General features: G+C 42.1%; 57 protein-coding genes, 1 tRNA gene, 1 riboswitch and 1 other annotated feature (2 of these 60 cut by a window edge). Of the genes, 55 read left to right on the plus strand and 3 right to left on the minus strand.

The features are described from left to right. Positions 1–366, minus strand: the start of a protein-coding gene (rnhC, locus tag J7I96_RS14470; RefSeq protein WP_214924383.1) for a ribonuclease HIII. Its footprint begins 594 nt before the window's first position; only the first 366 of its 960 coding nucleotides appear in the window; its start codon is at positions 364–366; its stop codon lies beyond the left edge, outside the window. Between the two features lie 172 nt (positions 367–538). Between rnhC and zapA the strand changes: the two genes are divergently transcribed. The 15 genes from zapA to J7I96_RS14540 all read left to right on the plus strand — a co-directional run bounded on the left by zapA (position 539) and on the right by J7I96_RS14540 (position 16593). Further along, positions 539–799 (plus strand): cell division protein ZapA, encoded by a 261-nt coding sequence (zapA, locus tag J7I96_RS14475; protein ID WP_048678967.1) that lies wholly within the window; start codon positions 539–541, stop codon positions 797–799. A gap of 4 nt (positions 800–803) precedes the next feature. Next, complete coding sequence (locus tag J7I96_RS14480) at positions 804–1349, plus strand: CvpA family protein (RefSeq protein ID WP_214924380.1); 546 nt, start codon at positions 804–806, stop codon at positions 1347–1349. Positions 1350–1561: 212 nt separating this feature from the next. Then, positions 1562–3280: a DNA polymerase/3'-5' exonuclease PolX gene (gene polX / locus J7I96_RS14485; protein WP_214924378.1), complete on the plus strand. Its 1719-nt coding sequence runs from the start codon at positions 1562–1564 to the stop codon at positions 3278–3280. 35 nt (positions 3281–3315) lie between these two features. Continuing rightward, a complete protein-coding gene (locus J7I96_RS14490) occupies positions 3316–5670 on the plus strand; it encodes an endonuclease MutS2 (protein WP_214771125.1) in 2355 nt (784 codons plus the stop codon). Between the two features lie 65 nt (positions 5671–5735). Next, a complete protein-coding gene (locus J7I96_RS14495; RefSeq protein WP_034309012.1) occupies positions 5736–6143 on the plus strand; it encodes a DUF350 domain-containing protein in 408 nt (135 codons plus the stop codon). Positions 6144–6300: 157 nt separating this feature from the next. After that, positions 6301–6513, plus strand: coding sequence for a GNAT family N-acetyltransferase (locus tag J7I96_RS14500; protein WP_311315234.1), 213 nt, complete (start codon positions 6301–6303; stop codon positions 6511–6513). 788 nt (positions 6514–7301) lie between these two features. Beyond that, positions 7302–9002 (plus strand): long-chain-fatty-acid--CoA ligase, encoded by a 1701-nt coding sequence (locus J7I96_RS14505; protein ID WP_214925910.1) that lies wholly within the window; start codon positions 7302–7304, stop codon positions 9000–9002. A gap of 83 nt (positions 9003–9085) precedes the next feature. Continuing rightward, positions 9086–9208 (plus strand): hypothetical protein, encoded by a 123-nt coding sequence (locus J7I96_RS28425; protein WP_262983582.1) that lies wholly within the window; start codon positions 9086–9088, stop codon positions 9206–9208. Beyond that, on the plus strand, positions 9205–9786 hold the full coding sequence (locus J7I96_RS14510) for a fatty acid metabolism transcriptional regulator FadR (protein WP_214771132.1): 582 nt from the start codon (positions 9205–9207) through the stop codon (positions 9784–9786). Before J7I96_RS28425 ends, J7I96_RS14510 begins: the two co-directional genes overlap by 4 nt. Before the next feature lie 132 nt (positions 9787–9918). After that, positions 9919–10692 (plus strand): enoyl-CoA hydratase, encoded by a 774-nt coding sequence (locus tag J7I96_RS14515; protein WP_214771135.1) that lies wholly within the window; start codon positions 9919–9921, stop codon positions 10690–10692. Positions 10693–10814: 122 nt separating this feature from the next. Further along, the gene (locus tag J7I96_RS14520) at positions 10815–11588 is read left to right on the plus strand and encodes an electron transfer flavoprotein subunit beta/FixA family protein (protein WP_214925912.1); all 774 of its coding nucleotides are present in this window, start codon (positions 10815–10817) and stop codon (positions 11586–11588) included. A 69-nt stretch (positions 11589–11657) separates the two neighbouring features. Beyond that, a complete protein-coding gene (locus tag J7I96_RS14525) occupies positions 11658–12635 on the plus strand; it encodes an electron transfer flavoprotein subunit alpha/FixB family protein (RefSeq protein WP_214925915.1) in 978 nt (325 codons plus the stop codon). A gap of 201 nt (positions 12636–12836) precedes the next feature. Continuing rightward, on the plus strand, positions 12837–13157 hold the full coding sequence (trxA, locus tag J7I96_RS14530) for a thioredoxin (protein ID WP_328113193.1): 321 nt from the start codon (positions 12837–12839) through the stop codon (positions 13155–13157). A gap of 103 nt (positions 13158–13260) precedes the next feature. Next, positions 13261–15033: an excinuclease ABC subunit UvrC gene (gene uvrC / locus J7I96_RS14535; RefSeq protein WP_214771141.1), complete on the plus strand. Its 1773-nt coding sequence runs from the start codon at positions 13261–13263 to the stop codon at positions 15031–15033. A gap of 61 nt (positions 15034–15094) precedes the next feature. Further along, a riboswitch (Lysine riboswitch) is annotated at positions 15095–15271 on the plus strand. 89 nt (positions 15272–15360) lie between these two features. Beyond that, positions 15361–16593, plus strand: a complete 1233-nt coding sequence (locus J7I96_RS14540; RefSeq protein WP_048689012.1) for an aspartate kinase — start codon at positions 15361–15363, stop codon at positions 16591–16593. 64 nt (positions 16594–16657) lie between these two features. Here the strand turns inward: J7I96_RS14540 and J7I96_RS14545 are convergent, their stop codons facing one another. Beyond that, entirely contained in the window at positions 16658–17128 is a 471-nt protein-coding gene (locus J7I96_RS14545) for a YslB family protein (protein ID WP_048689015.1), read from the minus strand. Positions 17129–17511: 383 nt separating this feature from the next. On the opposite strand from J7I96_RS14545, the gene J7I96_RS14550 reads away from it, so the two are divergent. The 36 genes from J7I96_RS14550 to yihA all read left to right on the plus strand — a co-directional run bounded on the left by J7I96_RS14550 (position 17512) and on the right by yihA (position 53406). Further along, positions 17512–18120, plus strand: coding sequence for a succinate dehydrogenase cytochrome b558 subunit (locus J7I96_RS14550; protein WP_214771147.1), 609 nt, complete (start codon positions 17512–17514; stop codon positions 18118–18120). A gap of 70 nt (positions 18121–18190) precedes the next feature. Continuing rightward, on the plus strand, positions 18191–19942 hold the full coding sequence (sdhA, locus tag J7I96_RS14555) for a succinate dehydrogenase flavoprotein subunit (protein WP_034311432.1): 1752 nt from the start codon (positions 18191–18193) through the stop codon (positions 19940–19942). A 17-nt stretch (positions 19943–19959) separates the two neighbouring features. Then, the gene (gene sdhB, locus J7I96_RS14560; RefSeq protein WP_034308984.1) at positions 19960–20733 is read left to right on the plus strand and encodes a succinate dehydrogenase iron-sulfur subunit; all 774 of its coding nucleotides are present in this window, start codon (positions 19960–19962) and stop codon (positions 20731–20733) included. A 261-nt stretch (positions 20734–20994) separates the two neighbouring features. After that, on the plus strand, positions 20995–21459 hold the full coding sequence (locus J7I96_RS14565) for an acyl-CoA thioesterase (protein ID WP_214771153.1): 465 nt from the start codon (positions 20995–20997) through the stop codon (positions 21457–21459). Between the two features lie 122 nt (positions 21460–21581). Continuing rightward, complete coding sequence (locus tag J7I96_RS14570; protein ID WP_028392149.1) at positions 21582–21806, plus strand: helix-turn-helix domain-containing protein; 225 nt, start codon at positions 21582–21584, stop codon at positions 21804–21806. Positions 21807–22026: 220 nt separating this feature from the next. After that, entirely contained in the window at positions 22027–22470 is a 444-nt protein-coding gene (locus J7I96_RS14575; RefSeq protein ID WP_251029176.1) for a MarR family winged helix-turn-helix transcriptional regulator, read from the plus strand. Between the two features lie 10 nt (positions 22471–22480). Beyond that, positions 22481–23284, plus strand: a complete 804-nt coding sequence (racE, locus tag J7I96_RS14580) for a glutamate racemase (RefSeq protein ID WP_214925917.1) — start codon at positions 22481–22483, stop codon at positions 23282–23284. Positions 23285–23615: 331 nt separating this feature from the next. Then, on the plus strand, positions 23616–24695 hold the full coding sequence (locus J7I96_RS14585; protein WP_063594348.1) for a GerMN domain-containing protein: 1080 nt from the start codon (positions 23616–23618) through the stop codon (positions 24693–24695). Between the two features lie 199 nt (positions 24696–24894). Further along, positions 24895–25977: a GerAB/ArcD/ProY family transporter gene (locus J7I96_RS14590; protein WP_214925919.1), complete on the plus strand. Its 1083-nt coding sequence runs from the start codon at positions 24895–24897 to the stop codon at positions 25975–25977. Then, positions 25974–27449, plus strand: coding sequence for a spore germination protein (locus tag J7I96_RS14595; RefSeq protein WP_214925921.1), 1476 nt, complete (start codon positions 25974–25976; stop codon positions 27447–27449). The genes J7I96_RS14590 and J7I96_RS14595 overlap by 4 nt, the downstream gene beginning before the upstream one ends. Beyond that, entirely contained in the window at positions 27446–28567 is a 1122-nt protein-coding gene (locus J7I96_RS14600) for a Ger(x)C family spore germination protein (protein ID WP_214771163.1), read from the plus strand. The genes J7I96_RS14595 and J7I96_RS14600 overlap by 4 nt, the downstream gene beginning before the upstream one ends. Before the next feature lie 214 nt (positions 28568–28781). Then, positions 28782–29393 (plus strand): XTP/dITP diphosphatase, encoded by a 612-nt coding sequence (locus J7I96_RS14605; RefSeq protein ID WP_214925932.1) that lies wholly within the window; start codon positions 28782–28784, stop codon positions 29391–29393. A gap of 2 nt (positions 29394–29395) precedes the next feature. After that, positions 29396–29908, plus strand: coding sequence for a metallophosphoesterase (locus tag J7I96_RS14610; protein ID WP_214771172.1), 513 nt, complete (start codon positions 29396–29398; stop codon positions 29906–29908). A 173-nt stretch (positions 29909–30081) separates the two neighbouring features. Continuing rightward, positions 30082–30155: transfer RNA gene (locus J7I96_RS14615), tRNA-Arg, on the plus strand. A gap of 177 nt (positions 30156–30332) precedes the next feature. Further along, a complete protein-coding gene (locus tag J7I96_RS14620; RefSeq protein ID WP_034308956.1) occupies positions 30333–30533 on the plus strand; it encodes a hypothetical protein in 201 nt (66 codons plus the stop codon). A gap of 849 nt (positions 30534–31382) precedes the next feature. Beyond that, the gene (locus tag J7I96_RS14625) at positions 31383–32138 is read left to right on the plus strand and encodes a DUF2087 domain-containing protein (protein ID WP_214925934.1); all 756 of its coding nucleotides are present in this window, start codon (positions 31383–31385) and stop codon (positions 32136–32138) included. An 18-nt stretch (positions 32139–32156) separates the two neighbouring features. Next, positions 32157–32519, plus strand: a complete 363-nt coding sequence (locus tag J7I96_RS14630; RefSeq protein WP_214771178.1) for a GIY-YIG nuclease family protein — start codon at positions 32157–32159, stop codon at positions 32517–32519. Between the two features lie 139 nt (positions 32520–32658). After that, positions 32659–32937, plus strand: coding sequence for a 2TM domain-containing protein (locus J7I96_RS14635; RefSeq protein WP_214925935.1), 279 nt, complete (start codon positions 32659–32661; stop codon positions 32935–32937). Between the two features lie 181 nt (positions 32938–33118). Beyond that, positions 33119–33292: a hypothetical protein gene (locus J7I96_RS14640; RefSeq protein WP_214925943.1), complete on the plus strand. Its 174-nt coding sequence runs from the start codon at positions 33119–33121 to the stop codon at positions 33290–33292. A gap of 42 nt (positions 33293–33334) precedes the next feature. Further along, entirely contained in the window at positions 33335–33688 is a 354-nt protein-coding gene (locus J7I96_RS14645; RefSeq protein ID WP_063594338.1) for a YidH family protein, read from the plus strand. Positions 33689–34219: 531 nt separating this feature from the next. Beyond that, on the plus strand, positions 34220–34495 hold the full coding sequence (locus J7I96_RS14650; protein ID WP_214771189.1) for a GNAT family N-acetyltransferase: 276 nt from the start codon (positions 34220–34222) through the stop codon (positions 34493–34495). Between the two features lie 147 nt (positions 34496–34642). After that, positions 34643–34885 (plus strand): D-alanyl-D-alanine carboxypeptidase family protein, encoded by a 243-nt coding sequence (locus J7I96_RS14655; protein WP_214925945.1) that lies wholly within the window; start codon positions 34643–34645, stop codon positions 34883–34885. Beyond that, complete coding sequence (locus J7I96_RS14660) at positions 34878–35180, plus strand: M15 family metallopeptidase (protein ID WP_214925947.1); 303 nt, start codon at positions 34878–34880, stop codon at positions 35178–35180. The genes J7I96_RS14655 and J7I96_RS14660 overlap by 8 nt, the downstream gene beginning before the upstream one ends. Before the next feature lie 251 nt (positions 35181–35431). Further along, positions 35432–35690: a binding site (T-box leader), on the plus strand. Positions 35691–35807: 117 nt separating this feature from the next. Continuing rightward, positions 35808–37523, plus strand: a complete 1716-nt coding sequence (gene ilvB, locus J7I96_RS14665) for an acetolactate synthase large subunit (RefSeq protein ID WP_214771197.1) — start codon at positions 35808–35810, stop codon at positions 37521–37523. A gap of 3 nt (positions 37524–37526) precedes the next feature. Further along, complete coding sequence (gene ilvN, locus J7I96_RS14670; RefSeq protein ID WP_214771199.1) at positions 37527–38039, plus strand: acetolactate synthase small subunit; 513 nt, start codon at positions 37527–37529, stop codon at positions 38037–38039. A 42-nt stretch (positions 38040–38081) separates the two neighbouring features. Then, positions 38082–39110, plus strand: coding sequence for a ketol-acid reductoisomerase (ilvC, locus tag J7I96_RS14675; RefSeq protein ID WP_048688871.1), 1029 nt, complete (start codon positions 38082–38084; stop codon positions 39108–39110). Further along, entirely contained in the window at positions 39097–40632 is a 1536-nt protein-coding gene (locus J7I96_RS14680) for a 2-isopropylmalate synthase (protein ID WP_214771201.1), read from the plus strand. The genes ilvC and J7I96_RS14680 overlap by 14 nt, the downstream gene beginning before the upstream one ends. A gap of 15 nt (positions 40633–40647) precedes the next feature. Next, positions 40648–41760, plus strand: coding sequence for a 3-isopropylmalate dehydrogenase (leuB, locus tag J7I96_RS14685; protein WP_214771203.1), 1113 nt, complete (start codon positions 40648–40650; stop codon positions 41758–41760). A 71-nt stretch (positions 41761–41831) separates the two neighbouring features. Beyond that, positions 41832–43241, plus strand: coding sequence for a 3-isopropylmalate dehydratase large subunit (gene leuC, locus J7I96_RS14690; protein ID WP_214771205.1), 1410 nt, complete (start codon positions 41832–41834; stop codon positions 43239–43241). A 28-nt stretch (positions 43242–43269) separates the two neighbouring features. Next, complete coding sequence (gene leuD / locus J7I96_RS14695) at positions 43270–43869, plus strand: 3-isopropylmalate dehydratase small subunit (protein ID WP_034308930.1); 600 nt, start codon at positions 43270–43272, stop codon at positions 43867–43869. 155 nt (positions 43870–44024) lie between these two features. Then, positions 44025–45059 carry a tetratricopeptide repeat protein gene (locus J7I96_RS14700; protein WP_214771207.1) on the plus strand — a complete coding sequence of 345 codons (1035 nt, stop codon included), beginning with the start codon at positions 44025–44027 and terminating at the stop codon, positions 45057–45059. A 184-nt stretch (positions 45060–45243) separates the two neighbouring features. Further along, a complete protein-coding gene (tig, locus tag J7I96_RS14705; RefSeq protein ID WP_034308928.1) occupies positions 45244–46536 on the plus strand; it encodes a trigger factor in 1293 nt (430 codons plus the stop codon). 430 nt (positions 46537–46966) lie between these two features. Beyond that, complete coding sequence (gene clpX / locus J7I96_RS14710; protein WP_034308926.1) at positions 46967–48235, plus strand: ATP-dependent protease ATP-binding subunit ClpX; 1269 nt, start codon at positions 46967–46969, stop codon at positions 48233–48235. A gap of 345 nt (positions 48236–48580) precedes the next feature. Next, complete coding sequence (lonB, locus tag J7I96_RS14715) at positions 48581–50251, plus strand: ATP-dependent protease LonB (RefSeq protein WP_214771210.1); 1671 nt, start codon at positions 48581–48583, stop codon at positions 50249–50251. A 255-nt stretch (positions 50252–50506) separates the two neighbouring features. Continuing rightward, complete coding sequence (gene lon / locus J7I96_RS14720) at positions 50507–52828, plus strand: endopeptidase La (RefSeq protein WP_214771213.1); 2322 nt, start codon at positions 50507–50509, stop codon at positions 52826–52828. Continuing rightward, positions 52825–53406: a ribosome biogenesis GTP-binding protein YihA/YsxC gene (gene yihA / locus J7I96_RS14725; RefSeq protein ID WP_034308918.1), complete on the plus strand. Its 582-nt coding sequence runs from the start codon at positions 52825–52827 to the stop codon at positions 53404–53406. The genes lon and yihA overlap by 4 nt, the downstream gene beginning before the upstream one ends. 56 nt (positions 53407–53462) lie before the next feature. On the opposite strand, the gene J7I96_RS14730 is transcribed toward yihA, so the two are convergent. Next, complete coding sequence (locus J7I96_RS14730) at positions 53463–53945, minus strand: LiaF transmembrane domain-containing protein (protein ID WP_214771216.1); 483 nt, start codon at positions 53943–53945, stop codon at positions 53463–53465. Positions 53946–54198: 253 nt separating this feature from the next. On the opposite strand from J7I96_RS14730, the gene hemA reads away from it, so the two are divergent. The 4 genes in view from hemA to J7I96_RS14750 are tightly spaced (at most 10 nt apart) and all read left to right on the plus strand, a layout consistent with a single transcriptional unit that may run on beyond the window. Then, a complete protein-coding gene (gene hemA / locus J7I96_RS14735; RefSeq protein ID WP_214771360.1) occupies positions 54199–55545 on the plus strand; it encodes a glutamyl-tRNA reductase in 1347 nt (448 codons plus the stop codon). Positions 55546–55555: 10 nt separating this feature from the next. Next, on the plus strand, positions 55556–56386 hold the full coding sequence (locus J7I96_RS14740) for a cytochrome C assembly family protein (protein WP_048688893.1): 831 nt from the start codon (positions 55556–55558) through the stop codon (positions 56384–56386). 9 nt (positions 56387–56395) lie between these two features. After that, entirely contained in the window at positions 56396–57328 is a 933-nt protein-coding gene (gene hemC / locus J7I96_RS14745; protein WP_034308911.1) for a hydroxymethylbilane synthase, read from the plus strand. Beyond that, positions 57328–57671, plus strand: the 5' end (the start) of a protein-coding gene (locus J7I96_RS14750) for a uroporphyrinogen-III synthase (RefSeq protein ID WP_214925949.1). It continues 454 nt past the right edge of the window; the window shows 344 of its 798 coding nt (coding positions 1–344); its start codon is at positions 57328–57330; its stop codon lies off the right edge, out of view. The genes hemC and J7I96_RS14750 overlap by 1 nt, the downstream gene beginning before the upstream one ends.

Genomic DNA, 57671 nt, shown 5'->3' on the forward strand with positions numbered 1-57671 from the left:
GGCATATACGGCTACGACGGTCATCGGGCCGAAATAGTCTCCTGTTCCGACCTCGTCTGAACCAATCACTGACATGGTTCCGATATTTGCAGGCGGTGAATATCGATGGACGTTGACCGATGCAGAGGCTGCCGCTTTTTTCTTTGGAGCCGCAGCAGTGGTACCTTTTTGCCATTTTACCGCTTCTATTTCGGCATTCTTACCTTGAAAAAGGACCTTCCCGGATTTATAGGCCGTCACCGTACATAGCGGCGGTTTGGCGGAAAAGATGCTCCCCGGCGGCTGCTTGGCGGCCAAGGATGAAGAATAATGGGACTTCATCGCCTTTATTTGTTCAGGACTGATAAGTAAAACAACATGGGACATAATGGGTTAGCTCCTAACTTCATTTTGTTTATTAGGTAATCTTCTTCCTGAATTCGATATCGTTTGACAAATTATTGAAATTTTAATGCAAGAAATGACGATGTACTCTCTTTCATGACGAAAAACTTCATGATATGATAGAATTAGGATTGTTTAGATTGGGGGCATCATTTTGTCAGACGATAAACGAAATAAAACAACAGTTGATATATACGGACAGCCATATACAATTGTCGGCACAGAAAGCGCAAGTCATATGCGCCTGGTCGCTTCGATGGTTGACGAAAAAATGAGAGAGATCAGGATGAAAAATCCATACTTGGATACAAGCAAGCTAGCGGTGTTAACGGCCGTGAATACCATCCATGAATATATTAAATTAAAAGATGAACTAGACCAGCTTCAACTGGAATTAAAGAGAGAGAAGGACTGAGTATATGCTTGATTTAGCAATTCTGGCCATTCTTTTAATCGGTTTATTAATCGGTTTAAAGCGTGGCTTCATTTTACAAACGGTTCATATGACTGGGTTCATTGTAGCCTTCATCGCCGCCTATGTATTTTACGGAGATCTTGCTCCCAATTTGAAATTATGGATTCCGTTCCCAACGATGGGTGATTCCTCGACCCTTAATATGTTTTTTGATACAGTCGGGCTTGATACGGCGTATTACAATGCAATTGCCTTTGCAATCATTTTCTTTGCTGCCAAGATTCTTTGGCAAATGATAGGATCCATGCTCAATTTCATTACCCATCTACCGATATTAAAACAGCTGAATCGCTGGGGCGGAGGGATATTGGGTTTTCTCGAAGTCTATCTTATCATGTTTATTATATTATATATAGCTGCCATGCTGCCAATGGATTCCATCCAGAAACCATTAACTGGCTCATTTTTGGCAGAATCGATCGTGAAACATACGCCGTTCCTTTCCGAGCAGGTGAAGGAACTTTGGTTTCATGATGTAAAACAATCTTAATGTCAGTATAAGAGGGCCTGCCTCCCGTGTTCAAAGTCCTGGATTCCTATACTTTGAACACGGGGGAGGCCCCTTTTTATGTAGCGGCATGTAACTTCCTTCTAATTGATTCGAAGGTTAAGAATCTGACTGCTTGTACTTTACCTCCAAGAAAGGTATCTTTAAGAAAGTGAACATGGGACACCCTACTAATTTTTTCGGCGGTGAATTAAATGACGATTAATAAAAAAGATATCATTAAATTATTAGAAAAAATTGCAATATATATGGAATTAAAAGGAGAGAACCCGTTCAAGGTTTCAGCTTTCCGAAAGGCAGCAGGCGCCTTGGAAACGGATGACCGGAGCTTGTCGGAGATTGAAGATTTTACCGCTTTGAATGGAATCGGGAAAGGAACGGCATCCGTCATCGAAGAGTATATAAATGAGGGGAAATCGACTGTACTTGAAGAGCTTCAGGAGCAGGTGCCAAAAGGATTGATTCCGCTCCTGCAGCTTCAAGGTTTGGGCGGGAAGAAAATTGCCAAGCTTCATAAAGAGCTGCATGTCAAAGATGTGAATGATCTTAAAATCGCCTGTGAAGAAGGCAGGGTCGCGGCGCTTGCCGGTTTCGGCAAAAAAACGGAAGAGAAGATCCTTTCTGCAATTGCTGAGGCGGGTTCAAGGCCCGATCGACTTCCCCTTGCCTTCATGAGACCGATTGCGGCTGATATTGAAACGGCCCTTGCTAACATGGAATACATCATCCGTTCATCCAGGGCCGGCAGCATCCGGCGTATGAGGGAAACGATCAAGGACCTCGATTTCATCATTTCGACAGATCATCCCGAAGAGGTTAAAAATCAACTGCTTGCAATAAAAGGGATAAAACAGGTGATTGCGGCCGGTGATACAAAAGTATCGGTCGTGCTTGATTATGAATATGACATTTCCGTCGATTTCCGAATCGTTAAGGATAAGGAATTCATCACGACACTTCATCATTTTACAGGTTCGAAGGATCACAATGTGCGGATGCGCCAGCTTGCCAAAGATCGCGGAGAGAAAATCAGCGAATATGGGGTGGAAGTGACTGAAACCGGTGATGTATTGACGTTTGAAACGGAAGAACAATTTTATAATCATTTTGGCCTTCCTTTCATCCCGCCAGAACTGCGTGAAGATGGAACGGAAGTGGAGCATTATGATGCTAATGAACCTCTCATATCTTTAGAGGCCATTAAAGGTGATCTGCATATGCATACCACATGGAGTGATGGTGCTCATACGATTGAAGAAATGATTGAAGCATGCCGTGCAAAAGGGTATCGATATATGGCCATCACCGATCATTCGCAATATCTGAAGGTGGCGAACGGCTTGACCGCTGAACGTTTACGTGAACAAAAACGGATCATCCATGAACTTAATGAAAAATACACTGACTTTACCGTTCTTTCCGGGATAGAGATGGATATACTTCCTGATGGGACACTTGATTATGACGATGAGCTGCTTGCAGAGATGGATTTGGTGATTGCATCGATTCATTCAAGTTTTTCACAGTCTCGGGAAACGATCATGGAGCGCTTAAAAACGGCTCTGAATAATCCGCATGTAGATATCATCGCCCATCCAACGGGAAGGATCATCGGCAGACGCACCGGATATGATGTAGATATAGAAATGCTGATCGAACTGGCCCGCGAAACGAATACGGCCTTGGAATTGAATGCGAATCCGAACAGATTGGATTTGGCACCTCCGCATCTGCGCAAGGCTCAGGAAGCAGGCGTTCCGATCGTGATCAATACGGATGCCCACAGCATCGACATGCTTGAACATATGCCTGTGGGGGTCTCATCAGCCAAAAAGGGCTGGATTAAAGAATCCACGGTTCTTAATGCAAGGGACACGGATGGATTATTAGCATTTTTAAAGAGAAATGATTAACTATTTGCCCATAAATAAGGAGGAGCTTTCACTCCATGCATAATAAAGCTTTAAAGACATTGGAATTTCATAAAATAAAAGAACAATTAATCTCACACGCTTCCTCATCCATAGGAAAAGAGAAGGCAGAGCAATTGATGCCTTCCACGGATTTTGAAGAAGTGTCGAGATGGCAGGAAGAAACGGATGAGTCAGCCAAAATCGTCCGGTTGAAAGGTAACTTGCCATTGGGCGGAATTTTCGATATCCGACCACATGCAAAAAGGGCACAGATTGGCGGTATGCTCTCACCGATGGAACTGATGGAACTTGCGAGCACGATTCGTGCCGGCAGGATCCTCAGCCGCTTCTTCGAAGAACTGGCAGAGCAGGAGATTGATGTTCCGCTTTTAGCCGAATATATCGATTCCCTTCATCCATTGATTGATTTGCAGCAGGAAATTACGTATGCAATAAGCGAACATGGCGAAGTGATGGATTCTGCCAGCGACAAGCTTCGTACTCTAAGAAACCAAATTCGGACGAACGAAAGTCGCGTCAGGGAAAAACTGGAAAGTATGATCCGTTCTTCCAATGCAACAACAATGTTATCCGATGCCATCATCACCATCCGGAATGACCGATTCGTCATCCCGGTTAAACAGGAATACCGCAGTGTGTATGGCGGGATCATTCATGATCAATCATCATCAGGGCAGACGTTGTTCATTGAGCCGCAGGCAATCGTTCAGCTGAATAATGTCCTGCAGGAAACCCGAGTGAAGGAAACGCAGGAAATAGAACGGATATTGGTCGAACTATCGGAAAAAGTCGGTGCGTTCACCCCTGAATTGCTTCATAATATCAAAGTGCTGGCACAAATCGATTTCCTTGTCGCCAAGGCAAAATATGCGAAAGCGATAAAAGGATCCAAGCCGATTCTGAATAATGAGGGGCGCGTAAAATTATTCAAAGCGAAACACCCGCTCATTCCGAATGATGTCGTCGTGGCCAATGATATTTTTCTTGGTGATGAATTTACGACAATCGTCATCACCGGTCCGAATACAGGTGGTAAGACGGTTACCCTGAAAACGATTGGCCTCTGTACGTTAATGGCCCAGTCCGGTCTGCAGATCCCTGCGCTGGATGGTTCCGAAACGGCTGTGTTTTCCTCTGTTTATGCCGATATTGGCGATGAACAGTCGATTGAACAAAGCTTAAGTACATTCTCTTCGCATATGGTCAATATTGTCGATATCCTTAAGCATGTCGATTATGACAGTCTTGTTTTATTCGATGAGCTTGGAGCGGGAACTGACCCACAGGAAGGTGCAGCTCTGGCCATTTCCATTTTGGATGAAGTGTATAAGCGCGGAGCACGTGTGATTGCAACGACACATTACCCGGAATTAAAAGCGTATGGATATGATCGGGAAGGCGTCATTAATGCAAGCGTCGAATTTAATGTGGAAACCTTGAGTCCCACCTATAAACTATTAATTGGTGTACCAGGCCGGAGTAATGCGTTTGAAATTTCCAAGCGCCTTGGTTTGGAAGAAAACGTGATCAGCAACGCCCGCAGCCATATTGGCGAGGATACGAATAAAGTTGAAAATATGATAGCGTCCCTTGAAGACAGCCGCAAGAAGGCTGAAGAAGAGGAATTGGAAGCCAAGAATCACCTGAAACAGGCGGAAATTCTTCATAAAGACCTTCAAAAGCAAATTGATGAGTACCATCAAGAACGGGATGCCATGGTTGAAAAGGCAGCTAAAGAGGCAGCGGCAATCGTTGAAAATGCACAAAGGGAAGCGGAAGCGATCATTGCAGACTTACGTAAACTGCGACTTGAAAAGCATGCCGATGTTAAAGAGCATGAACTGATCGATGCCAAAAAACGGCTTGAAGAAGCAGCGCCTAAAGTGAAAAAAACAACAAATAAAGCTGCGAGGCCGCTGGATAAAAGCTTGAAACCTGGAGATGAAGTAAAGGTCGTAAGCTTTGGTCAAAAAGGTCACTTGATTGAGAAGGTCTCAAATAATGAATGGCAGGTTCAGATCGGCATCATGAAAATGAAAGTGAAGGAGTCTGACCTGGAATTCATCAAGAGCACAAAAGTAAAAGAAACAAAGCCGCTTACCACGATCAAAGGCCGCGATTATCATGTTAGCGTCGAACTTGACCTTCGTGGAGAACGCTTCGAAAATGCCATATCAAGAGTGGAAAAATACGTTGATGATGCTCTTTTGGCCGGTTATTCGAGTGTCTCCATCATTCATGGTAAAGGGACGGGTGCTCTTCGGTCCGGGGTCCAGGAATACTTGAAAAATCACCGCTCTGTCAAAAGGATTCGCTTCGGCGAAGCCGGTGAAGGCGGAACAGGTGTTACGGTGGTGGAATTTAAATAAAGGAAAGCGGTCATTCCGGCAATTCAGCCAAGCCGGGTGGCTAGTTACCATTCGGGAGTTGGACCATGGAGAATATGTGGGAAAATGAATATGTATATATAGCTGCTCGTTACAGTGTCGTTATTCTGTGCATGATTGTTTTTTTAGCCATTTTTGAACTTGTCACAAAGTACAAGAACTGGGAGGAGATCAAACAGGGAAACCTTTCTGTCGCGTTGGCAACAGGTGGTAAAATTTTTGGGATCGCCTATGTATTCCAACAGTCCATTCTCCATCAGAATTCGCTTCTTACCATGATTGGCTGGGGCGTCTACGGTTTTGTCCTGCTGTTGATCGGTTATTTCATTTTTGAATTTATGACTCCTGGATTTAAAATAGATGAAGAAATACAAAAAGATAATCGGGCAGTTGGATTCCTATCGATGATCATATCAATCGCATTATCTTTTGTCATCGGCGCCGGAATTTCTTGATGCCCTTCATGAGAGGGAGTAAGCTGTGGAGAAACTTGCAAAAGTCTTAATCGTTTGTTGCGGAATCTTTTTTCTGTTTGGAATCATTTATATGACATTGTTCAACTGAAGCGGCCAGTGTGCCGCTTCTTTTATTTGGTTCTATGAAGGTGGAACCGTGACAGCAAGTGGACTGGGTGTATTGGAAGACGAATACATAGGCCTGTACAATATCATTACCCATGATAATTTTCGAAATCAAGGCAATGGTGCAATTCTCATTCGTAATCTATTGCATTGGGGTAAAGAAAATGGAGCAAAAAAAAGCTTAACTTCAGGTGATAGAAACGAATGCACCTGCTTTAAGCTTGTACGGGAAATTAGGATTTGAAGAAAAATATAAGTATTGGTATAGAATTAAAACCAAGAAGTAGAACGCCTTCTTTCAGTAGACGACAAAAGAGGATTGGAATGCTCTCACCCCGATCTGTGAAATTTGAACGTTGATTTCCACTCCAGGCACTCGCTTTCCGCGGGCGGTCGGGGAGCCTCCTCGGCTTGCGCCTGCGGGGTCTCCCTAGACACGCTTTTCCCGCAGGAGTCTCGTACCTTACGTTCCAATCACTGGAACTTTTTTGAAAGAAAAAAAATGAGGGGAAAAGGGTTGTTTACATTCTGATAGGAGTAGAACGCCTTCTTTCAGTAGACGACAAAAGGAGGATCGGAATGCTCTCACCCCGATCAGTGATCATAAAGAAAATTTGAATATCCTTTATGTTTTTTTACTTGATTAAATGAATGAACCTCTCTAGATGGAAGAAATCTGCGACACTCCTGCCGAATAACTGGCTAGCCGAGACCCCGCAGGCGCTTGCGTCGAGGAGGCTTGGCAGACAGTCGGCGGAAAGGGAGCGGATTTCTGAAATCAGCTGGAACTTTTTTAAAAGAAAAAAATGATGATAAAAGGGTTGTCTACATTCTGAAAGGAGTATAACCACTCTTTTTTTTGTTTCCCTTTTTATATGTTTCATCCAACATTCCCTGTAGTTGGATAAGATATATATACTATCCAGCTTTTCATCATAAGGTCTTTATACTCTTAAATTCGGCAATTGTAAGAAAATCCCGATTGTATTATAATGATTAAGAGTATTGAGAATATTCAGAAGGAGGGGGCAAATGAGCAATAAGCCATGGCAAGCTATTTATCCGGAACAGATACCAGCTGTTTTGTCGTACGAAGATAAACCTCTTTATTCTTTTTTAAAGGAATCAGCCGAAGAATTCCCTGATAAAGTATCGATTCATTTCCAGGGAAAAGAATTAACTTTCCGGGAAGTGCATGAATCTGCTTTAAAGTTTGCAGCCTATTTAAAAAGTATCGGACTTCAAAAAGGTGAACGCGTTGCCATCATGCTTCCTAACTGCCCTCAGGGTGTCATAAGCTTTTTTGGGATATTGATGGCCGGAGGAGTCGTGGTTCAAACGAACCCAACCTATACAGAACGTGAATTAGAATATCAAATGAAAGATTCCGGAGCGAAAATGATTTTAGCGATGGATATTTTATTCCCCCGTGTTTCTGCAGTGGCATCAAGAACGGATATAGAACATATAATTGTAACCGCTATCAAGGAATATTTGCCATTCCCGAAAAATCTTATCTATCCTTTTATTCAAAAAAAGCAATACGGCATTGTCATCAATGTGGAGCATGAAGGGAATCATCATTTATTTTCCGAAATCATGAAACGGAAGATCACTGAAGAAATCGGCACCGTATCGATCGATGTCAATAATGACCTTGCCCTTTTGCAATATACAGGTGGGACAACTGGCTTTCCAAAAGGGGTCATGCTTACTCATAAGAACTTGCTGGCCAATACGAAAATGTGCAATGCATGGCTTTATAAAAATAAGCGCGGTGAGGAAAGGATCCTTGCGATTCTGCCTTTCTTCCATGTGTACGGTATGACTACGGTCTTGGTTCTTTCCGTCATGGAAGGGAACACCATGATCATCATGCCGAAGTTCGATGTCGAAGCGACGCTTAAAACCATCCAAAAACAGAAACCGACGATGTTTCCAGGAGCGCCAACGATGTATATCGGCCTCTTGAACCATCCGGATATCGCTAAATATGATCTATCTTCCATCAATGCCTGTATTAGCGGTTCTGCATCATTGCCCTTGGAGGTTCAAGAGCAGTTTGAGAAAATTACCGGCGGGAAGCTCGTTGAAGGCTATGGACTTTCAGAAACCTCACCTGTGACACATGCAAATTTCATTTGGGATCAGCCGCGTGTAAAAGGTAGCGTTGGACTGCCATGGCCGGACACTGACTCGGCGATTCTGTCCCTGGAAACCGATGAAGAGCTTCCTCCGAATGAAATAGGCGAGATTGCCATAAAAGGACCGCAGGTAATGAAAGGTTATTGGAACCGTCCGGATGAAACGGAAAAAACCTTTAAAAATGGCTGGCTGCTTACTGGCGATCTGGGTTATATGGATGAGCAGGGGTTCTTTTATGTCGTCGAGAGGAAAAAGGATACAATCATTGCAGGCGGTTTCAATATATATCCACGTGAGGTGGAAGAGGTGCTATACGAGCATGAGGCCATACAGGAAGTAGTTGTGGCAGGCATCCCTGACCCATATCGAGGAGAGACCGTCAAGGCCTATGTCGTCCTGAAAAAGAATGCCAGGGTCACTGAAGAGGAATTGAATGAATTTGCCAGAAAGAACCTGGCTTCGTATAAGGTTCCGCGAAGCTATGAATTCAGGGATGAACTTCCTAAAACGACGATAGGAAAGATCCTGAGGAGAGTCCTTATCGAGGAAGAAAAGAAAAAAATATCCGAGGAAAGAAAAGAAGCTTAAACAAGCACCCCCTTTTAACGGAGCAGCGGAAGAGGGCTCCGTTTTGCAGAACAGCTGGACAAGCTATGGATGGTGGCTGTACAATGAACAGAAGTGAAATGTCAGGAGCCTTATATAAGGTTTTGCTTGACAGTAAAGGGTCGTCATTTTATGATAGAAATATGAATGATGGTTCATTCATTTTTCTGAAAGGGGACATCCAGTGAAAAGCAACAGACCAAAGTATAATCAAATTATTGATGCGGCCGTTATCGTCATTGCCCAAAACGGTTACTATCAAGCCCAAGTATCCAAAATCGCCAAACAGGCAGGCGTAGCGGATGGCACCATTTATCTTTATTTTAAGAATAAAGAAGATATCTTAATATCATTATTCCATGAAAAGATGGGCTATTTTGTGGAACAGATCGAAGAAGAGATAAAAGGAAAGACCACTGCTTCGGAAAAATTGCATGTGCTCATCCAAAAACATTTTCAAAACCTTTCAGAAGACGTGAATTTAGCAATTGTCACTCAGTTGGAATTAAGACAGTCGAATAAAGAATTGCGCCTTAGGATTAATGATGTGTTAAGAGGGTATTTAAATTTAATCGATCAGATCATTATAGAAGGAAAAGAGAACGGCGAATTCCTGCCTGATTTAAATAATTTACTTGCCAGGCAGATGATTTTTGGAACGATTGATGAAACTGTGACGACTTGGGTCATGAATGAGCAAAAGTATTCGCTTCCTGACCTTGCACCAGACGTTCACCGCCTGCTGATTGGCGGCTGTGGCCTCTAAAAGTTAACGATTTAAATAGAGGATGGCTAGCCATCCTCGAAAGAATCGGTTAATTCAGCTTCCAGCTTTAACCGGAAGTGATACATATAGAATTATCAAAAAAGTTTGACTAGCATGCCTGGAGGGATTGATATGGAATATCTTAAGCTTTCTGTCGAAAATCATGTGGCTTTTATAACGATTGATCATGCACCAGCAAATGCACTTTCCTCGGCTATCATCGGAGAGCTTTCACAGGCATTCGATCAAATTGTGAAAGACGAAGCCGTACGGGTTGTCCTTCTTCATGGTGAAGGAAGATTCTTCTCTGCAGGAGCGGACATTAAAGAGTTTACGGAAGTGAAAAACGGGAAAGCTTTCGAGAAGCTGACCAAGAATGGTCAATCTGTATTTGAGAAAATCGAATCTTTTCCAAAACCGGTCATTGCAGCCATCCATGGAGCGGCGCTTGGCGGAGGATTGGAGCTGGCTATGGCCTGCCACATCCGCTTAGTCACCGAAAGGGCTAAACTTGGTTTGCCTGAGCTGCAGTTGGGATTGATCCCCGGATTTGCTGGGACCCAACGTCTTCCTCGTTACGTAGGCATGGCAAAGGCAGCTGAAATGCTGTTTACAAGTGAACCGATTTCAGGCACCGAAGCCGTGCAATGCGGATTGGCGAATCATGCCTTCACGGATGAAGAACTGATTCCAAAAGCTAAGGATCTAGCTAATAAAATTGCCAAGAAGAGCCCACTGGCATTAAAGTCGGCCATTGAGTTATTGAATTATTCCAAGCATGATTCCTACCATAAAGGTGTGGAAAGGGAAGCTGCCCTCTTTGGCCAGGCTTTCGATACTGCTGATGCACAAGAAGGAATCGCCGCTTTCATTGAAAAAAGGGAAGCTGTATTCAAAGGGAAATGATGTTTCGGTTTAAATAACTATTTTTATATATCATGCAGGATTTTGGTGAAATCTGTAGAACATTACTATATATCAATAAAATTCATAATCTTCAAAACTCAAATTATTCGGGAGGTATTATCGTGAACATTTATGTACTGCTGAAAAGAACATTTGATACAGAAGAAAAAATTACACTATCCAACGGGGAAATCAATGAGGATGGAGCAGAATTCATCATTAATCCATACGATGAGTATGCAGTTGAAGAAGCAATCCAGGTGCGTGATGCACAAGGCGGCGAAGTGACGGTTATATCCGTCGGAACGGAAGAGGCTGAAAAGCAATTACGCACAGCGCTGGCAATGGGTGCTGACAAAGCTGTATTGATCAATATAGAAGACGACATAGAAAATGGCGACCAATTCACGACTGCCAAAATTATTGGCGAATACTTAAAAGATAAAAATGCCGATCTAATCATTGCAGGGAACGTTGCAATCGATGGCGGCTCTGGTCAAGTTGGACCACGCGTTGCCGAAATTTTAGGAATTCCTTATATTACAACCATTACTAAATTGGACATAGAAAATGGAAATGTAAGCGTTATCCGTGATGTCGAAGGGGACTCCGAAACGATCGAAGCCTCTCTTCCATTATTGGTGACAGCGCAGCAAGGGCTAAATGAGCCACGTTATCCTTCATTGCCAGGAATCATGAAGGCGAAGAAAAAACCGCTTGAGGAATTGGAATTGGATGACCTGGACTTGGAAGAGGACGATGTTGAGGCCAAAACGAAAACGATTGAAATTTACCTTCCTGCTAAAAAAGAAGCTGGAAAAGTTTTGGACGGAGAAATCAGTGCTCAAGTTACCGAGCTTGTTCAATTATTACGCAGTGAAGCAAAAGTGATTTAATCGAAACGGTACTTTTCAAAACAACAACACACGACAAAAAGAAAAATAGTGCACAGGAGGTTTTTATAAATGGCTAGAAAGTTTCTTGTATTGGGCGAAGTTCGTGATGGTTCACTAAGAAATGTATCATTTGAAGCTATCAGTGCGGCTAAGCTTGCAGCGGATGGCGGGGAAATCGTTGGTGTTTTAGTCGGTGACAGTGTTCAGGATTTCGGTAATGAATTGATTCAGTATGGTGCAGACCGGGTTATTGCAGTCGAAAATGATCAATTGAAACAATATACTTCTGATGGATATGCGCAAAGCTTGCTTGCCGTCATCGAGCAGGAAAAACCGGAAGGGATTTTCTTTGGACATACAGCCTTAGGAAAAGACCTTGCACCTAAATTGGCTGGAAAACTTGAATCAGGATTGATTTCCGACGTTACATCCATTGAAGAGGAGGGCGGAAATATCGTTTTCACCCGCCCGATATACTCTGGTAAAGCATTTGAAAAGAAAATCGTTACAGATGGCGTTATTTTCGCGACAATCCGTCCGAACAATATCGAACCATTAGCGAAAGATGAGTCACGCTCTGGTGATGTTTCTACTTTAAGTGTGGATATTAAGGACTTACGGACAATCATTAAGGATGTTGTTAGAAAAGCCAGTGAAGGGGTCGACCTTTCAGAAGCGAAAGTAATCATCGCGGGTGGCCGTGGCGTGAAAAGTGAAGATGGTTTCGAACCATTAAAGGAACTGGCACAGGTTCTTGGCGGAGCGGTAGGAGCTTCCCGCGGAGCATGTGATGCAGACTATTGCGATTACTCATTACAAATCGGGCAAACGGGTAAAGTCGTTACACCTGATCTTTATATCGCCTGCGGAATTTCCGGTGCGATCCAGCATTTAGCGGGAATGTCCAACTCCAAGGTTATCGTTGCCATCAATAAAGACCCGGAAGCTAACATATTCAATGTGGCTGATTATGGAATTGTCGGAGATCTTTTCGAAGTCGTTCCATTACTTACGGAAGAATTCAAAAAACTTAAAGTTAACGCGTAATAGAAATAATACAGATGAGGGGCAAGACATTCGGCATAAGCCGATACATGTCTTGCCCCTTTGTTTGCGCTAATGTGGAGGGTTTTTTGCCTGCATAGTTACTTTTTTTTTGGACATCCTACCACTGAAGCAAAATATTAGCATCGATTTGAGCAACAGTGGTATACTGTTTTTAGTTATTTGAGTAAATTTGAGGAGGAAATATATATGGCTATTGTAAATGCAACTGACCAAACTTTCACAACAGATACTAGCGAAGGTGTCGTTCTTGTAGACTTTTGGGCTCCATGGTGCGGACCTTGTAAAATGATCGCTCCTGTTCTTCAAGAGCTTGATACTGAAATTGGCGATACAGCAAAAATCGTAAAAGTGGATGTAGATGAAAACCAAGAAACAGCTGGGAAATTCGGTGTGATGAGCATCCCGACATTAATCGTCCTTAAAGACGGTGAAGTGGTCGATAAGGTTGTTGGTTTCCAACCTAAAGAAGCACTTGCTGAACTTATTGCAAAACACGCGTAATAGTAAGTTAGCTAAAAAAAGCTTCAAGTCTGCGGACTTGAAGCTTTTTTCGCTATCTTGATATATAATGATTGTAAAAATGGGAGAACAGGAGGCTGAATGCATGAATCAACAAATAAAGAATAAACTTGCCCTTCTTCCCGATCAACCTGGTTGTTATTTAATGAAAGATCGTCAGGGAACGATCATATATGTAGGCAAAGCGAAAGTGTTGAAAAATCGTGTCCGTTCTTATTTTACGGGATCTCATGATGGGAAAACATTTCGACTCGTGAACGAGATTGAGGATTTCGAATACATCGTCACCTCTTCCAATATCGAGGCTCTTATTTTAGAGTTGAACTTAATCAAAAAACATGACCCAAAATATAATGTCATGCTAAAGGATGATAAGACGTATCCTTTCATCAAGCTGACTGCGGAACGCCACCCGCGTCTAATCATTACGCGAAAAGTCAAAAAAGACAAAGGGAAATATTTCGGTCCCTACCCGAATGCATTTGCAGCTAACGAAACGAAAAAATTGCTCGACCGCATCTATCCCCTAAGAAAATGCAATACGTTACCGGATCGCGTTTGTCTCTACTATCACCTTGGTCAGTGCCTGGCCCCATGTGTATATGATGTAGAGGAACAGGAATATAAAAAAATGGTCGATGATATCAACCGGTTCTTGAACGGCGGGCATACTGAAATAAAAAAAGAACTGACTGAAAAAATGTTGGAGGCATCGGAAGAACTCGATTTCGAGAGGGCTAAGGAGTTCCGTGACAAGATTGCCCACATCGATATTACGATGGAGAAGCAGAAAATGATGACGACCGATTTCATCGACAGGGATGTATTTGGCTTTGCCTATGATAAAGGCTGGATGTGCGTTCAGGTATTTTTTGTCCGGCAGGGTAAATTGATAGAAAGGGATGTTTCGCTTTTTCCGGTCTACGATGAACCCGAACAGGAACTTCTTACATTCCTCGGTCAGTTTTACGAGATTACGAACCACTTTAAACCAAAGGAAATCTTGCTGCCTGAATCTGTGGATGCCGAAATGGCCGAAGGGCTGCTTGGTGTCAAAACGATTCACCCAAAACGGGGAGCGAAAAAAGACATGCTTAAATTGGCGAATGAAAATGCCTCCATCGCCCTTAAGGAAAAATTCTCTTTGATTGAAAGGGATGAAGAAAGAACGATCAATGCGGTGGAAAACCTCGGGAAACAACTGGGTATCTACACCCCGCATCGAATTGAAGCTTTCGATAACTCCAATATCCAGGGAAGTGACCCAGTTTCCGCTTTAGTCGTGTTCATTGATGGGAAGCCGGAAAAAAGGGAGTACCGAAAATATAAGATCAAGACGGTTCAGGGACCGGATGATTATGAATCGATGCGTGAAGTGGTCAGAAGAAGGTATTCAAGAGTATTGAAAGAAGGACTGCCGCTTCCGGACTTGATCATCATTGATGGCGGAAAGGGACATGTCGAAGCGGTGCGGGATATTCTGGAAAATGAATTAGGCTTGGATATTCCACTTTCAGGCCTCATTAAGGATGAAAAGCATAGGACCTCGCAATTGATGATCGGAAATCCGCTTGAACTTGTACCTCTTGATTCAAGGAGCCAGGAATTTTACCTATTGCAAAGAATTCAGGATGAAGTGCATCGGTTCGCGATTACGTTCCATCGCCAGCTACGCGGGAAAAATGCGGTTCACTCCCAGCTTGATGATATTCCAGGAGTCGGGGAAAAACGAAGGAAGCAATTATTAAGGCATTTTGGATCATTGAAGAAAATCAAAGAGGCGACGGCCGAGGAAATCATGGAAGCTGGCATGCCAAAAGGGGTAGCCGAGGGAATCGTTAGAAAATTACAAGAATAATCTTGCTACCGATAAATCTCTATGCTATGATTAAAAGGAATTTTTAACTAGACAACTTAAAAGTGCTGATAGAGGTGCGGAATTCAAGAGTAAAAACCTGGAGAAGTATGAGCTTCCATGAAAGGTTTTGAAAGGGGACGCCGCCGAAGGAAGACAAGACTCATACCTTGTCCTCCTGGTCCGACATTTAATAAATGGCGGATTGTCAGGGTTTATACCTTGGAGAGCTATCTCACTGTGATTACAGTATTAAGATATGTGACCACAGCAATGAGATATTTCTCATTGCTTTTTTTATTGCCTAAAAAGTAGAGAGGGTGCATGAGGATGGCATTAATCGTTCAAAAATTCGGCGGAACATCCGTCGGTAGCGTAGAAAAAATCAAAAATGTTGCCAATCGGGTAATCGAGGAAGCGGAGAATGGAAATGAGGTTGTCGTCGTTGTCTCAGCTATGGGGAAAACAACGGACCAATTGGTTTCCATGGCACGTGATATTTCCGGATCCCCGAGCAAGAGGGAAATGGATATGCTTTTGACGACTGGGGAACAGGTAACGATTTCCCTGTTAACGATGGCATTGATTGAAGAAGGACATGAAGCCATTTCGTATACTGGCTGGCAGGCAGGCATGCAAACGGAATCCGTTCATGGGAATGCCCGGATTTTAAACATCGATGCCACGAGGATCCAAGCTCAGCTTCAGGAGAAGAAAATAGTGGTCGTAGCCGGTTTCCAGGGTAACGATGCAAATGGGGAAATCACTACCTTAGGGAGGGGCGGATCCGATACGACGGCTGTAGCCATCGCTGCGGCGCTGAATGCGGATAGATGCGATATTTATACAGATGTAACGGGTGTTTTCACAACGGACCCACGCTACATAAAAGGCGCGCGAAAACTCCAATCCATTTCTTACGATGAAATGCTGGAACTTGCCAACCTGGGGGCGGGCGTCCTTCACCCAAGGGCTGTCGAATATGCAAAGAATTATCAAATTCCGCTTGAAGTCCGTTCAAGCATGGAGAGAGAATCAGGTACGATCATAGAGGAGGAAGCAACTATGGAAGAAAACTTAATTGTACGCGGCATTGCTTTTGAAGACAGTATTACGAGGGTCACAATATATGGTTTGCCCCAATCACTTGGTGCATTATCCACAATCTTCACGACGCTTGCGAAAAACCGGATCAATGTGGACATCATCATTCAAAGCATGACTGCCGAGGATACGACGAATCTATCTTTTTCCACAAAAAGTGAAGATACGGAAGCGGCCTTGATCGTGCTGGAAAATAATAAAGAACAATTGGGGTTCGACCGGGTCGAAACGGAGAGCGGGTTGGCCAAAGTGTCCATCGTCGGTTCTGGTATGGTATCCAATCCGGGAGTGGCTGCCGAAATGTTTGAAGTGATGGCCAATACAGGCATCCAGGTGAAAATGGTCAGCACATCGGAGATTAAAGTTTCGACCGTCGTCAATGAAAAGGAAATGGTGAAGGCGGTTGAATCCCTTCATGAAGCATTTAAACTCGGTCAGCATGCTAATGTGCTAGCTTAAGTGTCAGGAGTCCAATAAAAAAACAGACTTCCGGTAAAAAGGGTAAGTCTGTTTTCAGGGCTCATTAGATTGGATCTCTGGGATCCCATTGGATGGTGAATATCACTTTTTTTGCGCGGCGTTTGATTTCTTCCGTTGATTCGCTGAGGAATTTTTTTTGCAGTGTAAACTGCTCTGCAAGGAAACCGGCTTCAAGTTGGAAGTGACAATCTGGGTGTAAATCCAGGCGGCGGCTGATTATTTCACCTGTCAGGGATAATTCCATCTCATGTTTCGTATACTTCAAGATTTCCAGATTGCCCCATCCAGCGCTTTGGAAAAATTCAATCACTTCCTGATCGCCATTCAATGGGAATTTTCTTGCTAATTGTTTACCTGCCCAATAGAGGATTTGATTAGAGTCTTTTCCGAGAATATCGTTCAATAGAACTTCTCTGATTAATTCGTATCCGAAAGCTGGAACTTGGAATTCCTCAGTTTGAATTTCTTCAGTTTGAATCTCTTCTTCTATCGCAGCAGCAATATTTTTTTTCATAATTTATCGCCTCTTTCTGTAAATCTATTATAAACGTATTTCTTTTGCAAATTATACTGTTTTTTATATATTTAAATCGCAATTGGAAAAAAATGAGAAATTATACCGAGATATTAATAGTTAAATTAGAAATTTATTCAAAATATCATCTTGACAAACAAAAAATACCCAATATAATCCAAAAAAATCTATTCTGAAAAAGAGATTTCTTGTATCCGTTTTCTTGACGCACATAGAAGTCAGGAGTAAAATGGACATGTCACATAATTGTAAAGGAAGTATAGAGGAGTTTTTTGACTCTATACTGTATTTTCACGCGGAGATAAAAGGTAGCCACCAGTTTATCTTTGCATGATTTTTCACAAATTAAGGGGGGGCACTTAGTGGCAAAAAATCGTGAGTTTGGGAATCGCAGGCTTCATTCACTTCTAGGAGTAATTCCAATTGGTCTATTCCTAATTTTTCATTTATCGGTAAACTTTATGGCAACAAAAGGAGAAGAAACTTTTAATGGGGCAGTTCATTTAATTGAGTTTACGCCCGTGAAGATTTTGGTAGAATGGGTCGTCATCTATCTACCGCTCATTTTCCATGCTGTGTACGGAATCTATATTGCCTTTACAGCAAAAAACAATTTAGGCCGATTCAGTTTCTTCCGTAACTGGATGTTCATGCTACAACGCCTAACTGGAATCATAACGTTGATTTTCCTTGTTTGGCATATATGGGCAACTAGAATTCAAGCAGCCATGGGTGCTGAAGTTAACTTTGACATGATGGCAGAGATTTTCTCTAGTCCATTCATGCTTGTGTTCTATATTGTCGGTGTTACCTCGGCAATCTTCCATTTTGCTAATGGATTATGGTCATTTGCTGTGAGCTGGGGTCTTACAGTTTCACCAAGATCGCAAAGAATCATGACTTACTTTACATTGATCGTTTTCGTTCTTCTTACTTATATCGGAATCAGCGCAATTTTCGCATTCGTATAAGAAGATAGAGTTCATTTATAAGAATTAGGAAAAACATAGCTTGGCTAATGGAAATAAGGGAGTGACAGAATTGGGTAAAGGTAAAATAGTTATCGTTGGTGGAGGTCTAGCTGGTTTAATGGCTACGATCAAAGCAGCAGAGCTGGGACAACAGGTTGATTTATTTTCTTTAGTGCCTGTTAAACGCTCTCACTCAGTTTGTGCCCAAGGCGGAATCAACGGGGCAGTAAATACAAAAGGTGAAGGGGATTCTCCATATATCCACTTCGACGATACAGTATATGGCGGAGATTTCTTGGCTAACCAACCGCCGGTTAAAGCGATGTGCGAAGCAGCACCATCAATCATTCATATGTTTGACCGTATGGGCGTTATGTTCAACCGTACTCCGGAAGGTCTTCTTGATTTCCGTCGTTTCGGTGGTACTCAACATAGCCGTACAGCATTCGCGGGTGCAACAACTGGTCAGCAATTACTTTACGCTTTGGACGAGCAGGTTCGCCGTTATGAAGTTGAAGGCCTTGTAACGAAATACGAAGGCTGGGAATTCCTTGGAGCTGTTATCGATGATGAGCAAACAGCACGCGGTATCGTAGCACAAAACCTGACTTCAATGGAAATCAAATCATTCCCTGGAGACGCAGTCATCATGGCGAGCGGCGGCCCTGGAATCATTTTCGGTAAATCAACGAACTCAATGATCAATACAGGTTCAGCAGCTTCCATCGTTTATCAGCAAGGTGTAAATTATGCTAATGGTGAGTTCATTCAAATTCACCCGACAGCAATCCCTGGCGATGACAAACTTCGTCTAATGAGTGAATCCGCTCGTGGTGAAGGTGGACGTATCTGGACATATAAAGACGGGAAACCTTGGTATTTCCTTGAAGAAAAATACCCTGCTTATGGTAATCTAGTACCTCGTGATATCGCGACTCGTGAAATCTTCGACGTATGTATGAACATGAAGCTTGGCATTAATGGTGAAAACATGGTTTACCTGGATCTATCACATAAAGATCCTAAATTACTTGATATTAAACTTGGCGGAATCATTGAAATCTACGAGAAATTCATGGGTGAAGATCCTCGTAAAGTTCCAATGAAAATTTTCCCTGCCGTTCACTATTCTATGGGCGGACTTTGGGTTGATTATGACCAAATGACTAACATCAAAGGTTTATTCGCTGCAGGTGAGTGCGATTATTCACAACATGGCGGTAACCGTCTTGGTGCCAACTCACTTCTTTCTGCAATTTATGGTGGTTCAGTCGCTGGACCGAATGCCGTTAAATATATTGAAGGCCTTGCTAAAACTTCAGAATCCATTCCTTCTTCATTGTATGAAGGGTACGAAAAACAAGAACAAGAGAAATGGAATGAAGTCATGTCTCTTGATGGTAACGAAAATGCGTACATCCTTCACAAAGAACTTGGTGAGTGGATGACTCAGCATGTTACTGTAGTTCGTTACAATGACAAGCTGAAAGAAACGGATAACAAGATTCTTGAGCTGATGGAACGTTACAAGAAAATTAACATCAATGACACGGCAAAATGGAGTAACCAAGGAGCTGCATTCACTAGACAGCTGCAAAACATGATGCAATTGGCCCGTGTAATCACAATTGGTGCGTTAAACCGTGATGAAAGCCGCGGAGCGCATTACAAACCTGATTTCCCAGAACGTAATGATGAGGAATTCATGAAAACTACTATGGCAACATTCAAAGGCTTGGATCAAGCACCTGAATTCCATTATGAAGATATTGATGTATCACTGATCGCACCGCGTAAACGTGACTACACTACGAAACACTAAAGAGGGGGAGCAAAAAAATGGTTGAAACTAAATCTGAGACTAAAACAGTCCGTTTTATAATCACTCGTCAAGATACACCGGATTCAGCTCCTTATGATGAGGAATTCGAATTAGCGTACCGTCCGAATATGAACGTAATTTCCGCTCTAATGGAAATTCGTCGTAATCCAGTAACGGTACAAGGCAAGCACACTACAGCAATCGCATGGGACATGAACTGTCTTGAAGAGGTATGTGGTGCTTGTTCAATGGTTATCAATGGTAAACCAAGACAATCATGTACAGCTCTCATCGATCAATTGGAGCAGCCGGTTCGTCTAGCGCCAATGCGTACATTCCCTGTTGTTCGTGACCTGCAAGTCGATCGCAGCCGTATGTTCGACTCATTGAAAAAGGTAAAAGCATGGATTCCAATCGATGGAACGTATAACCTTGGACCAGGACCGCGTATGCCAGAAAAGAAACGTCAATGGGCTTACGAGTTATCTAAATGTATGACTTGCGGTGTATGTTTGGAAGCTTGTCCGAACGTAAACAGCAATTCAGACTTCATTGGGCCACAACCATTATCACAAGTCCGTTTATTCAATGCACATCCAACTGGTGCAATGAACAAAGCTGAACGTTTAAATACGATCATGGGTGATGGAGGACTTGCAAACTGCGGTAACTCACAAAACTGCGTGCAGTCTTGCCCTAAAGGCATTCCATTAACGACTTCGATTGCAGCGTTGAACCGTGATACTACGATCCAACAATTCCGTAACTTCTTCGGCAGTGATGAAGTTTAATCATGAACATGAAAGAACCTGTATCTTATGATATGGGTTCTTTTTTTTCATGTTTTACATACGCAGACTTGGTCGGGCACCGATGATAACTAGGATCGAAGCGAAATGGACTTGAGGCACCCAGCAAAAAGGCTGAAGGATTTGATTAATGAAATGAGCAATAAGCGAATTAACCTGTAATAAGTATAAAATCCTTTTCAATATCGTTGTTTTCTTATAAAATGAGTGAATAGTCATTCAATTCAGAAAGGGTGTGCCAAGATGGGCAGAATATCATATATCGATAATATAACGGAGTGGATCAATGATTTTTCTTTTAAACATGAGATTAAGGTCCGTTTTTCAGAAACTGATATGTTTGGGCACTTGAATAACACGATTCCTTTTACTTATTTTGAGGAAGCTCGGATTGAGTATTTCAACAGTATGGGGTTCATGAAGGATTGGACCTCGTCTGAATGTGGTGAGATGCCGGTTGTTGCCAATTTACAGTGTGATTACCTTAAGCAGATGTTTTTCAATGATCAATTGACAATCCATGTGAAAGCTGACCATATCGGAAATTCTTCAGTGGATCTACACTATATGGGGACTAAACAAGATGGTTCAATTTGTTTAACGGGCAGGGGGACGATTGTGCAAGTGTCCAAGGCCACTGGGAAGCCGGTACCTTGGACGGAAGACATGAAGCGTTCGATGCTGCATACTGTGCTGGAACATTCCTAAAAATATTTCCATTTAGACAAGTAAAAGAGTCACTCCATTGCCCCAGCCGACATACTATATCTTGACTAAATAGACACCCACTCCGGGTTTTATGCTGGTGAAGGCAAGGAGGGTAACATTACTTGAAGGAGAACGAATTCACTCATAAGCCATTACTCACCAAAAGAGAAAAAGAAGTATTTGAGTTACTAGTACAAGACAAAACAACAAAAGAAATCGCAGGTGAATTGTTTATTAGCGAAAAAACAGTTCGAAACCATATTTCGAATGCGATGCAGAAGCTTGGAGTTAAAGGACGTTCGCAGGCAGTCATAGAACTCCTTCGTATGGGAGAACTTAAGCTTTAAGTGTTAACTCTTAATACGTAAGCCTTATAAATAATTTCTCTCCCGTTCATTGGCAGCATATAAGGAAGGGCAAAACAATTTGGGTGTTTTGACTTCTTTGGATGCTGCTTATTTTTATGGTGGGGTTTCATTATGATTCCAGTCAATCAATCTTGAAAATCATTTCACTTTCATCCAAAATGGTAGTATGATAAGTTTCATGAAGTGGGGAGCTGTGTTTATGGATGAAGAGAAGCAGGCGGCATATGTAGCCGATATCGAGAAGGAATTGCGCTATGTATCGTCATGGCTTAAGCAAAGGGGGAGAGAAATTCTCCATGATTATAAAATTACCATTCCTCAATTCGTGGCTTTGCAATGGCTTTTTGAATCAGGCGACATGACGATTGGCGAATTGTCCACGAAGATGTTTCTCGCCTTCAGTACAACGACGGACCTGATTGACCGCATGGAGAAACATCAGCTTGTCCAGCGTGTCAGGGATGAAAAGGATCGGCGTGTGGTTCGAATTCACCTTCTTGAAGAAGGCGAACGGATAATCGAAGAAGTGATTAATAAACGGAGGCAGTACTTAAATGGCGTGTTAGTCAATTTTAACGAATCTGACATCATGTCCCTCAAAGGGATTCTAGTAAAACTACATCAAGAAATGAAAGAAAAATGAGGCGAGTTTTTTGAAACAACCGATAGGCATCATTGATTCAGGGGTAGGCGGCTTGACAGTAGCTAAAGAAGTCATGCGTCAGCTTCCAAATGAAAATATAATTTACTTAGGTGATACAGCAAGATGCCCATATGGGCCGAGGACAAAAAAAGATGTCCAAACCTTCACATGGCAAATGACGAGGTTTTTGATGAAGAAGGATATAAAAATGCTGATCATTGCTTGCAATACAGCGACTGCAGCTGTTTTGGATGAAATCAGGGCTATACTTCCGATTCCTGTGTTGGGTGTCATTCACCCAGGGGCAAGGGCGGCATTGAAAGTATCCGATTCCTTGCATATTGGAGTTATTGGTACAGAAGGCACGGTAAAAAGCAAAGCTTATGACGATGCACTTGCCTCCATCAATTCCGATGTGAAAGTAGATAGTTTAGCATGCCCGAAATTTGTCCCAATCGTAGAAAGCGGGGAGTTTCAAGGGGGGATCGTCAATCGGGTCGTGGCACAAACCTTGAACCCGTTGAAGAAAACGAAGATCGATACACTGATCCTTGGCTGTACCCATTATCCACTGCTGGGGCCTGTAATCTCTTCCTATATGGGGAATGATGTACAAGTCATTTCCTCTGGAGAAGAGACGGCCCGGGAGGCAAGTGTCATTTTGGATTACTATAAATTAATCAATAAAAGCAAGCTCCGTCCAGTTCATCGCTTTTACACAACCGGTTCAAGAGATATGTTTGGTTCCATCGCATCAAGCTGGCTCGGTATTCATGCCAATACCATCGAAACAATTAAAATCGATCACTTATAAGACTTCCATTTGGAAATTTCAGACTGCAGACAAACTCGATGAAAATGGAGTTTGTCTGCAGTCTTTTTGGGCTTGTACATTTTGCCGATGTTTGGAGCGTGAGGCACTCGTTTCCCCGCAGGTGGATGAAATGACCCTATCATCATTCCGGTTATACTTTGGGTGGGACTCGATTGTTCCATACGGAAGTCTCCCCAAATCCTATGAAGCTGTAAAAGATGCATCAGTACGAGCGAATTGCCCAGCTCCATTATCGGAGGGAAAAATAATTGGTCTATTTTCCCTTAGGGCTCGTATAAATAGGAGTACAAACTGTCCTAGGAGTGATTTTATGTCCAATAAATCAAAAGTAACAATGGCTGTGACCATTCTGGCATCTTCTTTTTGGCTTTCAGGCTGCGGATTATTTGGCGGTGAAGAGAAAAAGGAAATTGATCCCCCGAAGGATGTTTCATTAGTCGAGGATGAATCTTCATTAAAAGAAACAGAAACGAATGGTGAGGAAAAGCCAGCGACTGAGGGAGAAGAAGGCGCTGTAGAATCGAAAACGGTGAAGACGGAGTTATATTTAATTGATAAAAGCGGGTATGTGGTTCCACAGACATTGGAACTTCCTAAATCGGAAGCTGTCGCTAAACAAGCCCTTGATTACCTTGTCAATAACGGACCAGTCACGGATAAACTTCCAAATGGGTTCAGGGCCGTCATTCCTGCCGATACCCAAATAAGCGTGAACATTAAAGACGGTGTGGCTGTGGCGGACTTTTCTCCGGAATTCAAAAACTATCAGAAAGAGGATGAACTTAAAATCCTTCAAGCCATCACATGGACCCTGACACAATTCGACTCGGTCGATAAAATTCAAATGAGAATCAATGGGGAAGATATTTCCGAAATGCCGGTCAATGGCACACCGATAGATGAAAATATCTCAAGGTCGTCAGGAATCAATATCGATACAAGTGATGTAGTCGACATATCCAATACCAAAGCACTGACCGTTTATTATGTAGGCGGAGATGAGGAGTACACTTATTATGTTCCGGTGACGCGCAGGATCAGCGAAACGGTGTCTGATAATGTAACAGCAGTCATTCAGGAATTAACGAAGAGCCCTTCAGGTTCTAACCTGCAAACAGGGTTCATGAGTGATGTAGCTTTACTTGACGAGCCTAAAGTTGCAGAAGGTAAGGTCAGCCTGAATTTTAACGAAAATATCCTTGGAAGCTTTAAAGAGAAAAAGGTATCACAGGAGGTTCTTGATGCCTTGGTCCTTTCCTTGACGGAACAGAAAGGAATTGAAAGCGTTGAAGTGCAAGTGCAGGGCAGCGCAGATGTTCTTAATGAAGAAGGTAAAAAATTATCCGAACCAGTTGTCCGTCCAGAGAAAGTCAACACAGGCAGTTTTTAAATATATCTAGAAATAGAACAATGAGGCAGCTTGCAGCTGCCTCTTATTTTTTTGCCTCCGCCAGTGAATGACCACGCTGATAGAGAGTTGAAAGCTATACCACCCCTAAGCAATTTCCCGTGTTTTGGGAAAGTTTTTACATAAATAAATTTTTAAAAGGGGAAATTACTTTTAAATATGTAATTAATGGGGGGGCATTATGGATCAAAAGGTAATTCAGGCTTTACACATCTATGTTTTAATCATCATGAATACAGGGTTCATGGTACATGTCCTGCTCCTTCCCAATATCTTATCCGCATCTCAACGCGACGGATGGATAAGTATCATAATAAGTGTTGTTCCTTGTATCGTTTGGACACTATTTATTTATTATATTTATAAAAAACTAGATAAAGAAGATATAATCACTTTTCTGAAAAAATGGTCTACGCCTTTTGTTACATATATTTTCACGATAGCATTTGGCTTGTACTTTATAATTAACGCCTTCATTACCGTTAAATTCACAGTGATTTGGGCAAAAGCCAATTATACTCATGATATACCAAACATCGTAGTCGTCAGCATATTCACTTTTATTTGTATTTTTGCAAGTTATAAAGGTATACGCACCATAAGTACTTTGGCTCTCCTATTTCTTCCGGCCGTCACTTTATTCGGGATATTTGTAGGGCTGGGGAACACGAGTAATAAGAATTACGAATTATTGTTCCCGGTATTTGAAAGCGGGTATCGCAATACTTTAAATGGAATGATGTATATGAGTGCAGGATATTTAGAAATCATCGTTTTTTTATTTTTAACTCCTTACCTCAAAAATAAGCTAAAAGCCAAGTGGCTTTTACTGGTAGGTATTATCTTAATCATGCTGACGTTAGGCCCCCTCATGGGAGCGATTGCAGAATTTGGTTCGGCGGAAGCAGTGAAAATGAGGAATCCTGCTTATGAACAGTGGAAGTTGTTAAGGTTTGGCTATTATATTACTCGACTCGATTTCCTCTCCATTTTCCAATGGCTTTCAGGTGCCGTGATTCGGATAAGTTTATGTTTATTTATTGGCTATAAGTTAATCTCAAATTCAAAACATCAAAAGTGGATACTGCTTTCACTATACTTGTTAATTGTTATTGGAACGCTAATCCATTGGGATGCTACTTCATTTTATTATTTTATATACAAATATTTCTTTCCAATCTGCAGTCTATTTCTTTTGAGTGCCGCAATTGTCCTGTTATTTCTTGTTTTTAAAAAGGGGAAAGGAAAAGGTGAAACATTATGAAGAAGGGAAAATTGAATGGAACTCCTTCTTACATTGACCAAATCCAAAAATGGTTTGAACATTCTTCCGATGTTGTTTTAAGAACAAAAACCTTTGATAATGAAGGTCGTTATCTATTGGGATTTTTATATGCGCCGAACTTAGTGGATATGCCATTCATCAATGAGATGATTCTGCCTACAATATCAAATGCGGTTCAAGAAAATGGGGAATTAACAATTGATCAATTAAGTAATATTATGGAGATCAGTACACTAAAAAGGGGCTCCAATCTAAAAGAGGAAGTGGAAAGCATTCTTTTTTCTGGAGACCTGATCATCATTAATGAATCTTCCAATGAAATTTACCATACCCCATTATCCAATTCCCCTAAGCGCAGTCCGGAAGAATCCAATATAGAATCTTCGATTCGGGGACCTAGGGATGGATTTGTTGAGAATATATCGGATAACATGTCTTTAATTCGCCAAAGGTTAAAAACGGCATCACTTAAATGTATAGAATATACAATCGGGAAAAGAAGTAAAACTAAAATATTGCTGCTTTATATAGATGACATTATCAATCCCTCGATTCTTTTGGATATTAAAAAACGATTGGATTCATTAAAGGCTGATATCATAGTAAGCAGCTACCAAGTTGAAGAACTCTTATATGATAATCAATTTGCCATCTTCCCCTTAATGGATTATATCGGTCGGCCTGACTATGTTGTTGATTCCTTGAATCAAGGGCGCTTTGCAATCCTGGTAGACGGGAATCCCACAGGCTTGATCGGGCCAACGAGTATTAATCAGTTGCTTTATTCTGCTGATGACGCACATGCAAGCTTTTTTTACATTAGTTTCATGCGCATCATTCGTGTAGTTGCCTTATTTGTAACGGTTACGTTACCGGGATTTTTTATAGCGTTGGTCTCCTATCAATTCGATCAAATTCCCTTTTCGCTTCTTGCTACGATTTCAATCACGAGACAGGGATTACCCATACCTGCTTCTTTGGAGGCATTCATGATGATCATATTGTTCGAACTATTTAAAGAAGCTGGTCTTCGCCTGCCAAAAGCTGTAGGTCCGACCGTTTCTGTGTTGGGTGGATTGATTATAGGTGATGCAGCGATTCGGGCAGGGCTGACTTCACCCTCCATGCTCGTAGTAATAGCTGTTACAGTTCTCTCAAGCTATACCTTGATCAATCAGAATATCGCTGGGAATATCGTTCTTATAAGGTTATTCATATTTGCATGTTCAGCTTTTCTAGGCTTGTTTGGATTCTTCATGGGACTATTTCTTATCTTGATTGTTGTGGTTTCCTTGGAAAGTTTCGGACAGCCTTTTGTGAATCCATTTTCCAAACCAAATAAATCCGACATGTTAAAAGTCTTATTCAAGCTTCCGTATGGGGTGATAAGGCAGCGGAATCAAGCCCTACAGTCGAGTGATAATGAACCGCAAAAGGAGTCGGACGAATGAGAAAGCTAATTATAGTCTTGGTTATTGGCTGTCAACTTTTACTGACGACAGGATGCTGGGGAATGAAGGAAATTCAAGCTCAAACATATGGATCCGCTCTAGGGATCGATTATAAAGATGGTGAATTCATCTTATACTTTGAGGCATTGAATTTTGCGGATATAGCAAAACAAGAGGGGGCTGCTGCATTACAAGAAAAATCTTCAGTTTTGATTGGGGAAGGTAAAGGGGAAAGTATCGAAGAGGCATTTACTGAATTAGAACAAAATGCAGCATTGCCACTTTATATCGGGCATATTAACTCCTTCGTTTTAAGTGAGAATGTAATCAAGAAGAAAATGAAGGATTTCATTGAATATGTAGGGAAAGAGCCCTTATTGCGATACAATTCATGGCTGTTTGTTACAAACGAAGATATTAGAAAGGTGTTTGACAGTGATAGTTTCTTTAACCTTCCTAACTTATTCACGATCATTCAAAGGCCAGAGACCGTTATTGATGAGAACTATTTCATTTCCCCGTTAAAATTCAATGAACTGGTTTCGAAATTTTATCAACCTGTTGGTTCCATTCTGATTCCCTCCATGGTCATAAATGAGCATCACTACTCAGAGAAGGGGGTAGAAAAAAAGATACCGACGTTGAATGGCGGCTATGTTTTATCAAAACAACAGTATAAAGGGTTCGTAAGTAAGCAAGATTTGATTGGTATGAAATGGGTTGAAAATAAGGCGACAGTCATGTTTTTTTCCTTGAATAAACAAAAGGTAAGTGTTGAAATCATGGAGCCCAAAACAAACATCAAAGTATTGGAACAACAAAAGAAACCCTTATATGATTTAAATGTTAAAGCAAATGGGATATTGAAACAAAATATAGATAATTTGGATATGGAAAAAATCGAAAAAAAGGTAGAAATAAAAATTAAGCAAGATATTTTGAAGACATTGGAGACGGGGGAAAAAATCAATACAGACCTTTTTAACATAAGTGAAAAGGCATACAGATACCATGTCAATAAGTGGGATAATAAAATTATTAATTCTTTTGATAAAACTTCAATAAATAACATAAAAGTTAAAATCCATATTGAACATAGTGAAAATTACAAACGTTAGTTAATAAGTTTCAGGTTATTGCAGATGGGGGAGTTGTGTTAGACTTAACTTATCTGGAAAATTCAGCGGCTGTTGTTGATCATGATAGGCAGGGCTGAATCCGTCCGTTGGCACTGGAGAAGAAGCGGCTTTTACATATGACGAATGACAGCAAATTCTTTCCAGCCCCAAAAGGGCCCCTGTGCCGATAAAATGAAAAAGGGTGAAATGAAAAATGAAGACAGTTATCATTGCAACGAAAAATAAAGGGAAAGCCAAGGAGTTCGAAAGCTTATTTTCTGCTAAAGGTCATGAAGTCAAAACACTTCTCGATGTACCGGATGCCCCTGATGTGGAGGAAACAGGCACGACCTTTGAAGAAAATGCGATCCTGAAGGCAGAGGCCATTGCCCATCAGCTAGGCCATTTTGTCATTGCTGATGATTCCGGATTGATTGTTGATGCATTGGAGGGCCGTCCAGGCGTATATTCTGCCCGCTATGCTGGAGAGGCCAAGAGTGATGAAGCAAACACGGAAAAAGTCCTCCGCGAACTGGAAGGCGTGCCAAAGGATGCTAGGACGGCGAGATTTTATTGCGCCTTGGCACTAGCGTCACCCAACCAGGAAACGATTACGGTATCGGGAACGATGGAAGGCTTGATCACGGAACAGCCTTCAGGAACGAATGGATTTGGTTATGATCCCATCTTTTTTGTAGAGGAACAAGGCAAAACAAACGCTGAATTGACAAAAGAGGAAAAAAACCAAATCAGCCACCGTGCCAACGCATTGAGGGCTCTAGATGAAAAACTTGATCTATTTCTAAAAAGGGAAGAAGGAATGTGACGATGAAGGTGCTAATAATGAGTGACAGTCATGGCTTAACTCATGAAATCAGCATGATTGCCGACCGTCATAAACAAGAGGTCGCCGCCATGATCCATTGCGGTGATTCAGAGTTGGAAAGAAATGACCCTCACATGTCGGAGTTTTTGGCCGTTGGCGGGAATTGCGACTATGATTCGGCATATCCGGATGATATTGTGGAGAACATCTCAGGCAAGCGTTTCTTCGTTACGCATGGACACCTCTATAATATAAATATGACCTTGATGAACCTATCTTATAAAAGTGAGGAGACAGGGGCGGATATTATTTGCTTTGGTCACTCCCATGCTGCAGGCTCAGAGTGGATTGACGGCAAGCTCTTCATCAACCCGGGAAGCATACGGCAGCCGCGGGGACGAAAAGAGAAAACCTATGCCATTTTGGAGATTGGAAATGACCAATTTGAAATCATCTATTATGACCTTGATGGAAAAATCGTTGAGGATCTAAAAAATGCTTATCAAATGGAATGACTTCATGTATAATGAACAGGAAGCGTTTTTCCCCGCTTCCTGGTTCTTAAAAAAAAGAAAAAACTTTTTTTGAAAAACCGTTGACTTCCTTTTGATATCCTACTATAATAAGAAGTGTCCTAAGGGAACAGTTAAGGTAATACATAAGTTTTACCGCAACTTATATCATAAACGTCTCAGTAGCTCAGCTGGATAGAGCAACGCCCTTCTAAGGCGTCGGTCGGGAGTTCGAATCTCTCCTGGGACACTAACTTAAAAAGCCAAAACCTTCTAAAGGTTTTGGCTTTTTTACTTTTTTGGGTTGTTTAAGCTAACGAGGGTCATTTCGATTTGCATCCTTTTAACCATGAAATTTTTTATTTCATATTTATCGCAGGTGGATGACCATTTATGTCGAACTTGTAATAAATAAGGAGATGTTTAAATGAATAAAGATAGATTATTTAAGTTCATTCAAACTTCCACTCGGGGAAATTTCTTCTCAGTCGAAATAACCGAAGATGGAACAGAAGTGGTCCAATTAGCCAAAGAGTTAGAAAAAGAAGGAAGAATCAAGTTGAGGGAATGTAAACGAAAAGAAAAAGGTGTTTATCTGGAAGGAATACTTAAGTTTGTGCCTAGCTAATACTTAATGAACTCTGCGAAGGATTTTTATAAGGAATTTCATAAAACATTCTTCGCGACAAAATGGGAATCGGAGACCGAACGGTGAGGTGAGGGTTAAAAAAATTCATGAACGGTCGAATATTGTGTGGTTTAGGTCGATGAACTGCTCCGATCTTTATAGTTTTAACTGTAATCCTCACTGGATTGAAGAAATTTGCACAGCGCTACTGCCGAATAACTGGCAGCCGAGATACCAAAAATGCTTGCTTTGATGCGGCTTGGCAGACAGTCGGCGGAAAGGGAGCGGATTTCTGAAATCAACTCCAACTTTCTCAAATAAAAAACTGTAGGCAAAAGGAGTTCTATCCGAATTTTTAAACATAGTTGTTTGGATCGGGTGTGCGAGACTCCTGCGGGAATAGCGAGTCCAAGGGAGACCCCACAGGCGCAAGTGCGCCGAGGGCCTGGAGGCAACGTTCAATTTGTACAAGCTAAAAAAACTGTAGGTAAAATCGACTTACATCGAATTTTGTCTACAGTCTGAGGCATCCATTCGTGGATGCCTTTTTCTATTTAAGGTTTGGAGATTATTTTTAATGATTCACGGTTTTTGATTATTGCCGTATTTAATTCTTGGACAGGTATTATAGGGGAATTTCCGCTTATTATTCAGGATACTATATCGGCATAGTGCCATGGGGACCGTTTAATGGAAGGTGAAATCCCTTGTCAGCTTAATGTCATGAAGTCCCTCTTACTAAGCATAATTTGCTGGAGTTATAAAAAAACAGAAAAAACATTGACATAATACAAACAAATTAATATTATGTTTATTATATTGTAAACTTTATAGGGAAGTGTTTGTTTAATGAAGGACGCAGAAATATTTTGGAGCGCATCTCAGGATGAGCTTAAACAAGGGTACATCGAAGGTGAAAATCAATATGTTTGTTTGCTGTGTGGAAATGCAGTTGAAAAGGGGATAGTATACCCGAAAGATGGAGTTCTTTATGAAGCGGAGAGGTATATGCGCATTCATATTGAACATGCACACAGCTCGGTTTTTGAATACTTGATTGACCTCGATAAAAAACTTACAGGTCTCACCGACCATCAAAACCGTCTTCTTCGACTTTTTTACCAAGGGAAGAATGATGCGGAGGTTCAGGAGGAAATGGGAATTGGCAGCCCTTCCACCATTCGGAACCATCGTTTTGTGTTGAAAGAGAAAGAGCGTCAGGCTAAGTTGTTTTTAGCCCTGATGGAACTGTTGAAAGATAAAGATGAACACGCGCCGGCATTTATCCCGCTTCATCAAAAAGCAAGGATGGTCGATGATCGTTATAACGTTACTGAAGATGAAAAGGTGACTGTACTGAAAAAATACTTCCCTAAAGGCAGTCAGGATGCATTAAAATCTTTTCCGCCAAAGGAAAAACAAAGGCTGATCATTCTCCAAGAAATTATGAACCGTTTTGAAAATGAGCGGAAATACGAAGAAAAAGAAATCAATCAAATATTGGGTGCCGTTTATCATGATCATGTTCTTTTGAGAAGATACTTAATAGAATATGGATTCATGGATAGAAAGCCTGATGGGAGCCAATATTGGCTGAAGAAATGATGACTGGGGGCAAGAAAGATGGATCGTAAAAAAGAATTGAAGCAATTATATAAAGAAACGAAGGTTGAAGCAGGGGTATACCAAATCAGAAATACGGTAAATAATAAAGTCTTTATCGGAAGCACCAGGAATTTAAAGACGTTGAAGGGGAAACAATTTGAATTGGAAGTCGGGACAAACACCAATAAAGTGCTGCAAAGTGAGTGGAACCAATATGGGAAAGATGCTTTTTCTTTTGAGGTACTGGAGGTATTGAAGCCAAAAGAAACAGGATTTTTTGATGCTAAACGGGAATTGAAAAAACTTGAAGAAATGTGGCTGGAAAAAATACAGCCTTACGAAGAACGGGGGTACAATAGAATGAAACCCGCTGACTTGTAGGTGGTCTTTAGAGATTCTCCTTGATTCCCAGCTGCCGATTTACCTTTGAAGCATTTCACTCTTATTTCTTTATGAAAAATAAGGTATTATGGAAGCGGATGGTAATTTATATTAGTGTTAATGATTAGGAGGTGCTGGGATGGAAAATGGAGATGGATATCTACGGGCGAAAAAAAGGGTTGAAAATCTTAAGTCATTCTACATTCATCTAATGGTGTATGTATTGGTGAATGTTATGTTGATTGCGATTAATCTATTGACGGATCCTGGTTATTGGTGGTTCCTTTATCCCCTTGGAGGGTGGGGGATTGGTGTTCTGATACATGGAATTACCATTCTTGCACAAGGAAACTTCGGGTCTGAGTGGGAAGAAAGAAAAATAAAAGAATATATGGAAAAGGATAAAAGGAACGGCTGAAATGGGCGTGTTCAAAACAGGGAGTCATTTGTGGCTCTTTTTTTGTGGGAAAATAATCGGTGGATCTCACTTGTTGTAAGTTTTTAAATGGTTTAAGCTAGTAATGGGGGGGCTATCTATAAAAAGGGGGAAACCCGTGGAGGACCTTCACTAAATAATAAATTAATCTTAGGAGTCGCGAATGAAAAAAATAGGATGGACCATAACGGGGATCGGGGCAATCATGGCGCTGGGGGCCTTGCTTTATCCTTTGAATGTTATTGATAAAACTCTATGTATATATTTATTGTTCGGCGGTGCAGGGCTAATGTTTGTCGGGTCAATGGTCAGGGCCTTTTCGCTCCTGAAAAGATGACTGATTTTACGTTTGATAAAAACGCTCGATTAAGGTGATGACATGGAGAAAAACCAATTGAAATATGCCCAGCAGCACCTGGCTAATGAACGCACCTTCTTGGCGTGGATAAGAACGGTGATTGCAATAGTGGGAGTTGGTTTTCTTGCGACAAGCCTGCATTTTACGATTGGTGTGCATCGGGATGCCCGGATTGACTTGATCAGCATCGTGCTGGGGATGTTTGCGTGTGCATTGGGACTTGTGATTACCGTACTGGCGACAATCGGTTATCTTCAGAAGAAACGGCAAATCAATGAAGGGACGTTCCAGCCTTCAAGTGCTCACGTAATTCTAATCGCTGTTTTTATGGTCATATTGTTATCGATGATCATTTTATATTTTGTTTTCATTTAAAACTGTCCTAACCTGAATAGGGCAGTTTTTTCTGTTTCTGCTATTATATACTTATTCTTACATTGTTACGGAAAGTTTTATTCCATTAGTTCATTGCCATCAAAAAACGAAAGCTTGAAAAACACTGTATTTCAGGTTATGAAAGAATCATTAGACTGTAGACAAATTCGAAGAAAACGAGTTTTCCTGTAATTTTATGGCGGTTACAATTTGGCCGTGGATTTCCGATCCAGGCACTCGCTTTCCACGGACGGCCTGGGTGCGCCTGCGGAGTCTCGCACCTTCTCTACAATCAACTTCGTTATAAAATTCAAGGAATCGATACTAAGGGAGTTAAAGGTATTTTGTCTTTTGCCTTCCTTAAAAAAATATAAACCATCATCGGTTTGTAAATAAACTTCACATGGGTAATGCTAACTTTATAACCCTTGAAAGTACTTGCTTTATTCAATTTCAATCACGTTTTAAATATTTGTTTATTTTCCTTTTTTGTGAGATATGATAAAGAGGAATTAAAAGGAGGTCATCGTGATGGTGGATATCAAAAAAGGTGAAGGTTCTTTTTTTGTCGAAGAATCTGGTGAGAAATTAGCGGAAATTACATTCTTTAAATCAGGTGATGAGGAGATCACGGTCGATCATACCGTTGTTTCTGACAAGCTTCGCGGGCAAAAGGTAGGAAATGCCCTTGTTGAAAAGGTGATAGGATTCGCAAGGGAGGAAAACCTGAAAATTGTTCCGGTATGTTCGTTCGTTCAAAAACAATTTGAAAAAAATGCAGAATACGGGGATGTATTGGCTAAATGAACCGGAGGGCTGACTTAGGGGATGATTAATATCACCTATGTTCAGCCCTTTTTCATTTTTCAGATAATCTTTATACCCCCAATAAAATAATGGTAAAGCCTTTCCTCCTGCAGTTATGTTCGCATTAAATATAGGGGAGGTGCTGGGATGGCCATCAAATTACAAACCCTATTGAATCGCGCAAAGGAAAATATGGGAAGCGGTATGAACCCGGTCGTGAACGAGACGATACTCGAAGTGGTGAAATTAGCTTATGAAGCGGGGATATTTGTTCAAATAACGGCTGGTTATCGAAGTTTCCGAGAACAAAATGAACTGTATGAACGAGGCAGAACGAATAAATCCAAGCCAATCGTGACTTATGCCAGAGGGGGGGCAATCCTTGCATAACTATGGCCTTGCAGTCGATTTTGTCATCGTTAGTGGTGACGGCAGGCGGGCACTGTGGACAGAGGGCGAAAAGTGGACAAGGGTGGCAGCCATCGCAAAATCCCTGGGATTCGTTTGGGGAGGGGATTTTGAATTGTTCCGTGATTTTCCGCACCTTGGAATGTCAGGCGGTTTATCAACGAGAGATCTTCAAAAGGGATGGCGGCCGAATCTTGTACCAAGAGTGGCGTCCTCAATCAGTGAAATGAAGCTGAAAGGGAAAATGGATGATTCTTTTTTAGGAACCCGATACTAGTGACTGCCATCATGTGGATAATGCGTGACAATCATTTAATTGGGATATCCGATGTTTTTAAAAATTAAAAATTGAAAAAACTTATTTTATAAAATGTGGTCATGATAGGTATGTAAGCGGATACAACAAATCTTTCAATTTGGAATTATCAAAAAATTTAAAAAAACCTGTTGACTACTACCTGAAATACACGTAAGATAATCACAAATACAAGACATCAAACATAAGCGTTTCGAAAAATATGAATAATGCGAAAAGCATTGAAGAGGATAAGTAGTCTTTTAAAAAGGCAGTCACAGAGAGCCGGGTAGCTGAGAGCCGGTATTGTCCCGAAAGATGAACTCACCTTGGAGTTTCAGCTTGAACGTCAGACTAGTAGAGCTGAACGGGTGCGTACCAGTACCCGTTACCAAAACAGAGAATAGTGTAGTCTATTCAAAGTGCGCATGGAGTTTCATGCGAAAAAGGGTGGTACCGTGGAGTGGCTCATCAAGCCTTTTCACCCCTTTAACTTGCCGAGTGCAAGTACATTTGGGGTGAAAAGGCTTTTTTGTATGCTCAAAAGGCTGAAAATTCTGAATTTTGAGAAAACATTCAATTAGGAAAGCGAAGGAGGTTTTTTACAAAATGACACAAAAGTCAGTTGTTGCTGATCGGAAAAGTGGAAAGACACATTATAGTGGTGCCGAATTTCTGCTGGAAGCATTGAAAAAGGAAAATGTTGAAGTCATCTTTGGTTATCCAGGAGGTTCTGTATTGCCGATTTATGACAAGCTTTACAGTTCAGAACTTTTTCATATTTTGACAAGGCACGAACAAGGTGCGATTCATGCAGCGGAAGGATACGCCAGGATTACCGGCAAGCCGGGGGTGGTCATCGTCACATCCGGTCCAGGGGCAACGAACATCGTCACTGGTTTGGCAGATGCAATGATCGACTCTTTACCGCTAGTTGTAATTTCGGGTCAGGTAGCTACCAGTGTAATCGGCTCGGATGCTTTCCAGGAAGCGGATGTACTGGGGATTACTACCCCGATCACAAAACATAACTATCAGGTAAGGAAGCCGGAAGACCTTCCGCGCATCATAAAAGAAGCGTTTTATATCGCTTCCAGCGGCCGACCCGGTCCAGTATTGATCGATATACCTAAGGACATGGCCATTTTGGAAGGTGTATCGACGGATGAGGAGCCAGAAATGAATCTCCCCGGCTATCAGCCGACGACCAAGCCGAATTACTTGCAGATCAGAAAGCTTGTTGAAGCCGTAAGCGGGGCGAAAAGACCGGTCATTCTTGCAGGGGCAGGTGTCCTGCATGCAAAGGCCTCCCATCTATTAAAGGAATATGTCGAGCAGCAAGGCATTCCTGTCGTCCACACTTTACTGGGTCTTGGGGGCTTTCCGGCGGAACATCCACTCTTTATCGGAATGGGTGGTATGCATGGCTGCTATGCAGCAAACATGGCATTAGCGAAATGTGATCTATTAATCAATATCGGTGCAAGGTTCGATGATCGATTGACTGGAAATCTAGCGAAATTCGCACAGCACGCAACGGTTGCCCATATCGATATTGATCCAGCGGAAATCGGTAAGAATGTGCCGACAAAAATTCCAGTCGTCGGAAGTGCCAAAGAAGCACTCTCGGAATTGATTGTGCAAAATGGCAAGAAGCCGGAAATTGATGAATGGACAACACAGCTTACTGCATGGAATGAAGAGTTCCCATTGCGTTATACCCATGAAGAAGGCGTATTGAAACCTCAGCGGGTCATCCAGATGCTTCATGAAAAAACGAATGGGGAGGCCATTGTTACGACGGATGTTGGACAGCATCAAATGTGGGCAGCACAATACTATCCATTTAACAAACCGGATTCATGGGTCACTTCCGGTGGATTGGGGACGATGGGCTTTGGCTTACCTTCGGCTCTCGGAGCGCAGCTGGCGAATCCGAAAGCGACGGTGCTTTCCATATCGGGGGATGGTGGATTCCAGATGTGCCTGCAGGAGCTCTCGGTCATTGCCGAAATGAATCTGCCAATCAAAATCATCATCGTCAATAACGGTGCACTAGGGATGGTAAGACAGTGGCAGGAACTCTTTCATGATAACCGTTTCTCACACAGTATTTTTCAATCGCATCCGGACTTCGTGAAATTGGCCGATGCTTATGGAATTCCGGGATACAAGGTGACGACGGAGGAAGAAGCAAGCAACTGTCTGGATGTAGCGTTAAAGACTGATGGTCCAGTGTTGATTGATTTCCGGGTAAAACAAAACGAAAATGTATTTCCGATGGTAGCACAAGGAAAAGGGCTAGATGAAATGGAAGGAGTTTAATCAATGAAGGGAATTCTTAGCCTCACCGTGAACAACCGGCCAGGCGTCCTTAATCGGATTACGAACCTGTTCACGAAAAGAAATTATAACATTGAAGGCATGACTGTCGGACCTTCCGAACAGGATGGCATTTCAAGGATGACCTTTGTGGTCGATGTCGATGACGAAGCTGTCATTGAACAGATCACCAAGCAGCTGAATAAGCAGATTGATGTTTTGAAAGTATATGATATTACGAATCAATCGATTGTGGCGAGGGAACTTGCACTCATCAAAATATTGGTGACTACACAAACCCGAGCCGAGATTTATTCAGTCATCGAACCCTTCCGAGCTTCAGTTATTGATGTCAGTAAAGATAGCGTGACCGTCCAAATCACAGGGGAATCGGATAAAATCGAAGCCTTCATTGAACTGATCAAGCCATATGGCATCAAGGAATTGGCAAGGACAGGGACTGCCGCCATCCCGCGTGGAATGCAAATTGCACACGCAAAGAGTGCGACAATCGTATAAAACAAAAACAAAAACAATGATGAAAAGGGAGATGTAATTATTATGGCAAAAGTATATTATAACGCAGAAGCAAACGAGAATTTCTTCAACAATAAGAAGGTAGCAGTCATCGGATATGGTTCCCAAGGACACGCACACGCTCAAAACCTACGTGATAGCGGTGTAGATGTAATCATCGGAATCAGAAAAGGTAAATCCTTCGATAAAGCGGTGGAAGACGGATTTAATGTTTACACAGTGAAGGAAGCAGCTGAACAGGCAGACGTGATCATGAACCTATTACCGGATGAAACTCAGCCGAAAGTATATCAAGAAGAAATCAAACCGGTATTGCGTGCAGGTCAAGCGTTAATGTTCGCACACGGATTCAACGTCCATTTCAATCAAATCGTTCCTCCGGCAGATGTAGATGTTTTATTAGTCGCTCCAAAAGGTCCGGGACATCTTGTTCGCCGTACATATGAACAAGGGGCAGGGGTGCCGGCATTGTTCGCCATCTATCAAAATGTTACGGGTGAAGCAAGAGAATTGGCACTTGCGTACGCTCGGGGAATCGGTTCTTTAAGGGCTGGCGGTTTGGAAACCACTTTCCAGGAAGAAACGGAAACGGATCTATTTGGAGAGCAAGCTGTACTTTGCGGCGGATTGACTGCCCTTGTGAAAGCTGGATTCGAAACCTTGACAGAAGCTGGATATCAACCGGAAGTAGCATATTTCGAGTGTTTGCATGAACTTAAATTAATCATCGACCTTATGTATGAAGGCGGTATGGAAAACATGCGCTATTCCATTTCTGACACAGCTCAATGGGGAGATTTCGTTTCTGGACCACGCGTTGTGACGGAAACTACGAAAGAAGCAATGAAAGCGATCTTGAAAGACATCCAAGACGGTGAGTTCGCTAAAGGATGGATCTTGGAAAACCAAGCGAATCGTCCGGTCTTCAATGCGATCAATAATCGTGAAAACCAGCATCAAATCGAAGTGGTTGGCCGTGAATTAAGAAAAATGATGCCATTCGTGAAACCTCAACAAAAAGAGAAAGAAGTGGTAGCCGTTGCGAAAAATTAATATATTCGAAACCACACTTCGAGATGGGGAGCAATCCGCTGGTGTAAATTTGAATTTTACCGAAAAACTTGAAATCGCTTATCAGCTTGAAAGATTGGGTGTTGATATAATCGAAGCCGGTTTTCCGGCAGCATCCAAAGGGGATTTCAACTCCGTACAGGAAATCGCGCGCAAAATCAAAAACAGCTCTGTCACAGGGCTGGCGCGTGCTGTACAAGGAGATATCGATGCGGCTTGGGATTCATTAAGGGGCGGCGCAGAACCAAGATTGCATACGTTCATCGCCACTTCGCCCATTCATCGTGAATATAAGTTGAAAATGTCAAAGCAGCAAGTGATTGAAAGGTCGGTTGAAATGGTTAAGTACGGAGCAGCGCGTTTTCCGATCGTACAATGGTCTGCAGAAGATGCAAGCCGTACGGAACTTGACTATTTGGCTGAAATCGTTGAAGCGGTCATTCAAGCTGGTGCCAAGGTCATTAACATTCCGGATACTGTAGGGTATGCAGCTCCAATCGAGTACGGGAACATTTTCAGGTACCTTCGTGAGCATGTTCCTTCTATTGATAAAGTTAGTTTATCCGCACACTGCCATGACGATCTTGGAATGGCGACGGCCAATTCATTGGCGGCCATCGAAGGCGGGGCTACGCAAGTCGAAGGAACAATCAACGGAATTGGTGAACGTGCCGGTAACGTGGCACTTGAAGAAGTGGCCATGGCACTCTACATCCGTAAAGATTTCTATCAAGCGGAAACGGGTCTTGTATTGAATGAAATTAAAAGGACCAGTGATTTGGTCAGCCGCCTTACGGGAATGCAGGTTCCTGCTAATAAAGCCATTATTGGTGCCAATGCTTACGCACATGAATCAGGCATTCACCAGGATGGCGTGTTAAAAGAAAAAACGACATATGAAATCATATCACCTGAACTCGTCGGGGTTTCGTCCAATTCACTCGTTTTAGGAAAGCATTCAGGACGCCATGCTTTCAAAGAAAGATTACAAGAGTTGAATTTTACGGTAACGGATGAGGAAATGAACTCATTATTCGTCCAATTCAAGGAATTGGCCGATAATAAAAAGACCATGACGGATGAAGATATCGTTGCACTGGTGCTTGAAGAGAAAGCGACGGATATCAGTTTCTATGACATGATTTCCTTGCAGATTTCCCATGGTACCCATCAGACGGCGACTGCGACGGTCACGCTGAAAAAAGGCGATAATGAAGAGATTCAGGAAGCGGCTACAGGTGCAGGAAGTGTAGAAGCCCTATATAACACGCTTGAGAGATGTTTGGGCAAAGAGATCAACTTGCTGGACTATCGAATTCAATCGGTGGGTGGCGGAATGGATGCACTCGCACAGGTTTTTGTGAAAATTGATTATAACGGTGTGGAAACAAGCGGCAGGGGTCTTGATCAGGACGTCTTGGAAGCATCCGCCAAAGCGTATTTGAACGCTGTGAACCGTGTGATCATCATGAAGGAACTGGAAGAAAAAGCAGTATTACAATAGGAAGGGGAGATTTCGATGAAAAGGAATATTGCGGTGCTTCAAGGAGATGGCATCGGGAAAGAAGTAACAAGAGGCGCTGTAGAAATCCTCGAAGCCGTTGCCCAAAGATATGGACACGATTTTGAATTTCAATATGGTGAGATTGGCGGAGGGGCCATCGATAGCACAGGTTCACCCCTGCCGGATGAAACAGTGGAGATTTGTAAAAACAGCGATGCGGTATTATTAGGGGCCGTTGGAGGACCTAAGTGGGATGACCAGCCTGCGCACCTAAGACCGGAACGAGGTTTGTTGAAAATCCGAAAAGATTTGAACCTTTATGCTAACATCCGTCCAATCAGCTATTATTCCAGCTTGTCGGAATCTTCTCCTCTTAAGAAGGAATTCATTGAAGATGTGGATTTCGTGATTGTCAGGGAACTAACTGGCGGCCTTTATTTCGGAAAGCCAAGTGAGCGCGTTGAAAAAGAAGGGAAAGAAGCGGTCGTCGATACACTTTTCTATCAGAAAAGCGAAATGAAGCGCATCATCGAACTTGCTTTTTCATTAGCATCGGAGCGCAAGAAAAAAGTAACTTCCGTGGATAAAGCGAATGTTCTTGAATCCAGCAGGATGTGGCGTGAGACGGCTGAAGAAATTGCCAAGGACTATCCGGATGTAATCCTTGAACATATGCTTGTTGATAATGCAGCCATGCAATTGATCAAAAACCCGAAACAATTTGATATTATCGTGACGGAGAATATGTTCGGTGATATTTTAAGCGATGAAGCGTCGGTATTGACTGGCTCGCTTGGAATGCTTCCTTCCGCCTCCATTTCAACTAATGGTCCTAATCTATATGAACCGATTCATGGCTCTGCCCCGGATATCGCAGGCAAAAACCTGGCTAATCCGATTGGGACGATTTTATCGGCGGCTTCCATGCTGCGTCTATCCTTTGGGATGGAAGATGAGGCGAAAGCAGTTGAGCAGGCGGTGGAAACGGTCCTTGAATATGGCTTGAGAACAGGCGATATCGCAAATGGCCAAGCGACAATTACCTCTACCTCAGAGATGATTGCAGAAATAAAAGCAAATCTTTTAGACCAGGAAGCCATTTCCAACATCATGGGAGCTTACGCATAAACTTCTTTCACGGCCTAACTTTAGGCCGTGTTTTTTAAAAAAAATACAAGATTGATCGAGGTGGGATAGTGATGGGTAAGTCGATAATAGAGAAAATATGGGATCGCCATATTGTAAATGAAGAGGAGAATAAACCGGATTTAATTTATATAGACCTTCAATATATTCATGAAGTGACCTCACCGCAAGCATTTGAAGGATTGAGATTGAAAGGACGCAAAGTCAGGAGACCAGATCGTACTTTCGCGACAATGGATCATAATGTGCCAACCGTTAATCGCTATTTCATCGAGGATGATATTGCAAGGAAACAACTAGAGGCGCTTGAGCAAAACTGTAAGGAGTTCGGTATCCGCCTTGCTGATTTAGACAGTCCTGATCAAGGTATCGTTCACGTTATCGGGCCTGAATTAGGACTTACACAGCCAGGGATGACGATTGTCTGCGGAGACAGTCATACTTCCACGCATGGTGCGTTTGGCTCGATTGCATTTGGAATCGGTACGAGCGAGGTCGAGCATGTTTTGGCCACACAAACCCTATGGCAAACAAAACCCAAAACATTGAAGCTTGAGGTTAATGGCAAGCTTGGTCATGGCGTGATGGCGAAAGATGTCATTTTATATGTGATTTCCAAATTCGGCGTCGATTTCGGTACGGGACATATCATTGAGTATTGCGGGGAAGTTTTCCGGGATATGTCAATGGAAGAAAGAATGACGGTCTGCAATATGTCGATTGAAGGCGGGGCAAGAGCAGGGCTTGTAGCTCCTGATGAAACAACGTTCTCTTATTTGAAAGGCCGTAAATATTTGCCGAAAGGAGAAGAGTTCGAGCGATGTGTTCAGGACTGGAAGTCACTTTCCAGTGATGAGGATGCTGTTTATGACCAAGAAATCATTCTTGATGGCAGCCTGATTTCACCAATGGTCAGCTGGGGGACAAATCCTGGAATGGCTAGTGGAGTGGACGGAAAAGTACCTACCCTAGCAGAGGATATCATGGATCCTAAGGAACTGAATCGAGCCATTGAGTATATGGGCCTTGAGGAAGGGATGCCGATTACGGAAATTCCCGTACAACATGTATTCATAGGATCGTGTACCAATTCACGCATTGAGGACTTACGGCAAGCCGCAGGAATGATCGATGGCCAAACTGTTCAAAAAGGGGTTCGGGCGATGGTCGTTCCCGGTTCACAAAGCGTCAAAAGGCAAGCGGAGGATGAAGGGTTGGATGAAATTTTCAAATCTGCAGGCTTCGAATGGCGCGAGTCGGGCTGCAGCATGTGCCTGAGCATGAACCCTGACGTGGTTCCGGCCGGCGAGCATTGTGCCTCCACAAGCAATCGGAACTTCGAAGGCAGGCAAGGAGCTGGAGCAAGAACACACCTGGTTAGTCCGGCCATGGCTGCCGCGGCCGCCATTCATGGGAAATTTGTCGATATTAGGAATTTGAAAAGAACTGAACAAGTCCAATAAGAATATGAATTAACCGGAGGTGCAGAAAATGGAACCCATTACTATATATAAAGGAAGAGCTGCGGCACTTGACCGTAAAAACGTGGATACGGACCAAATCATTCCAAAGCAATTTTTAAAAAGGATTGAGCGAAGCGGATTTGGTGAATTTTTATTCTATAACTGGCGTTTTGATGAAACTGGAAAGAAACGTCCTGATTTTGAATTGAATCAGCCCCATAATCAAAACACGTCCATATTAATAGCAGGTGAAAATTTTGGCTGCGGCTCGTCCCGTGAGCATGCCCCTTGGTCTTTGAAAGACTACGGGTTCGATATCATCATCGCTCCGTCTTATGCTGATATCTTTAAAAGTAATTGCATGAAAAATGGCATGGTCCCCATCGCTTTGACCCAGACTGAAGTAAACTATTTAATGGAGAGAGTGTCGGCACCTGATTATGAGCTGACTATCGACCTTCCCAATCAGACATTGAAAGATGGTCAAGGGTTTGAAACGAGCTTTGAAATTCATCCATATTGGAAGGAAATGCTCGTCAAAGGCTGGGATGAAATTTCGATAACGCTTCAATATGATAAAGAGATTTCTGCCTATGAATCTCAAAAAAAGGCTGTATCGAGTATTTAATAGAAAAAAGTCATTTCCCGTTCTCCTTTCTTATTTGAAAGGATGCGGGATTTTTTTTATCGGGGAAGAAAGAATCCGCCCGAATAAATTTTGTGTTTCCAGCTATTACATGCTAAACTGTTTCTCAAAAAGCGAACGGTGAGGCGGAAAATAGGATGGATGATGAGAACAACCAAAAGAAGGCCGGAGAAACAAAGATTATCGCCTTTCCGAATCTCGGTGAGAGGCTGATTGTAAGAGGACTGGATGAGCTTGGCGACAGGAACTTTAAAGCGGCTGCACAGCTTTTCAGCCAAGCCAGGGAGTATGAGCCCGAAAATGATGAAGTTTGCATGGGACTGGTGGTCTCACTAGTTGAACTTGAGTATTACCAGGAGGCAAAAGAGTTGTGTATAGAGATGCTGAATAAAGGCATCGGCGACTATTTTCAACTGATCAATATTTATTTGATGGTACTGCTGCAAATAGGCGAGCACCAGGAAATGGTCACGACGATCGAACTGCTATTTGAAGAAAACCAAATTCCCTTTGATAAAGAGGAACATTTCGAAAAGATGCTTCAGTTCAGTAAAAGGGCCCTTGAGGATAAAAAGGAAGAGAAAGAAAGGCAAGATCAACAGCTTTCAGAGGAAATGCAGGAGGATGAACTTTTTGAAGGGAAAACGGATAATGAAATGCTTATGGTCATTTCAAAACTCACGAATATCAATATTCGACCATTTAGCCCTCAAATCGAAGAATTTCTACAAAAAGATGAGGGACATCCTTTCTTCAAAACGATGCTCCTTAACATCCTTATCGACCAGGAGTATAACGAGGAAATGACGGTGAGGAAATTCAATCAATCGAAGTCGGTCATCCCAAGGGAATTGAAAAGTTTGAAGGAGACGGACTTCTATAAGAGGGTGACCGGACTGGCCGAAGAGGAAATCAGTCAGGATAATCCGAGCTTATATGAAATGGTCCATAGTTTGATTGAACGTCATTCTTTTTTATTGTTTCCTTTTGAACCAGGGCCTGAAAGCTTGCCTGCATGGGCAGCTGCCTACCATGCCTTGGCGGAAGAGTACATGACCGGGGAGGTTTCCGTAAGGGACTTAGCGGATCTTTACCAGGCGGATGAGGAAAGCGTTGCGGATATTCTTTCCTATATAAAAGAAATTGAAGAAATTTCTTATCCTATTATTTAAGCTATTGCTGTTGTAACAGATTAATCCTGTGGTATAATGTAGTGGTTGTAATGTATAATTCGTCTAATTTTGACGATTTCCCCATTATTTTGGGGGTATATTTGAAGGATGACTTGTTAACACTTGCAAAGCATAATCATCCAATGCTTATTATTGAAGTATATAGATTTTTGGAGGGAAACACATGTCTGTAAAATGGGAAAAACAAGAAGGTAATCAAGGCGTACTAACAATTGAAGTTGACGCTGCAAAAGTAAACGAAGGTTTAGACGCAGCTTTCAAAAAAGTAGTGAAACAAGTAAATGTACCTGGCTTCCGTAAAGGTAAAATGCCACGTCAAATGTTCGAAAAAAAATTCGGCGTAGAATCACTTTACCAAGATGCGCTTGATATCATTCTTCCAGATGCTTACGCAAATGCTGTCGAAGAAGCTGGAATTCAGCCTGTAGATCGTCCGGAAATCGACATCGAGAAAATGGAAAAAGGCGAAAACCTGATCTTCACTGCAACTGTAACAGTTAAGCCCGAAGTTAAATTGGGAGATTACAAAGGTGTTGAAGTTGAAAAATTCAATACTGAAGTAACTGACGAAGATGTTGAAAACGAATTGAAAACTTTACAAGAGCGTCAAGCTGAACTTGTCGTTAAAGAAGAAGGACAAGTCGCTGAAGGCGATACGGTTGTTCTTGACTTTGAAGGATTCGTTGACGGTGAAGCATTCGAAGGCGGAGCTTCAGAAAACCATTCATTGGAAATCGGTTCAAACTCTTTCATTCCAGGATTCGAAGAGCAGCTTGTAGGTCTAGAAACTGGCGCTGAAAAAGATATCGAAGTTACATTCCCTGAAGAATACCATGCTGCTGAACTTGCAGGTAAACCAGCAGTATTCAAAGTGAAAATTCACGAAATCAAAACTAAACAACTTCCTGAGTTGGATGATGAGTTCGCGAAAGATGTCGACGACGAAGTGGAAACTTTGGCTGAACTTAAAGAGAAAACAAAACATAAATTAGAGCATGACAAAAAACATGAAGAAGAAAACTTCATCCAAAACACTGTAATTGGTAAAGCTGTTGAAGGTGCAGAAATCGACGTTCCTGAAGCAATGATTTCAAACGAAGTTGACCGCATGATGAATGAGTTCTCTCAACGCATCCAATCTCAAGGTCTTAATTTGGAACTTTACTACCAATTCTCTGGTCAAGACGAAGAAGCTTTAAAAGCGCAAATGAAAGAAGAAGCTGAAGGACAAGTTCGTACGAGCCTAACTCTTGAAGCAATCGCAGAAGTTGAAAAACTTGAAGCGACTGACGAAGATGTAGAAGCTGAACTTGCACAAATGGCTACTATGTACAATATGGAAGTTGACGCGATCAAACAAGCTCTTGGAAACTTGGAAGGAATCAAAGGCGATCTTAAAATTAAGAAAGCAATTGACTTCTTGGTAGAAAACAGCAAAACAGTTGACGCAAAATAATTTTTATAAATAAGTAGATTTAAATATTTCCTTAAAAAAACAAGGCGCGAGTAATCGTGCCTTGTTTTATACATATTGAGAATTAGTGTAAATTTTAAATATCGGTTATTTCCTGATTGATTTTTTTTGGATTTCGGTGTAGATTAGTTCTAATACCGCATATACATATTTATACAGCAAATCCTGCTTTTAAAAATCCGGAGTTTTGGGCATGCTGGTAAAGGGCAAATACATATTGATTGATTATTGTACTTTTTTAACAACTCGGACCGTGAGCATTTTTGTTACTAAACTTCCAAGAACATGATAAAATGCAAAACATACTAGGGAATTTGGAATGTTTAAGCAGATGTGTACCTAGTTTTTTTTCTTTACGATTAGGTACCGCTATGTAATAGAGTTGGAAGAGTATTTAAAGGGGTGAACGTACATGTTTAAATTTAATGATGAAAAAGGACAGTTAAAATGTTCTTTTTGCGGTAAAACACAAGAACAAGTCCGTAAACTGGTTGCTGGTCCAGGTGTCTATATTTGTGACGAGTGTATAGAACTTTGTACGGAGATTGTCGAGGAAGAGCTGGGAACTGATGAAGAAGTAGAATTCAGAGATGTTCCTAAACCTATGGAAATCCGTGAAATTCTTGACGAATATGTAATTGGACAAGAACAGGCAAAGAAATCTTTGGCTGTAGCTGTTTATAACCATTATAAACGTATCAATTCCAATAGCAAAGTCGACGATGTTGAGCTTTCCAAAAGTAACATCGCCCTAATCGGACCGACGGGAAGCGGGAAAACCCTTCTTGCGCAAACATTGGCACGTTTACTGAATGTTCCTTTTGCCATTGCCGATGCCACTTCCTTGACGGAAGCTGGATATGTTGGGGAAGATGTTGAAAACATCCTTCTCAAATTAATCCAAGCAGCCGATTATGATGTGGAAAAAGCGGAAAAAGGCATCATTTATATTGATGAAATCGATAAAGTTGCCCGTAAATCGGAAAATCCTTCCATTACACGTGACGTGTCTGGTGAAGGTGTGCAACAAGCTTTATTGAAAATTCTTGAAGGAACGGTTGCAAGCGTTCCGCCTCAAGGTGGACGTAAACATCCACATCAGGAATTCATCCAAATCGATACGACCAATATTTTGTTCATCTGCGGCGGTGCCTTTGATGGCATCGAACCGATCATCAAACGCCGTCTTGGTCAAAAAGTCATTGGATTTGGCTCTGACGTGAAAAAGGATGATATTGCAGAAAAAGAATTGCTTTCCAAAGTCCTTCCTGAAGACTTGCTTCGTTTCGGATTAATTCCGGAATTCATCGGACGTCTTCCGGTAATTGCGACTCTTGAGCAATTGGATGAAGCTGCTTTGATTGAAATCCTTACACAGCCGAAAAATGCCCTTGTTAAACAATATCAAAAATTACTTGAGCTTGACGATGTTGAATTGGAATTCGAACAGGAAGCGCTAAGTGAAATTGCTAAAAAGGCAATTGAACGCAAAACTGGTGCACGTGGTCTGCGCTCCATCATCGAAGGCATCATCCTTGAAGTGATGTTCGATCTGCCTTCACGTGATGATGTTGCAAAATGTGTAATCACAGGCAGCACGATTTCGAAAAATGAATCTCCAAAGCTCGTCCTTAAAGACGGTACAACCATCAAAGGACAAGAAAAGAAAACATCCGCTTGATTTATTAGGAAAAGAAAGACTGCCAGTTAATGCTGGCAGTCTTTTTGTTTTTAGACCAAAGTTGATTGTAATGGAAGGTATGGGACTCCTGCGGAAAGTGAGTGCCTGTAGTGGAAATCAACGTTAAAACCTCAAAACAGTAGGTAAAACCAGTTAATATCGATTTGTTTACAGTCAGAGACTGCCAGTTCACCCGGGCAGTTTTTTTCATTTCCCTTTTTTCTAATTGTTGTTATTTAGGATAAAAACGCCAAAATTTTCAACACGAATTTCTTGGATAATATCGCCCTTCCAAAGGAGATACTAACAGAAATGACAAACTTGGAGAGTGCAGGAGGGAATACGATGAATTGGACAGGATTGGCGTTATTTATCCAGCTGTTTTTTGGGATTATTATTGGATTGTATTTTTTGAACTTATTGAAAGGCCAGCGGACACAAAAGGTTTCCATTGACCGTGATTCACGTAAGGAGATGGACCAATTACGGAAGATGAGATCGATTTCGTTAACAGAACCATTGGCAGAAAAAGTTAGACCAAGTACATTTAATGAAATCATCGGTCAAGAAGATGGGATTAAATCTTTAAAAGCTGCTTTATGTGGGCCGAATCCCCAGCATGTGATAATTTACGGTCCTCCTGGGGTGGGAAAAACGGCAGCTGCCAGACTTGTTTTGGAAGAGGCGAAGAAAAATGGCAAGTCCCCTTTTAAGAATTCGGCCGTTTTTGTTGAACTGGACGCCACCACAGCCAGATTCGATGAACGAGGGATTGCCGATCCGCTCATCGGTTCTGTGCACGACCCAATCTACCAAGGAGCCGGGGCAATGGGACAGGCAGGCATTCCGCAGCCAAAGCAGGGTGCAGTCAGCAATGCACATGGAGGCGTACTGTTCATAGATGAAATAGGGGAACTCCATCCGATACAGATGAATAAACTTTTAAAGGTATTGGAAGATCGTAAGGTATTTCTGGAAAGTGCCTATTATCAAGAGGAAAATCAAAATATTCCCACACACATCCATGATATTTTTAAAAATGGACTGCCGGCTGACTTTAGGTTGATTGGAGCTACAACAAGAACGCCAAATGAAATCGCGCCTGCGATACGTTCAAGATGCATAGAAGTGTTTTTCCGTGAACTGGACCGGGAAGAAATAATCGCCGTGGCCAAGAATGCCTCGGATAAAGTAGGGATCACCATCAGTGATAAAGGCTTGCAATCGATATCGGATTATGCCCGAAATGGCAGGGAAGCTGTCAACATGATTCAGACTCTTGCAGGAATCTCAATTAATGAAAACAGGACTTTCATCAGGGAAGAAGATATAGATTGGATGGCCCATAGCAGCCAGCTGACTCAAAGAATGGACAGGAAAATAGAATCGAATTCCAAAATAGGCCTTGTCAACGGTCTTGCAGTATATGGTCCAAACAGCGGGGCATTGCTGGAAATCGAGGTTACGGTCATGGCTGCCTCTGATGAAAAAGGTTCGATAAACATTACCGGTATCGTTGAGGAAGAAAGTATCGGCGGCGGGAGTGGCAAATCGGTTCGACGCAAGAGCATGGCGAAAGGTTCGATTGAAAATGTCATTACGGTATTACGTTCGATGGGAGTGCCTGCCAACCAATTCGATATCCATGTGAACTTTCCGGGCGGAAGTCCAGTGGATGGCCCTTCTGCAGGTATTGCAATGGCCACAGGCATATACTCGGCCATATATAAAATCCCTGTTGACCACACTGTGGCGATGACTGGGGAAATAAGCATCCATGCCGGCGTTAAACCGATCGGCGGTGTCATTCCGAAAATTAAGGCAGCCAAACTTGCCGGGGCAAAAAAGGTAATCATCCCAGCCGAAAACATGCAGCCGCTTCTATCAGAAATCAAGGATATAGAAATCATTCCTGTTTCGAATGTGAAAGAAGTGCTCGATCAGGCACTGAAGAAAGAATTGATGTCGGAACAAATCCTCACAACCTTGGACCTATCAAAAAAAGAAAGTGTATAAAGGATATGCCCCGGCTAAAAATAGAACCGGGGCATTTTAAGGACCATACTGGCGTTCCCGGCAAGCCTGCCGTAAAAAATAAACACGCATTCAGGCGTGCTTTTTTATCTAATATTGGAGATAATAATAGCAGTCGAAACGTGTTAAGGTAAACGAATAGACACTTCTATATAAATAGGATAGAATTGTTAAAAGGTTGAGAACATGGGTAAATAGTTTACAACGACGATACTAATTAGATGGAGGTGTCAGGAAATGACTGATAAAGAAATCATCGTCCCCCTCCTGCCGCTTAGAGGACTGCTTGTATATCCAACGATGGTGCTTCATTTAGATGTAGGCCGAGATAAATCGGTACAAGCCCTTGAGAAAGCAATGGTGGAAGACCATCTTATATTTTTGACGACACAACAAGATGTTTCGTTGGACGAACCAGGTGAAGAAGATTTATTTACAATGGGAACTTTAACAAAGGTAAAACAGATGTTGAAGCTTCCTAATGGTACAATCCGGGTGTTGGTGGAAGGGTTGAACCGCGCAGAAGTCATGGAATTTTACGATTATGAGACACATTATGGTGCCAAGATTAAAATATATGAAGACAGTGATGAAAAGGATGCTGAACATCAAGCATTAATGCGCACACTACTGGATTATTTTGAACAATACATAAAAATGTCCAAGAAAATAACCGGTGAAACGTTTTCGTCCACTTCGGATATTGAAGAGCCTGGGCGATTAGCGGATATAATCGCTTCCCATTTGCCTTTGAAATTGAAGGAGAAGCAAGAAGTGCTTGAGACCATTGATATGAAAGAGCGTCTTAGCCGTGTAATCGAGATCATCAATAACGAGAAAGAAGTTCTTTTTCTCGAGAAAAAGATTGGCCAGCGTGTTAAACGTTCGATGGAACGAACTCAAAAGGAATATTATTTACGAGAGCAAATGAAAGCGATCCAAAAGGAATTGGGCGATAAAGAAGGAAAAACAGGGGAAATTGAAGTCCTGAACGAAAAGATAGAAGAAGCGGATATGCCTGAGCATATCAAAGAAACGGCATTAAAGGAATTGGACCGTTATGAAAAAGTTCCTTCGAGCTCAGCCGAAAGTTCTGTCATCCGCAATTATATCGAATGGCTTATCTCTCTTCCTTGGACCAAAGCGACCAAAGATGACTTGAATATTCATAAAGCCGAAAAAATCCTGAACCGGGATCACCATGGTTTGGAAAAGGTGAAGGAGCGTGTGCTTGAGTATTTGGCCGTTCAGCAATTGACCAAATCATTGAAGGGACCGATCCTTTGCTTGGTGGGACCGCCAGGAGTCGGGAAAACGAGCTTGGCTAAATCGATCGCTTCATCCCTGAATAGGAATTTCGTCCGTATATCTTTAGGTGGGGTGCGCGATGAATCAGAAATCCGCGGACATCGCCGCACATATGTAGGGGCCATGCCGGGACGGATCATTCAAGGCATGAAAAAAGCTGGAACGATAAATCCGGTCTTTTTACTGGACGAAGTGGATAAGATGTCCAATGACTTTAGGGGAGATCCATCTGCAGCGATGCTTGAGGTGCTCGATCCAGAGCAAAATCATAATTTCAGTGATCATTATATTGAAGAAACCTACGATCTTTCCAAAGTCATGTTTGTCGCAACGGCAAATAATTTGGGATCGATTCCTGGTCCGCTTCGTGATCGTATGGAAATCATTTCGATTGCAGGTTATACTGAGATAGAGAAACTTCATATAGCCAAGGATCACTTGCTGCCAAGACAGCTTGAAAACCATGGTTTATTGAAGACACAATTGCAAGTCCGTGAGGAAGCTCTTACAAAAATCATCCGTTACTATACTCGGGAAGCCGGTGTTCGGAGTCTGGATCGACAGCTTGCAGGCATCTGTCGGAAGACTGCAAAAATCATCGTGTCCGGAGATAAAAAGCGGGTCGTCATTGCTGAAAAGAATGTCGAGGAGTTTTTAGGGAAAACCATGTTCCATTATGGACAGGCGGAGGTCGAGAACCAAGTCGGTGTAGCTAATGGTTTAGCATACACGTCGGTAGGTGGCGATACGCTGCAAATCGAGGTTTCCTTATCACCAGGTAAAGGTAAGCTGATCCTGACAGGAAAGCTTGGCGATGTAATGAAAGAGTCAGCCCAGGCTGCTTTCAGTTTTGTCCGTTCAAAAACCGAGAAACTTCAGATTGATGCGAACTTCCATGAAAAATATGATATTCATATTCATGTCCCCGAAGGTGCGGTTCCAAAAGATGGCCCTTCTGCAGGCATCACGATTGCAACAGCGTTAATATCGGCCCTTACAAATAGGCCGATCAGAAAAGAGGTAGGCATGACAGGCGAAATTACATTACGCGGACGGGTTCTTCCGATCGGCGGGCTTAAAGAAAAATCTTTAGCGGCCCATCGCGCAGGACTTACGAAAATCATCATCCCGCAAAATAACGAAAAGGATATTGATGATATCCCGGAAAGTGTCCGTAAAGCATTAACATTTGTTCCAGTTTCACACGTCGATGAAGTCCTTGAGCATGCATTGGTAGGTGTGAACGAATGAAAGTAACAAGTTCAGATATTGTCATCAGTGCTGTGAAGCCTGAACAATATCCCAATACTCCTATACCGGAATTTGCCTTGGCAGGCCGTTCCAACGTTGGGAAGTCCAGTTTCATCAACAAAATGATCAATCGAAAAAACTTGGCGCGCACATCCTCTAAGCCGGGTAAGACGCAGACCTTGAATTTTTATATCATAAATGAAGCACTCCATTTTGTGGATGTACCGGGTTATGGTTATGCAAAAGTATCAAAGACGGAGCGTGATGCTTGGGGGAAGATGATCGAAACGTACTTCACTTCCCGTGACCAGCTCCGCGCTGCGCTTCTGATCGTCGATTTGCGTCATCCGCCGACAAAGGATGATATCGCAATGTATGAATTCCTGAAGCATTATGACCTGCCCAGGATCGTCATTGCCACCAAAGCGGATAAAATTCCAAAAGGCAAATGGCAGAAACACTTGAAAATCACGCGCCAAACGTTAAATATGGAAAAAGAAGATGAATTGCTTCTATTCTCTGGTGAAACAGGCGAAGGTAAGGAACAAGCATGGGGCGTCCTTAAGAAATATATGTAAAGGAAAAGGGTATTCCGCATCTGGAATACCCTTTTTCATTATGGAATCGAAAATCATCACTTTTTTCGAACCAAAAAATAAATGCCGATCGCCATCAAGGCAAAGGGCCAAAACCTTTCGAAGGTCGCGGTGGTTGTTTCAACAATCCCGAAAGACGTTGTGATTTTATCATAGAATAAGAATGTGATCGAGACGATGAATATGACCACCCCGTGAAACATTCCAGAATTTGTTTTACGTGCCCGGAGAATAAATCCCAGTGAGATGATTAAAATAAAGATACCTATATCATCCGGCCAAATCTCCAGGTTCCCGGCGATGTGGAAGTGAGCCCCGAACCCAAGTAAGATGACGCCTGGCAGGATGGACTCATATTCATTACCGCTATATGCCTGAATCAGGAAGGCGGCACCGACAATACATAATAAAGTGGGCCAGCTGAAAAAGCCCGGAAAGATTTCGATTTGGGAATGTTCAAGAAAAAAATAGAGCCCGAAACCGATTAAAACGATTCCTGGGAAAATACGATGCGTTTTCATTTTATCCTCCTATGCAATTCGATTACTTGAAGTTTTTTGCCATTTTTGATATGGTACTTTTGTACACAATGTCGAAATATGTATGTAACTTTACAAATCCCGCTTAGACACCTTTTGTAGCATTGAGGCGTTTTGGCTGTCTTTTCATGGTAGCATACGTTTTCATAAACTGTTCATATTATTTGCGTGAATCCATTTTAGTACATGGTATAATTAATTTACATGAAAAATTTTGGGGGTGCAAAACAAAAGGATGCATATTCTAGCGGTTGGTATAAATTATAAAACTGCCCCTGTAGAAATTCGGGAAAAACTATCGTTTAACGAAGCCGAACTTGCCGAGGCAATGAAAGCTCTTAAAAATAAAAAAAGCATCTTGGAAAATATTATTATTTCAACATGTAACAGGACGGAAATCTATGCGGTCGGGGACCAGCTTCATACAAGCAGGTATTATATCAAGGAATTTCTTTCGGAATGGTTTAACATCGATAAAGAAGAATTTTCTAAATATCTGTTCATTTATGAAGGCGATGGGGCTGTCGAGCATTTATTTTCAGTTACCTGCGGCTTGAATTCCATGATACTGGGAGAAACTCAGATTTTGGGACAAGTACGTTCAAGCTATTTGTTAGGGCAGAAGGAAGATACGATCGGTACCGTTTTTAACCATCTCTTCAAGCAAGCCCTTACATTAGCTAAAAAAGCTCATTCGGAAACCGAAATCAATACCAATGCCGTTTCCGTCAGCTATGCGGCAGTCGAGCTTGCAAAAAAAATCTTTGGAGGCCTGAACGGCAAGAATGTCTTGATTCTTGGGGCCGGTAAGATGGGTGAGCTGGCCATTCAAAATCTGCATAGCAATGGCGCCGACAGCATTACGGTCATTAACCGCACCTTTCAGAAAGCGGTCGACCTGGCTGAGAGATTCAATGGTACGGCCAAACAGCTGCAAGAGTTGCAATGCGCTTTAGTGGATACCGATATCCTGATTACTTCCACTGGAGCAAAAGATCTTCTTGTAACAAAAGAAATGATGTCATTCGTCAATAAGCTTCGTAAGGGCCGTCCTATTTTCATGGTCGATATCGCAGTGCCGCGTGACCTCGATCCAACATTGGCCGAGCTGGAAAATGTCTTCTTGTATGATATTGACGATCTGGAAGGGATCGTGCAAGCCAATATCGAAGAACGTAAAAAAGCTGCCGAGAAAATAGAAATGATGATCGAATCAGAAATCGTGGACTTCAACCAGTGGATCAATTTACTTGGTGTGGTTCCCGTCATTTCTTCTTTACGGGAAAAATCCCTATCGATACAAAAGGAAACGATGGAAAGCATCGAGAGAAAGCTTCCGCATTTGAGCGAACGTGATAAAAAAGTCTTGAACAAGCATACGAAAAGCATCATCAACCAAATGCTGAAAGATCCGATACTTTATGCAAAAGAGCTGGCAGATGAGCCGAATGCAAAAGAGCAATTAAATAATTTCGTGAAAATCTTCCATTTAGAGGAATTGATTGAAGACCAGCTGGTTGCGGATGAAAAAAAACGGAACAGCTCCAAGTCATCCCTATTGAATCCAGTTCCTGTCCAGTAATGAGGTAGATATGGAATTACTAATGACAAGATTGCATGAAGCCACTGTTTTGCTGTATGCCATCAGTATGCTTTTATATTTTATTGATTTCCTTAATAATAACCAGAAGGCGAACAGGGTCGCCTTCTGGTTGCTTTCTATTGTTTGGGTGCTGCAAACAATTTTTTTGTTTCTGTATGTGTTGAAAACGGGAAGGTTCCCGGTATTGACGATTTTTGAAGGCTTATATTTTTATGCATGGGTCCTCATATCGCTATCATTGATCATTAACCGATTGCTAAGGGTCGACTTTACGGTCTTTTTTACGAATGTATTAGGTTTCATGGTTATGGCCATCCATACCTTTGCACCTGTTCAGATAGAATCTCAAGTGCTTGCACAGCGCCTGGTTTCAGAGCTATTGCTCATACATATCACTTTTGCGATCCTATCATATGGGGCATTCACTCTTTCTTTCGTTTTTTCACTTTTATACTTAATTCAATATGATTTATTAAAACGGAAGAAGTGGGGAAAACGCCTGCTTCGACTCGGCGATTTAACAAAGCTTGAGCATATGTCCTATGTCCTCGCAGTTATAGGTGTTCCATTATTGGTCGTCTCCCTCATCCTGGGGATTCAATGGGCTTATATAAAAGTCCCTGGAGTATCCTGGCTGGACATGAAGATCATCGGCTCATTTATTTTGCTTATTGCTTACAGTGTGTTTTTATACTTGAAAATTCGGAAACAAATGTATGGAAGGACGCTAGCCTTTCTGAATATTGGATCTTTCATGATTGTGTTAATTAACTTTTTCCTTTTCGGAAGCCTTTCAACATTCCACTTTTGGAATACATAGGAGGAAACTATGAGAAAAATAATTGTCGGTTCAAGACGTAGTAAATTAGCGATCACCCAAACGAACTGGGTTATCGATCAACTTAAAGGACTTGGGGTCCCATACGAGTTCGAGGTGAAGGAAATTGTCACAAAGGGTGACCAAATCCTTGATGTAACACTTTCCAAGGTCGGCGGAAAGGGCTTATTCGTTAAAGAAATCGAACAAGCGATGCTGGATAAAGAAATTGATATGGCCGTACATAGTATGAAGGATATGCCGGCAGTGCTGCCTCCAGGTTTGACGATTGGCTGCATACCACCGAGGGAGGACCATCGGGATGCTTTGATTTCAAAGAACCATGAAACCCTTTCCGAACTGAAGCCCGGTTCCATCATAGGCACTAGCAGCTTGCGCCGTGGCGCGCAAATTTTGGCTAGAAGGCCGGACCTTGAAATTAAATGGATTCGCGGAAATATCGATACCCGTCTGAATAAGCTGAAAACGGAAGATTATGATGCTATCATTTTAGCGGCAGCAGGACTATCAAGAATGGGTTGGGAGCAGGACATCGTAACGGAATTTTTAGATGAAGATATTTGCATTCCGGCAGTGGGACAAGGAGCTCTTTCCATTGAATGCCGTGAAGACGACAAAGAACTGCTTGCGGAACTTGCGAAATTGACATGTGAAAAAACGAAAAGGACGGTTGAAGCGGAACGTGCCTTTTTGGATAAAATGGAAGGCGGATGCCAGGTGCCGATTGCCGGATTTGCGGTGGCAAAAGATAATGGGTCCGTTTCCTTGACGGCTTTGGTCGCTGCCCCGGATGGAAAGGTGATATATAAAGAAATGGTTGAAGGTGCTGATCCAGAGGCGGTTGGGCATGCCGCTGCCAAACAGATTAGCGAAATGGGCGGTAAAGAACTGATCGATCGCGTTAAAGAAGAGCTTGATCAGTAATGAACCCAGTTCAACCTCTTAAGGATTATCAGGTATTAATCACCAGAGGGAAAGGACAGGCAGATGGTTTAAAAGAGTCGATCGAAAAAAATGGCGGAACGCCGCTTCTTGTGCCATTGCTTGAGTTCACTCTTCCAGATCATATGGAAGATGTGCAACAGCGGTTTGAAGAGTTGCTTACATATGAATGGATCATTCTGACCAGTCAAAATGGGGTGGATTTCTTCTTTAAGCTTCTTGGAAACCCGCCTTTGAAGCTTCCGAAAATAGCCGTAATCGGCTCCAAAACAGAAATGGCCCTGAAACGGCATGGATATAAGGCGGATTTCGTTCCAGCTCAGTT

The organism is Bacillus sp. ISL-78 (assembly GCF_018613455.1).
Lineage (GTDB): Bacteria > Bacillota > Bacilli > Bacillales > DSM-1321 > Peribacillus > Peribacillus frigoritolerans.

Excerpts from the sequence above, each read along its gene's own strand:
- J7I96_RS14480 (WP_214924380.1), top strand. The coding sequence starts at position 804 with ATGCTTGATTTAGCAATTCTGGCCATTCTTTTAATCGGTTTATTAATC.
- polX (WP_214924378.1), top strand. The coding sequence starts at position 1,562 with ATGACGATTAATAAAAAAGATATCATTAAATTATTAGAAAAAATTGCA.
- J7I96_RS14490 (WP_214771125.1), top strand. The coding sequence starts at position 3,316 with ATGCATAATAAAGCTTTAAAGACATTGGAATTTCATAAAATAAAAGAA.
- J7I96_RS14495 (WP_034309012.1), top strand. The coding sequence starts at position 5,736 with ATGGAGAATATGTGGGAAAATGAATATGTATATATAGCTGCTCGTTAC.
- J7I96_RS14505 (WP_214925910.1), top strand. The coding sequence starts at position 7,302 with ATGAGCAATAAGCCATGGCAAGCTATTTATCCGGAACAGATACCAGCT.
- J7I96_RS28425 (WP_262983582.1), top strand. The coding sequence starts at position 9,086 with ATGAACAGAAGTGAAATGTCAGGAGCCTTATATAAGGTTTTGCTTGAC.
- J7I96_RS14515 (WP_214771135.1), top strand. The coding sequence starts at position 9,919 with ATGGAATATCTTAAGCTTTCTGTCGAAAATCATGTGGCTTTTATAACG.
- J7I96_RS14525 (WP_214925915.1), top strand. The coding sequence starts at position 11,658 with ATGGCTAGAAAGTTTCTTGTATTGGGCGAAGTTCGTGATGGTTCACTA.
- uvrC (WP_214771141.1), top strand. The coding sequence starts at position 13,261 with ATGAATCAACAAATAAAGAATAAACTTGCCCTTCTTCCCGATCAACCT.
- J7I96_RS14540 (WP_048689012.1), top strand. The coding sequence starts at position 15,361 with ATGGCATTAATCGTTCAAAAATTCGGCGGAACATCCGTCGGTAGCGTA.
- J7I96_RS14545 (WP_048689015.1), bottom strand. The coding sequence starts at position 17,128 with ATGAAAAAAAATATTGCTGCTGCGATAGAAGAAGAGATTCAAACTGAA.
- sdhB (WP_034308984.1), top strand. The coding sequence starts at position 19,960 with ATGGTTGAAACTAAATCTGAGACTAAAACAGTCCGTTTTATAATCACT.
- J7I96_RS14565 (WP_214771153.1), top strand. The coding sequence starts at position 20,995 with ATGGGCAGAATATCATATATCGATAATATAACGGAGTGGATCAATGAT.
- J7I96_RS14575 (WP_251029176.1), top strand. The coding sequence starts at position 22,027 with ATGGATGAAGAGAAGCAGGCGGCATATGTAGCCGATATCGAGAAGGAA.
- J7I96_RS14585 (WP_063594348.1), top strand. The coding sequence starts at position 23,616 with ATGTCCAATAAATCAAAAGTAACAATGGCTGTGACCATTCTGGCATCT.
- J7I96_RS14590 (WP_214925919.1), top strand. The coding sequence starts at position 24,895 with ATGGATCAAAAGGTAATTCAGGCTTTACACATCTATGTTTTAATCATC.
- J7I96_RS14595 (WP_214925921.1), top strand. The coding sequence starts at position 25,974 with ATGAAGAAGGGAAAATTGAATGGAACTCCTTCTTACATTGACCAAATC.
- J7I96_RS14600 (WP_214771163.1), top strand. The coding sequence starts at position 27,446 with ATGAGAAAGCTAATTATAGTCTTGGTTATTGGCTGTCAACTTTTACTG.
- J7I96_RS14605 (WP_214925932.1), top strand. The coding sequence starts at position 28,782 with ATGAAGACAGTTATCATTGCAACGAAAAATAAAGGGAAAGCCAAGGAG.
- J7I96_RS14610 (WP_214771172.1), top strand. The coding sequence starts at position 29,396 with ATGAAGGTGCTAATAATGAGTGACAGTCATGGCTTAACTCATGAAATC.
- J7I96_RS14620 (WP_034308956.1), top strand. The coding sequence starts at position 30,333 with ATGAATAAAGATAGATTATTTAAGTTCATTCAAACTTCCACTCGGGGA.
- J7I96_RS14625 (WP_214925934.1), top strand. The coding sequence starts at position 31,383 with ATGAAGGACGCAGAAATATTTTGGAGCGCATCTCAGGATGAGCTTAAA.
- J7I96_RS14630 (WP_214771178.1), top strand. The coding sequence starts at position 32,157 with ATGGATCGTAAAAAAGAATTGAAGCAATTATATAAAGAAACGAAGGTT.
- J7I96_RS14635 (WP_214925935.1), top strand. The coding sequence starts at position 32,659 with ATGGAAAATGGAGATGGATATCTACGGGCGAAAAAAAGGGTTGAAAAT.
- J7I96_RS14640 (WP_214925943.1), top strand. The coding sequence starts at position 33,119 with ATGAAAAAAATAGGATGGACCATAACGGGGATCGGGGCAATCATGGCG.
- J7I96_RS14645 (WP_063594338.1), top strand. The coding sequence starts at position 33,335 with ATGGAGAAAAACCAATTGAAATATGCCCAGCAGCACCTGGCTAATGAA.
- J7I96_RS14650 (WP_214771189.1), top strand. The coding sequence starts at position 34,220 with ATGGTGGATATCAAAAAAGGTGAAGGTTCTTTTTTTGTCGAAGAATCT.
- J7I96_RS14655 (WP_214925945.1), top strand. The coding sequence starts at position 34,643 with ATGGCCATCAAATTACAAACCCTATTGAATCGCGCAAAGGAAAATATG.
- ilvB (WP_214771197.1), top strand. The coding sequence starts at position 35,808 with ATGACACAAAAGTCAGTTGTTGCTGATCGGAAAAGTGGAAAGACACAT.
- ilvN (WP_214771199.1), top strand. The coding sequence starts at position 37,527 with ATGAAGGGAATTCTTAGCCTCACCGTGAACAACCGGCCAGGCGTCCTT.
- ilvC (WP_048688871.1), top strand. The coding sequence starts at position 38,082 with ATGGCAAAAGTATATTATAACGCAGAAGCAAACGAGAATTTCTTCAAC.
- leuB (WP_214771203.1), top strand. The coding sequence starts at position 40,648 with ATGAAAAGGAATATTGCGGTGCTTCAAGGAGATGGCATCGGGAAAGAA.
- leuC (WP_214771205.1), top strand. The coding sequence starts at position 41,832 with ATGGGTAAGTCGATAATAGAGAAAATATGGGATCGCCATATTGTAAAT.
- leuD (WP_034308930.1), top strand. The coding sequence starts at position 43,270 with ATGGAACCCATTACTATATATAAAGGAAGAGCTGCGGCACTTGACCGT.
- J7I96_RS14700 (WP_214771207.1), top strand. The coding sequence starts at position 44,025 with ATGGATGATGAGAACAACCAAAAGAAGGCCGGAGAAACAAAGATTATC.
- tig (WP_034308928.1), top strand. The coding sequence starts at position 45,244 with ATGTCTGTAAAATGGGAAAAACAAGAAGGTAATCAAGGCGTACTAACA.
- clpX (WP_034308926.1), top strand. The coding sequence starts at position 46,967 with ATGTTTAAATTTAATGATGAAAAAGGACAGTTAAAATGTTCTTTTTGC.
- lonB (WP_214771210.1), top strand. The coding sequence starts at position 48,581 with ATGAATTGGACAGGATTGGCGTTATTTATCCAGCTGTTTTTTGGGATT.
- lon (WP_214771213.1), top strand. The coding sequence starts at position 50,507 with ATGACTGATAAAGAAATCATCGTCCCCCTCCTGCCGCTTAGAGGACTG.
- yihA (WP_034308918.1), top strand. The coding sequence starts at position 52,825 with ATGAAAGTAACAAGTTCAGATATTGTCATCAGTGCTGTGAAGCCTGAA.
- J7I96_RS14730 (WP_214771216.1), bottom strand. The coding sequence starts at position 53,945 with ATGAAAACGCATCGTATTTTCCCAGGAATCGTTTTAATCGGTTTCGGG.
- hemA (WP_214771360.1), top strand. The coding sequence starts at position 54,199 with ATGCATATTCTAGCGGTTGGTATAAATTATAAAACTGCCCCTGTAGAA.
- J7I96_RS14740 (WP_048688893.1), top strand. The coding sequence starts at position 55,556 with ATGGAATTACTAATGACAAGATTGCATGAAGCCACTGTTTTGCTGTAT.
- hemC (WP_034308911.1), top strand. The coding sequence starts at position 56,396 with ATGAGAAAAATAATTGTCGGTTCAAGACGTAGTAAATTAGCGATCACC.